Origin of the sequence: Mucilaginibacter lutimaris (assembly GCF_042676625.1) — a bacterium.
In the GTDB taxonomy this organism is placed as follows: domain Bacteria; phylum Bacteroidota; class Bacteroidia; order Sphingobacteriales; family Sphingobacteriaceae; genus Mucilaginibacter; species Mucilaginibacter lutimaris.
The window spans coordinates 1,035,936-1,093,606 of record NZ_JBHTIA010000003.1 but is presented as its reverse complement, the minus strand read 5'-3'; the positions used below and the strand labels follow the sequence as shown (position 1 = coordinate 1,093,606).

Annotated in this window: 49 protein-coding genes, 1 tRNA gene and 1 riboswitch (2 of these 51 cut by a window edge); of the genes, 20 read left to right on the top strand and 30 right to left on the bottom strand. The window is 44.3% G+C overall.

What is annotated here, in order from left to right; all coding sequences use genetic code 11:
- From ACFQZI_RS05770 to ACFQZI_RS05750, 5 genes are all read left to right on the top strand, one after another.
- Positions 1 to 1,702: the 3' portion of a hypothetical protein gene (locus ACFQZI_RS05770; RefSeq protein ID WP_377139620.1), read on the top strand. The gene continues 77 nt to the left of window position 1, outside the view; the window shows 1,702 of its 1,779 coding nt (coding positions 78-1,779); the start codon falls outside the window, past its left edge; its stop codon occupies positions 1,700 to 1,702.
- 75 nt (positions 1,703 to 1,777) lie between these two features.
- Positions 1,778 to 2,008, top strand: a complete 231-nt coding sequence (locus tag ACFQZI_RS05765) for a hypothetical protein (RefSeq protein WP_377139617.1) — start codon at positions 1,778 to 1,780, stop codon at positions 2,006 to 2,008.
- Between the two features lie 166 nt (positions 2,009 to 2,174).
- Positions 2,175 to 2,283: riboswitch (SAM riboswitch) on the top strand.
- A 386-nt stretch (positions 2,284 to 2,669) separates the two neighbouring features.
- Complete coding sequence (locus ACFQZI_RS05760) at positions 2,670 to 5,858, top strand: SusC/RagA family TonB-linked outer membrane protein (protein WP_377139614.1); 3,189 nt, start codon at positions 2,670 to 2,672, stop codon at positions 5,856 to 5,858.
- A 7-nt stretch (positions 5,859 to 5,865) separates the two neighbouring features.
- Positions 5,866 to 7,305, top strand: a complete 1,440-nt coding sequence (locus ACFQZI_RS05755) for a SusD/RagB family nutrient-binding outer membrane lipoprotein (RefSeq protein ID WP_377139611.1) — start codon at positions 5,866 to 5,868, stop codon at positions 7,303 to 7,305.
- 37 nt (positions 7,306 to 7,342) lie between these two features.
- Positions 7,343 to 7,414 (top strand) — tRNA-Cys (locus ACFQZI_RS05750).
- 10 nt (positions 7,415 to 7,424) lie between these two features.
- On the opposite strand, the gene ACFQZI_RS05745 is transcribed toward ACFQZI_RS05750, so the two are convergent.
- From ACFQZI_RS05745 to ACFQZI_RS05735, 3 genes are all read right to left on the bottom strand, one after another.
- Entirely contained in the window at positions 7,425 to 8,219 is a 795-nt protein-coding gene (locus ACFQZI_RS05745) for an SDR family oxidoreductase (protein WP_377139608.1), read from the bottom strand.
- Between the two features lie 97 nt (positions 8,220 to 8,316).
- Complete coding sequence (locus ACFQZI_RS05740; protein ID WP_377139605.1) at positions 8,317 to 8,895, bottom strand: TetR/AcrR family transcriptional regulator; 579 nt, start codon at positions 8,893 to 8,895, stop codon at positions 8,317 to 8,319.
- 154 nt (positions 8,896 to 9,049) lie between these two features.
- Complete coding sequence (locus tag ACFQZI_RS05735) at positions 9,050 to 9,391, bottom strand: HopJ type III effector protein (RefSeq protein ID WP_377139603.1); 342 nt, start codon at positions 9,389 to 9,391, stop codon at positions 9,050 to 9,052.
- Between the two features lie 137 nt (positions 9,392 to 9,528).
- On the opposite strand from ACFQZI_RS05735, the gene ACFQZI_RS05730 reads away from it, so the two are divergent.
- The 5 genes from ACFQZI_RS05730 to ACFQZI_RS05710 all read left to right on the top strand — a co-directional run bounded on the left by ACFQZI_RS05730 (position 9,529) and on the right by ACFQZI_RS05710 (position 16,330).
- Entirely contained in the window at positions 9,529 to 10,155 is a 627-nt protein-coding gene (locus tag ACFQZI_RS05730; protein ID WP_377139600.1) for a response regulator transcription factor, read from the top strand.
- Between the two features lie 98 nt (positions 10,156 to 10,253).
- Positions 10,254 to 11,363 (top strand): DUF4856 domain-containing protein, encoded by a 1,110-nt coding sequence (locus ACFQZI_RS05725; protein ID WP_377139598.1) that lies wholly within the window; start codon positions 10,254 to 10,256, stop codon positions 11,361 to 11,363.
- A 97-nt stretch (positions 11,364 to 11,460) separates the two neighbouring features.
- On the top strand, positions 11,461 to 12,549 hold the full coding sequence (locus tag ACFQZI_RS05720; protein WP_377139595.1) for an imelysin family protein: 1,089 nt from the start codon (positions 11,461 to 11,463) through the stop codon (positions 12,547 to 12,549).
- A 9-nt stretch (positions 12,550 to 12,558) separates the two neighbouring features.
- Complete coding sequence (locus ACFQZI_RS05715) at positions 12,559 to 13,917, top strand: HTTM domain-containing protein (protein WP_377139592.1); 1,359 nt, start codon at positions 12,559 to 12,561, stop codon at positions 13,915 to 13,917.
- Complete coding sequence (locus tag ACFQZI_RS05710) at positions 13,907 to 16,330, top strand: TonB-dependent receptor domain-containing protein (protein ID WP_377139589.1); 2,424 nt, start codon at positions 13,907 to 13,909, stop codon at positions 16,328 to 16,330. Before ACFQZI_RS05715 ends, ACFQZI_RS05710 begins: the two co-directional genes overlap by 11 nt.
- Positions 16,331 to 16,379: 49 nt before the next feature.
- Here the strand turns inward: ACFQZI_RS05710 and msrA are convergent, their stop codons facing one another.
- On the bottom strand, positions 16,380 to 16,868 hold the full coding sequence (gene msrA, locus ACFQZI_RS05705; RefSeq protein WP_377139587.1) for a peptide-methionine (S)-S-oxide reductase MsrA: 489 nt from the start codon (positions 16,866 to 16,868) through the stop codon (positions 16,380 to 16,382).
- Between the two features lie 152 nt (positions 16,869 to 17,020).
- On the opposite strand from msrA, the gene ACFQZI_RS05700 reads away from it, so the two are divergent.
- Both ACFQZI_RS05700 and ACFQZI_RS05695 read left to right on the top strand, forming a co-directional pair.
- Positions 17,021 to 18,688 carry a hypothetical protein gene (locus ACFQZI_RS05700; protein WP_377139584.1) on the top strand — a complete coding sequence of 556 codons (1,668 nt, stop codon included), beginning with the start codon at positions 17,021 to 17,023 and terminating at the stop codon, positions 18,686 to 18,688.
- A gap of 59 nt (positions 18,689 to 18,747) precedes the next feature.
- Positions 18,748 to 18,966: a DUF6965 family protein gene (locus tag ACFQZI_RS05695; RefSeq protein ID WP_377139582.1), complete on the top strand. Its 219-nt coding sequence runs from the start codon at positions 18,748 to 18,750 to the stop codon at positions 18,964 to 18,966.
- Between the two features lie 58 nt (positions 18,967 to 19,024).
- Here the strand turns inward: ACFQZI_RS05695 and ACFQZI_RS05690 are convergent, their stop codons facing one another.
- The 6 genes from ACFQZI_RS05690 to ACFQZI_RS05665 form a co-directional block, all read right to left on the bottom strand.
- Entirely contained in the window at positions 19,025 to 20,680 is a 1,656-nt protein-coding gene (locus ACFQZI_RS05690; protein WP_377139579.1) for a thiamine pyrophosphate-binding protein, read from the bottom strand.
- 14 nt (positions 20,681 to 20,694) lie between these two features.
- Positions 20,695 to 22,221, bottom strand: a complete 1,527-nt coding sequence (locus ACFQZI_RS05685) for a flavin monoamine oxidase family protein (protein WP_377139576.1) — start codon at positions 22,219 to 22,221, stop codon at positions 20,695 to 20,697.
- Between the two features lie 95 nt (positions 22,222 to 22,316).
- Complete coding sequence (locus tag ACFQZI_RS05680) at positions 22,317 to 23,747, bottom strand: hypothetical protein (protein ID WP_377139573.1); 1,431 nt, start codon at positions 23,745 to 23,747, stop codon at positions 22,317 to 22,319.
- Between the two features lie 113 nt (positions 23,748 to 23,860).
- Complete coding sequence (locus ACFQZI_RS05675; RefSeq protein ID WP_377139571.1) at positions 23,861 to 24,205, bottom strand: cupin domain-containing protein; 345 nt, start codon at positions 24,203 to 24,205, stop codon at positions 23,861 to 23,863.
- Positions 24,206 to 24,275: 70 nt separating this feature from the next.
- Complete coding sequence (locus tag ACFQZI_RS05670) at positions 24,276 to 24,878, bottom strand: cupin domain-containing protein (protein ID WP_377139568.1); 603 nt, start codon at positions 24,876 to 24,878, stop codon at positions 24,276 to 24,278.
- A gap of 117 nt (positions 24,879 to 24,995) precedes the next feature.
- Positions 24,996 to 25,331, bottom strand: coding sequence for a hypothetical protein (locus ACFQZI_RS05665; RefSeq protein WP_377139565.1), 336 nt, complete (start codon positions 25,329 to 25,331; stop codon positions 24,996 to 24,998).
- A 441-nt stretch (positions 25,332 to 25,772) separates the two neighbouring features.
- Between ACFQZI_RS05665 and ACFQZI_RS05660 the strand changes: the two genes are divergently transcribed.
- Entirely contained in the window at positions 25,773 to 26,924 is a 1,152-nt protein-coding gene (locus ACFQZI_RS05660) for a hypothetical protein (protein WP_377139562.1), read from the top strand.
- Here the strand turns inward: ACFQZI_RS05660 and ACFQZI_RS05655 are convergent, their stop codons facing one another.
- The 8 genes from ACFQZI_RS05655 to ACFQZI_RS05620 all read right to left on the bottom strand — a co-directional run bounded on the left by ACFQZI_RS05655 (position 26,925) and on the right by ACFQZI_RS05620 (position 39,133).
- Positions 26,925 to 27,686, bottom strand: a complete 762-nt coding sequence (locus tag ACFQZI_RS05655) for a ThuA domain-containing protein (RefSeq protein ID WP_377139559.1) — start codon at positions 27,684 to 27,686, stop codon at positions 26,925 to 26,927.
- A gap of 9 nt (positions 27,687 to 27,695) precedes the next feature.
- Positions 27,696 to 29,111, bottom strand: coding sequence for a serine/threonine protein kinase (locus ACFQZI_RS05650; protein ID WP_377139556.1), 1,416 nt, complete (start codon positions 29,109 to 29,111; stop codon positions 27,696 to 27,698).
- The gene (locus tag ACFQZI_RS05645; RefSeq protein ID WP_377139554.1) at positions 29,104 to 29,895 is read right to left on the bottom strand and encodes an FHA domain-containing protein; all 792 of its coding nucleotides are present in this window, start codon (positions 29,893 to 29,895) and stop codon (positions 29,104 to 29,106) included. The genes ACFQZI_RS05650 and ACFQZI_RS05645 overlap by 8 nt, the downstream gene beginning before the upstream one ends.
- A gap of 65 nt (positions 29,896 to 29,960) precedes the next feature.
- Positions 29,961 to 34,031, bottom strand: coding sequence for an FtsW/RodA/SpoVE family cell cycle protein (locus tag ACFQZI_RS05640; RefSeq protein ID WP_377139551.1), 4,071 nt, complete (start codon positions 34,029 to 34,031; stop codon positions 29,961 to 29,963).
- A complete protein-coding gene (locus tag ACFQZI_RS05635) occupies positions 34,018 to 35,481 on the bottom strand; it encodes a PP2C family protein-serine/threonine phosphatase (protein WP_377139547.1) in 1,464 nt (487 codons plus the stop codon). The genes ACFQZI_RS05640 and ACFQZI_RS05635 overlap by 14 nt, the downstream gene beginning before the upstream one ends.
- Positions 35,482 to 35,577: 96 nt before the next feature.
- Positions 35,578 to 36,522: a hypothetical protein gene (locus ACFQZI_RS05630; RefSeq protein ID WP_377139544.1), complete on the bottom strand. Its 945-nt coding sequence runs from the start codon at positions 36,520 to 36,522 to the stop codon at positions 35,578 to 35,580.
- A 52-nt stretch (positions 36,523 to 36,574) separates the two neighbouring features.
- Positions 36,575 to 37,945 (bottom strand): serine/threonine protein kinase, encoded by a 1,371-nt coding sequence (locus ACFQZI_RS05625; RefSeq protein ID WP_377139541.1) that lies wholly within the window; start codon positions 37,943 to 37,945, stop codon positions 36,575 to 36,577.
- 159 nt (positions 37,946 to 38,104) lie between these two features.
- On the bottom strand, positions 38,105 to 39,133 hold the full coding sequence (locus ACFQZI_RS05620) for an LLM class flavin-dependent oxidoreductase (protein ID WP_377139539.1): 1,029 nt from the start codon (positions 39,131 to 39,133) through the stop codon (positions 38,105 to 38,107).
- Positions 39,134 to 39,463: 330 nt separating this feature from the next.
- On the opposite strand from ACFQZI_RS05620, the gene ACFQZI_RS05615 reads away from it, so the two are divergent.
- Positions 39,464 to 40,933, top strand: coding sequence for a YitT family protein (locus ACFQZI_RS05615; protein WP_377139536.1), 1,470 nt, complete (start codon positions 39,464 to 39,466; stop codon positions 40,931 to 40,933).
- Between the two features lie 65 nt (positions 40,934 to 40,998).
- Here ACFQZI_RS05615 and ACFQZI_RS05610 read toward each other — a convergent pair whose 3' ends face one another.
- The 12 genes from ACFQZI_RS05610 to ACFQZI_RS05555 form a co-directional block, all read right to left on the bottom strand.
- Entirely contained in the window at positions 40,999 to 42,045 is a 1,047-nt protein-coding gene (locus tag ACFQZI_RS05610) for a response regulator (protein ID WP_377139533.1), read from the bottom strand.
- Positions 42,046 to 42,049: 4 nt separating this feature from the next.
- The gene (locus ACFQZI_RS05605; protein ID WP_377139531.1) at positions 42,050 to 42,424 is read right to left on the bottom strand and encodes a response regulator; all 375 of its coding nucleotides are present in this window, start codon (positions 42,422 to 42,424) and stop codon (positions 42,050 to 42,052) included.
- 56 nt (positions 42,425 to 42,480) lie between these two features.
- A complete protein-coding gene (locus ACFQZI_RS05600; RefSeq protein ID WP_377139528.1) occupies positions 42,481 to 43,803 on the bottom strand; it encodes a sensor histidine kinase in 1,323 nt (440 codons plus the stop codon).
- Positions 43,804 to 43,889: 86 nt separating this feature from the next.
- Positions 43,890 to 44,342 carry a phosphatidylglycerophosphatase A family protein gene (locus ACFQZI_RS05595; RefSeq protein ID WP_377139525.1) on the bottom strand — a complete coding sequence of 151 codons (453 nt, stop codon included), beginning with the start codon at positions 44,340 to 44,342 and terminating at the stop codon, positions 43,890 to 43,892.
- A 124-nt stretch (positions 44,343 to 44,466) separates the two neighbouring features.
- The gene (locus tag ACFQZI_RS05590; RefSeq protein ID WP_377139522.1) at positions 44,467 to 45,291 is read right to left on the bottom strand and encodes a TerC family protein; all 825 of its coding nucleotides are present in this window, start codon (positions 45,289 to 45,291) and stop codon (positions 44,467 to 44,469) included.
- Between the two features lie 41 nt (positions 45,292 to 45,332).
- Positions 45,333 to 46,151, bottom strand: a complete 819-nt coding sequence (locus ACFQZI_RS05585) for an N-acetylmuramoyl-L-alanine amidase family protein (RefSeq protein ID WP_377139519.1) — start codon at positions 46,149 to 46,151, stop codon at positions 45,333 to 45,335.
- A gap of 130 nt (positions 46,152 to 46,281) precedes the next feature.
- Entirely contained in the window at positions 46,282 to 46,734 is a 453-nt protein-coding gene (locus ACFQZI_RS05580; protein ID WP_377139516.1) for a Fur family transcriptional regulator, read from the bottom strand.
- Between the two features lie 28 nt (positions 46,735 to 46,762).
- Entirely contained in the window at positions 46,763 to 47,203 is a 441-nt protein-coding gene (locus ACFQZI_RS05575) for a MerC domain-containing protein (RefSeq protein WP_377139513.1), read from the bottom strand.
- 233 nt (positions 47,204 to 47,436) lie between these two features.
- Positions 47,437 to 48,531 (bottom strand): hypothetical protein, encoded by a 1,095-nt coding sequence (locus ACFQZI_RS05570; RefSeq protein WP_377139510.1) that lies wholly within the window; start codon positions 48,529 to 48,531, stop codon positions 47,437 to 47,439.
- Between the two features lies 1 nt (position 48,532).
- A complete protein-coding gene (locus tag ACFQZI_RS05565; RefSeq protein ID WP_377139507.1) occupies positions 48,533 to 49,267 on the bottom strand; it encodes a glucosamine-6-phosphate deaminase in 735 nt (244 codons plus the stop codon).
- A gap of 2 nt (positions 49,268 to 49,269) precedes the next feature.
- On the bottom strand, positions 49,270 to 50,361 hold the full coding sequence (locus ACFQZI_RS05560; RefSeq protein ID WP_377139504.1) for a Gfo/Idh/MocA family protein: 1,092 nt from the start codon (positions 50,359 to 50,361) through the stop codon (positions 49,270 to 49,272).
- Positions 50,362 to 50,366: 5 nt separating this feature from the next.
- Positions 50,367 to 51,053 (bottom strand): GDSL-type esterase/lipase family protein, encoded by a 687-nt coding sequence (locus tag ACFQZI_RS05555; RefSeq protein WP_377139501.1) that lies wholly within the window; start codon positions 51,051 to 51,053, stop codon positions 50,367 to 50,369.
- Between the two features lie 178 nt (positions 51,054 to 51,231).
- On the opposite strand from ACFQZI_RS05555, the gene ACFQZI_RS05550 reads away from it, so the two are divergent.
- The 6 genes from ACFQZI_RS05550 to ACFQZI_RS05525 all read left to right on the top strand — a co-directional run.
- A complete protein-coding gene (locus ACFQZI_RS05550; RefSeq protein WP_377139499.1) occupies positions 51,232 to 51,462 on the top strand; it encodes a hypothetical protein in 231 nt (76 codons plus the stop codon).
- A gap of 1 nt (position 51,463) precedes the next feature.
- Positions 51,464 to 51,943, top strand: a complete 480-nt coding sequence (locus ACFQZI_RS05545) for a CinA family protein (protein WP_377139496.1) — start codon at positions 51,464 to 51,466, stop codon at positions 51,941 to 51,943.
- Position 51,944: 1 nt separating this feature from the next.
- Positions 51,945 to 52,418, top strand: coding sequence for an inorganic diphosphatase (locus ACFQZI_RS05540; protein WP_377139493.1), 474 nt, complete (start codon positions 51,945 to 51,947; stop codon positions 52,416 to 52,418).
- 474 nt (positions 52,419 to 52,892) lie between these two features.
- On the top strand, positions 52,893 to 54,620 hold the full coding sequence (locus ACFQZI_RS05535) for a GMC oxidoreductase (RefSeq protein WP_377139491.1): 1,728 nt from the start codon (positions 52,893 to 52,895) through the stop codon (positions 54,618 to 54,620).
- A gap of 9 nt (positions 54,621 to 54,629) precedes the next feature.
- Entirely contained in the window at positions 54,630 to 55,370 is a 741-nt protein-coding gene (locus ACFQZI_RS05530; protein WP_377139488.1) for a 3-keto-disaccharide hydrolase, read from the top strand.
- A 135-nt stretch (positions 55,371 to 55,505) separates the two neighbouring features.
- Positions 55,506 to 57,671, top strand: partial view of a glycoside hydrolase family 78 protein gene (locus tag ACFQZI_RS05525; RefSeq protein WP_377139485.1) — the 5' portion only. Its footprint extends 498 nt past the window's final position; 2,166 of the gene's 2,664 nt are visible here — the first part of the coding sequence; it begins with the start codon at positions 55,506 to 55,508; its stop codon lies off the right edge, out of view.

The following is a 57,671-nucleotide window of genomic DNA, read 5'->3' as shown; positions in this document are numbered from 1 at the left end:
TATATCATCGGTTATGTCTATTGTTGATGATGAACTGATAGAACGTATGCGCGAGCATCACTCGCTCCAAAACGGCCAGGCGTTTACGCCTCTTAAAAAAACAGACGCAGATTATCGCGCAAAACGTATTACTGCTTATTTAAACCTTATTAAAAAATTGGTTGATGAGCAATTTGAGGTTTTAAGAAAGCAACCTTTTGAGGCGGGATCCGATCTTTGCCGCTACTTTGACTTATTGCCCGAAACATCGCAGCTAAAACAAGGCTACGATTTGATGATGGAGTATCCGGATGGAATACAAAAAAAAATATTTCAAACTATACTTCGTAATAATATCACTAAAGGGTCTATAGATGTAAATATTATGGCCAAGGTAGATAAAATGAACTTTAACGCCGATGGCAACTATACCGGTGATGAAAATACCGACGCGCTTGCCGCATTGCGGGGTTTTGCGCAAAGTGATCTTCAGTCATCAGTTATTTTATCGGCAGGTATGAACCCGAAGTTATATAGCTATTTAGAAAACTTCGCTGATTTTTACCCGGATAATAACGGGCAGCTTAAAAAGAAGATAATACTTAAAGTAAGCGATTTTCGCTCGGCATTTATACAGGCAAAATTCCTGGCAAAAAAAGGGCTTTGGATATCCGAATTCAGAATAGAATCGGGCCTGAATTGCGGCGGGCATGCTTTTGCAACAGAGGGTTATCTGCTGGGACCTATTTTGGACGAGTTTAAAACCCGCCGTGCGGAAATGCTTGACGAACTATATACACTGTATGACAGTGCGCTTGTACAAAAAGGGATATTTACAAGCAAACCGCCCGCGCAAAAGATAAGTGTACAAGGCGGCATAGGTACTGCAGAAGAAAATAACTTTTTAAAACAATATTATAACGTTGATGCTACAGGTTGGGGCAGCCCCTTCCTGCTGGTACCCGAAGCTACTAATGTTGATGACGAAACACTTAGCAAGTTAACCGGCGCCACAGAAAGCGACTACTATTTAAGCAATTCATCGCCAATGGGAATATTGTTCAATAACTTTAAACCCAGTTCATCAGAACAGCTTAGGTTAGCTCGCATCCACAACAACAGGCCCGGCAGCCCCTGCACCAAAAAGTTCCTTTGTAGTAATACCGAGTTTACAGCTCAACCCATTTGCACCGCGTCAAGAGAATATCAAAACCTTAAAATAAAACAACTTGAAGAATTGCATTTACCGGAGACCGAGCATAAAGCATTATTTGACACCATAACCGAAAAAATTTGCCTTTGCGAAGGGCTTTGCTCCTCGGCATATATCAAGTACAATATTGCCAAACCTAAAGAGAATACCGCTGTAGCAATTTGCCCGGGGCCGAACCTTGCCTACTTTAAAAAAACATTTTCGTTGGATGAAATGGTTGGACATATTTATGGCAAACTTGATATTTTAAAAAATGCCGCGCGCCCGCATATGTTTATAAAAGAGCTTGAACTTTATATGAATTATCTCCAAAAAGATATTCAGCATAGCATGGCGACTTTAACTGATAAGAAGAGCAAACAAATGTTTAAATTTAAAGAACAACTTTTAAACGGTATAAACTACTACAAAACCATTTTTAGCGAGATACAGCTACTACCAGATAATGCACGGGCGCAATTACAAGCTTTTGAGGATATGTTACTTAAGCAACCGCTATTTAATTTTTAAACATTGAATAACTGACTATAGTCATTTTTTTAATAAGAGTAGTGGTTTAAATTGGGCTATAAATCTGTAAGCCCCATGAAAACTATACAATTTAATTTTAACCACCCGGTTAAGGGGAACGCGGTCCTATCGCCGGTTAACTGTACCGACACTTGCCTGCGTATAAAGGTTGAGAGTTCGAAAGATAATTTATTGGAAATCCCGGTAAACAATTGTAGTGAAGGTAAATGGAAGCTTACACTCAATTGGGAACATGAGGGAAGAATGTTTGCGCACCAGGAAGATTTTGAAATAATGCCTAAGTAACTTAGTGTAATATGCATCGAACCTATACCGTGTTCACAATATCTGATCTCGAAACTTCTTCTATTTTATTCCTAAGCGATTGAAAATGCATTAAATAAATAATTTCTATAAAAACTATAGACTTTATATATTTATGTTTTATATTTGCATCGAAATAGTTCTTAACTAATTATCAAGAAAGACTGAGGGATAGGCCCGATGATGTCTTAGCAACCTGTACGCCAAAGGTATAAAGGTGCTAATTCCTATCTGTAGCAATGCAGAAAAGATAATGTAAGCAAATTGTTTGCGTGCCACCAGGGCAATCATTATATCATCATTTGCGCCCACGAGGTTAATTGGTAATTAGACCGCGAACTAAAATTTAGTTAAATTTTATATGAAAGCACTTATTACCCTTATTGAACGAAGTAGCCTGTTAAGCTTAGTAAATTTCTGCATCGATCTGTTCTTGCCTGCCCGCATGCCTGCCATGTGTTGTTGCTGCTGTTAATTAGCAACTATTTACCTGGGTTAGCATCCTGCTAATTACCCCGGGGAAATCATTATCCATTTATTTTCTACAAATTATTTAAGTAACTGGTTTGCGGTGTTTCGGCAACCTTGTGTGTGCTTGCTATAACTTGTATTGGCCGTTTATCACAAACAAAAAAACAAAACCATGTTTAAAATTTACAAACCCATATTGGCAGTTATACTGCTATTTTTAACCCTACAGCAGGCAAACGCCCAGGCTATACAGGTTAGCGGGGTAGTTACCGCTGCCTCAGACGGGCAACCCCTGCCGGGTGTTACTATTGCCGTAAAAGGAACTACAAACGGCACCCAAACCGATGTTGAAGGAAAATTCAACATTAAAGCAAATGCGAATGATATATTAAAGATCTCGTATATAGGCTTCGCAACCAAGGAAATAACTGTTACCAACGATGGCACTCCTTTAAGAATTGTTTTACAAGACGCACCTAATTCCCTTAACGAGGTAGTGGTAACCGCACTTAACATATCTAAAGACAAAAAATCGTTAGGTTACGCGGTGCAGGGTTTAAAATCAAAGGATTTTTCTGAAGCCAAAGAAACTAACTTGATCAATTCATTTGCAGGAAAAGTGGCTGGTGTGCAGGTAACCAGCAGCCAGGGAGATATGGGCTCGTCCCGCATTATCATCAGGGGCGAAACCTCTATTGCCGGCGAAAACCAGCCATTATTTGTTATTGATGGTATTATAGTAGATAATATACAACGCCTTGGCACCAATGGTTCGCGCGATTTTGCCAACCCATTGGCAGACATTAACCCCGATGATATAGAGAGCGTAAGCGTGCTAAAGGGGCCTAACGCTGCTGCGTTATATGGTTCGCGTGCTGCCGCCGGTGTTATACTCATTAAAACAAAAACAGGAAAAGGCGCCAAAGGCCTTGGTATAACCATTAACTCAAACACTACTTTTGCTACGCTAAAAGTATTCCCCGATTATCAAAACCAATATGGCCAGGGTTCGAATGGAAAATTCAGCTACGTTGATGGTAAAGGAGGTGGTGTAAATGACGGTGTAGACGAAAGCTGGGGCCCACCCTTAGACGGTAGGCTAATACCCCAATTCTTTTCTAACGGGCAACCCGCACAATTTGTAGCACATCCTAACAACGTGCGCGATTTCTTTAAAACAGGTGTTACCTATAACAACGGTGTGGCCTTAGCCGGTAGCGACGAAAAGTTTGACTACAGGATCTCGTATAACAACCTTCATCAAACCGGGGTTGTACCAAACTCGTCGCAGGGCCGTAACACATTTTCATTTAACGGCACCTTTAGGCCAACGCCCAAATTAACCGTCACCACTATAGCTAATTATATAAAAGACGATGCCGACAACTTACCCGGCGCATACGGCAGGCGCGCAACAAGTACCATGCTGCAATTTACATGGTTTGGCCGCCAGGTTGATATTGATCAGCTCAAAAACTACCGGGATGCTGCGGGTAATAATATAAACTGGAATAACAGCTATTATAGTAACCCATATTTTATTGCTTACGAAAATACAGTAGGCCAACACAAAAACCGTCTTATCGGGAGTATTGAATTAAATTATAAGATCATCAGCGGCCTATCTGCCAACCTGCGCGTAGGTACCGATTATTCTAATGACCGCCGCAAAAGCCGCATTGCTTATGGCACCAATGGCACGCCATTTGGCTCGTACGAAGAGGATGCTTACGGCATTACCGAAACCAATACCGAAGGCCGTTTACAATACACCAAAAAGTTAAACAAAGATTTCAGTATAGATCTATTAGCCGGCGGTAACATAGCAACTAATTTACTTGAGCGTAACTACCAGCTTGCACCAAAACTGGCAGTTGCGGGCCTGTATACGTTAAGCAATTCGCGCGATCCGCTGGTTTCATCTAACGATTATGCACGCACAAAAACGTATAGCTATTTTGCTTCGGCACAAGTTGGTTTCAGGGATTACGCGTTCCTGAATTTCACTACACGTAACGATTGGTCTTCTACCCTGCCCTTAAATAATCTGTCGTATTTTTATCCATCAGTTAACGGGAGTTTAATATTATCAGAAGCCCTCGATATTAAAAGCGATCTCTTAAGTTATGCTAAACTTAGGGGCGGCTGGTCTCGTGTGGGTAAGCCTGCTACAGCCTATCAGTTAATAAACACATATAATTTTATCGCGCCGTTTGGATCGAGCCCGCAGCAAAATGCTTCGGGTACATATCTTAACCCCGACCTGAAACCGGAGATAACTACATCCGGCGAAGCAGGGGTAGAATTAGGCTTTTTAAAGGACCGGGTTAGGCTTGATGTAAGTGTTTATAACACCAACAGTGTTAACCAGATCCTGAGCGTGTTGGTTAGCCCAACTACCGGCTACAGCCAAAAGCTTATTAACGGCGGGCGAATAAACAATAAAGGCCTGGAGGTACAATTAGGCCTTACACCGGTAAAAACAAAAGATTTTTCGTGGGATATAAACGTAAATTACTCGCGTAACCGCAGCAAAGTAAATTCGCTTGACGACGAAGGAAGACTGCAAAGCTACACAATCGGAACAAACCGTACTGTGCAGGTACTGGCAGCTGTAGGTAAACCGTATGGCACCCTGTTTGGTACCACCTATCAGCGTGATGCATCCGGTAATATTATTATTGGAGCAAACGGCACCCCGGTTATTAACCCCACCAATCAGGACCTTGGTAAGTTTACACCAGACTGGTTAGGTGGCATTACCAACAGCTTTAGCTATAAGGGCATAAACTTAAGCTTTTTGGTAGACGCACGTATCGGCGGCTCTATCTATTCAAATACTAACCGTACAGGCACTTACACCGGCGTGCTGGCCTCTACCCTGCCGGGCCGCGGCGCGGCAAACGGCGGCTTAAGTTATTACTACCCCGGTAACAACACGTCTGCTGGAGCTGTACAAGTTAATACCGGAGCAAGCGCACCAGCCGGTGAAACTGTTTACGATGATGGTATGATCTTTAAAGGCGTAAAAGCCGATGGTACAGCCAACACTACTATTATTCCCGCTCAATCGTACTATAAGGGCTTTACCAACGTAGATGAAGCTTTTGTTTACAGCGCCTCTTATGTTAAACTCCGCGAGGTAAAAATTGGGTACACCTTTCCCTCACAATGGGTTAAAGGAATTGGCCTGCAATCTGCCACAGTATCATTAGTTGGGCGTAACCTTTGGATAATCCATAAAAACGTACCTAACATCGACCCCGAAACCGCCTTTAATACGGGCAACGGACAGGGGCTGGAAGACCTGACACTCCCGACAGTGCGCAACATTGGTTTTAACATTAACCTTAAATTCTAACAAGATCATGAAACTTAAATATACAACCCTCCTATTATCCGGAACGCTTTTATTATCGGCGGTATCGTGCAAAAAAAGCCTGGTAGATATAAACCAGAACCCCAACGCTTCGCAGGTTGCCCAGCCCGATTACTTATTAACCGGCGCCATTAAAGCTACCGCCGATACTTATTGGGGAACAGCTAATAATATGGATGCCAGCCTGCTATTTGTACAATATTGGGCAAAAATACAGTACACAGACCCAGACAGATATATTTACACTAATACCTCCTTCCAGGACTTATGGACAGTTGGCTATAGCCGTAGTATTGTTAACCTTAACCAGATCATAAAACTGGCTGATGCGCAGGCAAACCCTAATTACAAAGGAGTGGCGCTTGTATTACGGTCGTGGGTGTTTACTTTGCTGACAGATAACTATGGCGATATCCCATACACCCAGGCATCAAATATTACCGAGTATCTTACCCCTGTTTATGATAAACAAAAGGATGTTTATTTTTCCTTGCTGGATGATTTAAAAACAGCGCAGGCATCGTTAAATACTTCTGGTAAAGCTATTGCCGGTGATGTGATCTATAACAACAATATCTCGCTTTGGAAAAAATTCGCCAATTCGCTACGCCTGCGTATAGCCTTAAGAATTGCAGACCGCGAACCTGAGAAAGCAAAGCAGGTATTGGCAGAGATACAAGCCGAAGGCAGTGGCTACATCAGCGCCAATAATGAAACCGCGCAGCTGGTTTACCTGTCATCACCAAACCAAAACCCCATCAGCAATTTGTTTGACACACGCGATGATTACCGCATTAGCAAAACCATAGTAGATAAGTTGTTCGAGCTAAATGACCCGCGCCTGCCGGTTTACGCCAGCCCGACTAAGGACGCGACACCTAAAACCTATGTAGGCATCCCTAACGGCTTATTGGTGGGCGATGCCAGCAACCTCGGTTTTACCAAAACATCAAAGCCTGGAGCTTACTTTTTGGCGCCGGGCGCCCCTGCTGTTATTATAAGCTATGCCGAAGTATTGTTTGACCGTGCCGAAGCTGCCGCACGCGGCTTTACAGCAGAAAACCCCGCCGAGCTTTATAAGCAAGCCATTACAGTCTCGCTTAAACAATACGGCATTGCTGATGCAGCAATAAATACCTACACTGCATCACCTGCGGTGCAATATGATGCTGCTAATTTTAAAAAATCTATTGGCGAGCAAAAGTGGATAGCCCTGTTTGGGCAGGGTTTAGAAGCCTTTGCCGAGTGGCGCAGGCTTGATTACCCGCAACTGGCACCGGCTGTTGCCGGTACACTTAACGGTAAACTGCCGGTAAGATTTATATACCCGGGCACCGAACAATCTTTAAATGGTGTAAATTATAAAACCGCGGTTGCCGGCCAGGGTGCAGATGTGCTTACTACCAAACTATGGTTTGATGTAAATTAATTAGAAAGGCCATGTAAAAATACATGGCCTTTAATAAGGTGGAGTGGCCGAGTGGTTAGGCGGGGGTCTGCAAAACCTCATACGACGGTTCGAATCCGTCCTCACACCTCTTAATGCTATTATAGTACAACAGGTAACGAACCACCGTCTATAGCGTAGTTTGTACCGGTAAGATACGCCGCCGCGGGCGATACCAGGAAGTGCACCAACGAGGCAACCTCACTTGGCTCTGCCATTCTGCCCATTGGTATACCGCCAACCTGGCCCAGCAATTGGTTAAAGGCCTCCTCAATGGTTATGCCTGCAGATGCAGCAAAATCCTGGATGAATTTTTCCATGGGCGGCGTTTTAGTTGCACCCGGAGATACCGTAAGTACACGTACACCTTTAGGAGCCAGTTCTGTTGACAGAGTTTTACTGTATGCGTTCAGCGCCGCCTTTGATACCGCGTAAGCCATATTAAGGTTCCACAAAGCTTGCTTGGCTGCAACAGAAGATATGTGAATAATTACGCCATTGTTGCGTTCTATCATTTTGGGTAACAGGGCCCTGTCCAGCCTTATGCCCGATATTAAATTCAATTGCAATTCGCTTTCCCAATGCTCATCGGTTAAGGCGCTAAAGCCACCACCCGGGGTGGTAAGCCCTCCAACATTATTGATCAGTATGTCAACGCCTCCAAAATTTGTGTCGATCTCATCGGTTAAGCTGCTTACATCTTGTGGTTGTGTTAAATCTGCTGCAATAAAATGATGGTTAATATCACCATTAGGTTGGTTCCTGGCTGTAACAATAACTGTTGCGCCTGCCTCTGCCAGCCTGTCTGCAATTGCTTTTCCGATACCTTTGGTGCCACCTGTTACCAGGGCTTTTTTGCCTTCAAGATCTTTGATCTGATTTTGTTTGTTTTCCATTTTGTTGTTATATAATTCTGAAGTGTTTGTTTCAAAATAACTGCTAATACTTCTTTATATATTCTGAAGTGTTTGTTTTAGAATAATTGAAAAAAAATTACTTAGAAATTTGCTTAATAAAATACTGGGCCATTCGCTTGATCTTCAGAGGATCTTTGTGAAGTAGGTATGATTCGTGCCAGCCTGTCCAGGTACTAATAAAATAATCGGCAAGCAGTTCCGCGTCCTCATCTTTAGAAATATCCCCCTCTTCCATCGCTTTCGCAATCAGGTCATGTAAAAACTGGTAAGCATAATCGCTGTCGGCCTTTAAAGCTTCTGTAACTCTTTTGTCATCAGTAGCAGCCTCAAAAACCGCCTTAATAGCCATACATCCGTTTGCCCCGGTTATAATAACCGTAACGGCATCATCTATATATTTTTTTAAAATTGTAAATGCCGGGGCTTTACTTGCTAAACGTTGCTCAATATCTTTCCGGCGTATACCGGTGTAGTGTTTAACACATTTTACAAACAGTTCCTGCTTATCGCCAATGGTGTTATACAGGCTGCTGCTATTAATTTTCATGGCATCGGTAAGGTCGCGCAGAGAGGCGCCTTTATAGCCCTTCTCCCAAAAAACATCCATTGCCTTTTGGATAGCTTCCTCTTCATTAAATTCTACATTCCTTGCCATTTCTTTTGCAATTATAATTTAATTCTGAAACACTTGTTTTAAAATAGTGTCATTTTTTTATGAGATACAACTAAATAACCCGGCCAAATCATCTTACTTTTAAGATTTCGCCGACCTCTAAGATTAGGTTGATAAATATTGTATAATGATCACGTTATTTCAACGTTAGGGCATCACCCTCGAAAGATATTCCCTCCCAGCCATTTGCTATAAATTGCCTAATGTTTTGGTGATCTGTGCCATTAGGTGTATCCAATACCGCTTGATAATGTTCTGCAAACAACTGTAGAGTATCGTCTTTGCCTAAATTATTTAGCCTGGCAAAAGTAAACACCTTTGCACTGCCCTGGTTTTGCGTAGCCTCATTATAAGCATTACCATTTTTGAAGGCTGTTGGCTGATGGGTGTAATACGTATCTATAAAGTTTATAACATCAGCAAATTTTATTGAACCGTTTTTTAAAGCTGCTATCAGGTTTAATAATTTTCCTTTCATAAGCCAAAATTAGTAAAACAGACCACATAAGTTGAGTAAGATTATAAACCATTATTATAGTTTGTTTCTTTCCCAATTTTATTAAATCAAGATAATTGGTATTTTCGCATTGTTTAGAATAAGTCCAGATAAATATAATGTTAAAAATTCTCATTGCCGATAATCAAATCATAACCTATAAAGGTATCGCCTCTTTACTGGATGATATTGCAGGTTTTAAAATAGTCGGCCGGGCTAAAGATTTTAATGAATTATCGTTGATGATAAACCAATATCAACCCAATGTAGTAATAGTTGACCATCACCTGGGCGACGATTTTGAAGCCAAATATTTACAGAATACCTTTATCCCCTTTGATCACACCCATATTGTACTTATATCTAACAAGCAAAACCGTAACGAAATAGTTGAACTCGCTGACCTTGGCCTTAAAAATTATTTGAGTAAGGAATGTACGCAGGAAGAGCTGATACAAAGTATTGTATGTGCGGCTAAGGGGGAACAATTTTATTGTGAGATAACCATGCGCACAATTTTTGGAAAGAACCTCCCTACAAAGAAGAGCGACACACCAATATTATCAATAAGGGAAACCGAAATTATTAATTTAATAGCCGAAGGTTTAGCTAATAAAGATATAGCTGGGCGCTTATTTCTGAGCGTGCATACGGTAAAAACCCACCGTAAGAATATCATTAAAAAATTAGGCTTTACTTTTAAAAATGCCTCAGAGTTGATTTTGTTCACTGATTATTTAAAGTAAACTTATTTAGACTAATTATAAATTACCTCCTTGGGGGTATTGCCTCATTTTGTGTTGGAAGATACTTTTGTAACAGAATAATATCTAAATACTACAAAATGAAAAGACCTTTAATTTTACTTACTTCGCTCACTGCAGCTATACTGTTCACCACCAGTTGTTCAAAAGATAAGGACGTAGTTACCCCACCCACCGATGAGGTTGTTACCCCCTACGACGTACCTGCTACATATAACTTTGCTAACGCCGATTATTTAAAAGCAAGCCAGCGTGTTAAAATGGGGGCCGAATTGAACAGTTACCTTGGTACTGCTAATAATACCGTTATAACCGCTGCTAAGGCAAACGATTATTTCGACAATAAAAACAACGTGTTTACCACCGATGCATCTTTGAATACATCCGGAGTAACCCTTGCCGAAAAAACTGCTGATGCAGCGTATTTCAGAGGGCATTTTGCAACCCAGGCTACAAACAGTCAAAGCAATACTACTCCTGCTGCGGATGGTACAGCCGGGATTATAGTTGTAGGTACTACAAAAAGGTTAGTTGGCCCAACAGGTTTAGAATCTAACCAGGCGGTTGCAAAAGGTATGATGGGCGCGCTGTTCTACAAAGAAGCGGTTAACTTATTAACCAACATCCCTAATGATGATAATAAAACCGTGACAAATGGTACAACATTGGCACAACGCCATTGGGACGAAGCCTTTGGTAACTTAGGTGTGCCTGTTGACTACGACCCAAACAAAACCTACGTTAACACCGACCCTAACCGCCCGCTATTATGGGGTGGCTACCTTGCAGAACGTGGTAAAGACATATTAGCCGGAAAAACCATTTTTGATGCATTCCTTAAAGGTCGTGCAGCCTTAGGTGGCCATGACAAAGTTGTAGTTGCCGCTCAAATTAAACTCATACTTGACAAATGGGAGCAGTTAAATGCCGCCGCTGCTTTAGAGTACTCAACCATACCTACCCGTTCGGTTAACGTTGGTAACCTGGCCACCCAACTCCACGCTTTGTCCGAGGGATCGGGGTTTATATACTCTTTACAATACCGAGGCACAAACAGCAAACTTAGCGCTACCGATTATGCTACTTTGAAAGCCATCTTCGCTACAAACTTTTACACGTTAATAAATGAGCCTGGTTTTGCCAAACTTGTACAGGCCCAAACTATACTTAAAGCAACTTATGGCTTGTAGTTAACCGCATAAAAATAAAATCAACACACAGTAGCTCTTTGGTTTAAACACCAAAGGGCTTCTGATATTTAAATAAATACCATTAATAAAGATGATCATGAATAAATTAAGGATAGGGATCTTTTTAGGAATAACCGCATTTGCAATTGGTTTTGCAGCCTGTTCAAAATCAGACAGTTCTGCAAATAAACCCGACCCTACCGAGAATGGCTTTGATAAAACAGCCATGCTTACCAACTATGCCGATAACCTGATCATACCGGCTTACACCAATTTACAAACACAATTGGGGGTATTTGAAACAGCGGTAAACAGCTTCATGGCAACACCAACATTTGCCAACCAGCAAGCGTTAAAGACGGTGTTTAAAGATACCTACCTAAAGTTCGAGCACGTATCTGTGAACCAGTTTGGCCCGGCAGAGGCTGCCCTGTATACCAATTTTACCAATACCTTCCCTACCGATTCGGCTGCTATTGAGGGTAACATTACACGCGGCACTTATAACCTAACAGCTAACAGTACCATAGGCCAACAGGGCTTCCCTGCGTTGGATTACGTCTTGTTCTCACCTTTCCATTTAAATGACTTTAGCGGACCCAATGCAGCTAACCGCAAAAAGTATGTTCAGGATTTGGTTGCCCGTTTAAAAACACTCACCGGCAATGTGCTAACCGGCTGGCAAAACACCTACCGCGCAAGCTTTATAGGCAACACGCGGTCAGACTCTGGCAGCCCTATTGCATTCCTTATCAATCAGTTTGCATTCGAAATGGACCAGTTAAAAGGCCCTCGTATTGGATGGCCATTTGGCAAGCAATCGGCAGGGACTATGTTCCCTAACAATTCTGAAGGTTTTAACGCGGGTATTTCTGTGGCTTTGGCAACCGAAAACCTCGTTAGCCTTAAAGCGATGTTTAATGGTAACGGCAGTGGCAAAGGCATGTCAGATTACTTGATAGCCCTTAAAAAAGATAAGTTAAGCAGCGATGTGATGACTCAATTTGATAAAGCCATAAATGCTTTAAAAGCTGTACCCGACCCGTATGCTACGGCTATGTCGGTAAATAAAACACAAATTGAGGCTGCCTACCGCGAGATTCAGATCTTGCTGACGCTGATAAAAACAGACGTAGCATCGGCAACAGGCGTGCGCATTACTTATCAGGACACCGACGGCGACTAATACCATATTTTGAAAACGTTCTTAAAAGTTCAGATCAAAAACCTGCAAAGGCCGGTATCCATTGCCCCATTGGCAACCTTTAGGGTGCTGTTTGGGTTAATGATGCTTGCCGGTACCATCCGCTTTTGGCTAAACGGCTGGATAACCCAACAATATGTAGCGCCCAAATTTTACTTTACCTACATGGGGTTTGAATGGGTGCAACCGCTTGGCAACACGATGATGCATGTAGTGTTCGCATTAATAGCATTATCTACCTTATTAATAACTGCCGGCCTGTTTTACAGGCTGGCAGTTATAGTGTTTTTTACAGCATTTACTTATGTAGAGCTAATAGATGTTACCAATTATCTTAACCATTACTACTTTATAAGCCTCATTAGCTTTTTGCTGATATGGCTGCCTGCCAACAGGTATTTTTCGCTCGATGTTCGTATCTGGCCAAACCTTAAACGTACACACATCCCACTATGGGTTATAGGCATCATCAGGCTGCAGATCGGCGTGGTTTACTTTTACGCCGGCCTTGCCAAACTAAACCCCGACTGGATGCTGCAGGCACAGCCTATGAAAATTTGGCTGCCAGCTAAAAGCCACCTGCCTATAGTTGGTAATTTAATGTATAAAGAATGGATAGCTTACCTGTTTAGCTGGTTTGGCGCTTTTTATGACCTGCTTATCGCCTTTTTCCTTATTAACCGCAAAACAAGGCCTGTGGCTTATGTATTTGTGCTGGGCTTTCATATCGCAACAGCCATATTTTTCCCCGGCATTGGTATGTTCCCGTACGTGATGATCGTAAGCAGCTTTGCTTTCTTCAGCTCGGGCTATCACTTAAAACTGCTTAACCGTTTCCAAAAAAGCAACCTCAGCAATGGCATAAAAACTTACACTTATGCCCCGGCCCTGCAGCCTGTTTTGGCAGTATGCATCGGCACCTATTTTTGTATACACTTTATTGTTCCCCTGCGGTTTTTGGCCTACCCCGGGCATTTGTTTTGGTACGAAGAAGGGTACCGTTTCTCATGGCGGGTTATGCTGATGGAAAAATCGGGCAATACCTTCTTCACCGTAAAAGAACCCTCCACGGGTAAAACCTATGAGGTAGAAAACCGTGAGTTTTTAACCCCGTTGCAAGACAAAATGATGAGTACCCAGCCCGATATGATTTTGCGCTACGCACATTATCTGGCTACTGTTTACTCTAAACGAGGCTTAAAGAACCCCGAGGTTTATGCCCAGTGCTTTGTTACCCTCAACGGCGAACGCTCCCGCCCTTATATAAATACCGCTGTTAACCTTGCTGCCCAGCCACTAAGCTGGCGCCATTATAACTGGGTTTTACCCTTTACCGACCATGAAAAATAAACTATTACAATTTATATTCGCACTCCTCATTACATTAATAACAAGCGCCGCATCCGCGCAGCAATTGCAAATAAGCGGCGTTGTAAAAAGCAGCAACCATATTGTTGAAGGTGCTACCATAACCCTACTACCCGACACTTTAAAAACCGCCAGCGACGCGGGAGGGTACTTTAAATTTAACGGCCTTAAACCCGGCAATTACGAAGTGCTGATTACCTACCTGGGGGCCGAAACTTATCGTAAAAAAGTGACGCTTAAAGATCAAAGTATCTCGCTTGCTGTTAGCCTAAAATACGAGGACAGCCGCCAGTTATCTGAAGTTAACGTACAGGATACGGTTTTTAAACAGGCATCGGGCAATTTACGCCAGGTTGAGGGTACAGCTATCTATGCCGGTAAAAAAACCGAGGTAATTAATATTGCCAGCCTGAACGCCAACCTGGCTACCAATAACACCAGGCAGATCTATAGCCGGGCGGCAGGCATAAATATTATTGAATATGATGGCGGCGGGCTGCAATTGGGTATTGGTGGCCGTGGGTTAAACCCAAGCCGTGTATCCAACTTTAATACCCGCCAAAACGGTTATGATATTAGCGCAGATGCACTGGGGTATCCCGAAAGTTACTACACCCCCACTACAGAGGCTGTAGACCGTATCGAGATCATCCGCGGGGCGGCAAGCTTACAGTATGGCACCCAGTTTGGCGGCCTCGTTAATTTTAAAATGAAGCAGGGGCCTGCTAATAAACCGTTTGAGATCACGAGCAGGCAAACCGCGGGCTCTTTCGGGTTCTTCAATACATTTAATAGTATTGGCGGCTCAACTAAAAAACTAAATTATTACGCCTACTACCAGTACAAACGCGGTGATGGATGGCGGCCAAATAGCCATTTCGATCAGCACGGCGCATACGTCCATTTAGATTACAGTATATCTGACAAGCTGAAGATCACTGGCGAATACACCTATATGGATTACCTTGCGCAATTACCCGGTGGCCTAACCGATCAGCAATTCAACGAGGATGACCATCAATCCGTACGTGCACGTAACTGGTTTAAGGTAAACTGGAACCTGGCCAGCATCAGTCTTGATTATAAATTTAATGATAATACTAAACTAAACTGGCGTACTTACCATTTAGACGCAAATCGTACAGCACTTGGTATTCTTGATTTTATAAATACAGATGACGATGGCGGGCCGCGTGACATGATGAAAGATAATTACAGTAACTATGGTTCGGAATTACGCGTTTTACATCAATATAAACTGGGCGGAACGCAAACCAACTCTTTGCTTACAGGAGTGCGTGTTTACAAAGGCAAAACCCTGCGCAGCCAGGGCGAGGCAGATGCCGGAAGCGGCCCGGTGTTTGAATATAGCGGCGCTTTCCCAAGCAGTTCGCAGTACACTTTCCCCGGTACTAATGTGGCCGTATTTACCGAAAATATTTTTCAGCTAACCGATAAATGGAGCGTAACACCGGGTGCAAGGTTTGAGTATATATCAACAAAGGCCGATGGTTATTATACCAAACGTTCAAGCCCTTACCCCGACTATTACTTAATTCAGACGCCGGAAAATAAAGTCAACAACCGCTCCTTTGTATTCTTTGGCGTGGGTACTTCTTACAAGCCTGTACAGGGCGTTGAGGTTTATGCCAATATTTCTCAGAACTACCGTTCGGTAAACTTTAATGATATCAGGGTATTAAACGCTAACGCCCGGGTAGACTCGAACCTTACCGATGAACGTGGTTACACCGTTGATGGCGGTGTGCGAGGCAATATTAACAATTTTATGCGCTATGATGTAAGCGTGTTCTATTTAAAATATAACCGCCGCATTGGGTCGGTATTTGTGGCCAGCGATGATTATACAGTTGCTTACCGTTTCCGTAGAAACATTGGCGATAGCCGTAATATTGGACTGGAAAGCTTATTGGAAGCCGATCTCCTGAAAGCGTTTACACAAGGTATAAGCAAATACAAATTATCGGTTTATACCAACTTCGCGCTAATAGATGCCAAGTATGTTAACAGCCTAGATAAATCTGTTTTAAAGGGCAATAAAGTGGAGTTTGTACCGCCGGTACTATTTAGAACAGGGTTATCATTCGGCAACAAACGCTTTGATGTAAGCTATCAATTCTCGTATGTTGGCAAACAATATTCTGATGCTACCAATACCGAATTTTCACCAAGAGCTGTAGACGGTGTTGTGCCATCCTATAAAGTAATGGACCTAAGCGCCAGCTATAATTGGAGATGGTTTACCCTATCGGGCAGTATCAATAACCTTTCTAATGCCAAATACTATACACGCCGCGCCGATGGCTATCCCGGTCCTGGTATCTTACCGTCGGACCCGAGGGGGTATTATATGACCCTACAGGTAAAATACTAACACATAAAAAGGCGAACCAAGTGGTTCGCCTTTTTTGAACAGACAAGTTTTATAAAGTCCATTCGGGCCTTTCCCAGTGGCAGGTATAGCCATAGGGATTCTTTTGAAGATAATCCTGATGTTCGGCTTCCGCATCCCAAAAATCGGTTGCAGGCACTACCTCAGTAACAATTTTACCGGGCCATTTACCGGATGCTTCCATTTCTGCTATAAGTTGATTTGCGGTTTCACGCTGCTCTTCGCTCAGGTAAAAAATTGCCGAACGATACGATGTACCAACATCATTCCCCTGCCTGTTACGGGTTGTGGGGTCGTGTATCTGGAAAAAATATTCCAGTAATTTACGATAAGATATTTTCTCGGGATCAAAGGTTATAGCTATCCCTTCGGCATGTGTACCATGGTTGCGGTAAGTAGCATTTGGCACATCACCACCGGTATAACCCACAACAGTTTTTATAACGCCCGGTTGATGCCTTATCAGTTCTTCAACGCCCCAAAAACATCCCCCGGCCAATATCGCTTTTTCAGTATTCATATGTTGTTTTATATGTTTAGATGGACCTTGGTCCATTTATCAATTTTAAATAGAAGTGTAATATCGTGCAAATTGTTTGTTTGCAAACACCGGGTAAAAGTTGCCCCCTAAAAAATATTTACCTTCGAAACCAACCACACAATCCTACTATTATGAAATTGAATGTACCCGCTAAATTATTAATAATAGGCCTAAGCTCTATCATGGCCTTGTCATCGTTTACGGGTAAGCCAACGCCCCGGGTAAAACCCAAAATAGTTAACATCGTAAACTTTATACGCCTTTTAGAACCGCGCGACCCGGCCGTTACAGAAGATGTACTTTACCAAACGGTGGTTAAACAAGTGCACATCATGAATAAGTATAAGCTGCGCGGCACCTTTCTGTTACAGTACGATGCGCTGATGGATGCCCGTTATCAAAAACTACTCAAAAGCCTGCCTGCAGGTTCGTTTGAGATTGGCGCCTGGTGGGAAATTCCGCAGCCAATGGTGGAAAAGGCCGGGCTTAAATGGCGCGGCCGCTACCCTTGGGACTGGCATGCCAATATAGGTTTCTCTACCGGTTACACGCCCCTGGAACGCGAAAAACTTACAGATGTGTATATGGAAGATTTTAAAAAGATCTTCGGCTATTACCCAAAATCGGTTGGCTCATGGTTTATTGATGAGCATACCTTGAATTACATGTATGAAAAATACAATATCGTAGCATCAAGCAATTGTAAAGACCAATATGGTACAGATGGCTACACACTCTGGGGAGGCTACTGGAACCAGGCCTACTATCCAAGTAAAGTAAACTCTTATATGCCGGCGCAAAATCAGCGTAACCAGATCCCTGTTCCTATCTTCCGGATGCTGGGCAGCGACCCGGTAAGGCAATACGATACCGGCTTTGGCACCACTTGGCAAGGTGTGATTACCCTGGAGCCTGTTTACCCAAAAGCAGGCGGCAGCAAACAATGGGTAGATTGGTTTTTTAAAGAGCTGGTGGAAGGCGAACCGATGGAGTTTGCATATACCCAGGCCGGGCAGGAAAATTCCTTTATGTGGGATGCTATGGCCAAAGGTTTTGAAATTCAGATGCCGCTTATAGCCAAACTGAGGGATGAGAAAAAAATAAAGGTTGAAACGCTTTTAGAATCGGGCACGTGGTTTCGGAAACGATATAGAACCACTCCTGCCACTTCAATGACCGTGAATAATGACCTTGGCAACAGCGACCGCAAAACCGTTTGGTTCAACAGCAAATATTACCGCGCCAACCTGCTTTGGGAAGAAGGCACACTACGCTTTAGGGATATTCACTTGTTTGATGAAAAGCTACCTTCAGATTACCTTACCAAAAAAGTAGAAACAAATGTGTGCGCTTTTTATACCCTCCCTTTTGTTGATGGCTACCTATGGAGCACGCCCAATGATATTGCCGGTTTAAGGTTTAAAGCGATAGAAAATGGCAAAGAGGTTATGCTAACCGGCGGTAACCCAAAAGTGACCAACCCCGTACAGGGTAAACTGCATATTGTTTGGCCGCTAACAGACAAAGGTACGCTTGTAATGGATCTGGACGAGCGTAAATCGGTTATATCAGTTACCGGTAAATACGCCGCCAATTGGTTCTTAGACCTTAATACCGCGCCAAAAGCAGAACTGCCTTTTATATCCGTCGACAAAAGTAACATAAGCAGCAGATTTCATGATCTGAACTATTCGGTGACTACCCCCGACGGAGAGTTCTCCAAACCCGGTGATGGCAAAGTATTTCGTGTAAAACCTATTAAAAACACCTTAACACTTAATTTTGCCGCGGGCAGATAATGCTGTTTATGTTAATAGTTTTATGGTTGGCTTGACGCCAATTATTTTACTTTTGCAGCATGACTGATGAGGAGCTGATAGCCTATTTTGAACACGCCAAATTACCCGAAACTTTACGTTTAGACAGGGCAACCACACAATACAATGTTACACAGGCGGTAAAAAACAATATCGAGCTCATGGCCGATCCAACTAATCACCGTTGCAGGCACCGTTTACGCAGGATAGCCGCCGCATTTGAAAAACCATACGACGGCCCCGAAATACCACGATTTTAAAACACAAAAGCATTTAGCATTTATTCTAAAGGCTTTTGCAACAGAACTGCCCCCTTGCTTAAATAGCTAAGCTTTCAATCTTTTTCACATACTCGGTTGGGATATCTTTAGGGTTTATTTCAATGGCTATGATCACAGGGCCATCTTTGTAAGCGAATGCCAGCTCAAGTGTTTCGTAGAACTTATCGGTATCATTTACACGGAAACCCTTTCCGCCACCAAAAACTTCGGGGAAATTTTCATACTTCCAGCGGTTAAGGGTATTAAAACCGATTGATGGCGTAGATGGGTCGGTGTAAAATTTTTTGTCCAACAAAAACTGTTCTATACCATAAAGCCCGTTATCTATTACCGCTATAATGGATGGTATTTTATATTTCACCATGGTAGAGAACGTTTGCGCTATCATTTGGAAACCGCCATCGCCACTTACAATTATTGGCCTTTTGCCTGTTGCCAAGTGCGCGCCTATACTGGCCGGTGTGCCCTGCCCGATAGAAAGCCAAACAGGGTTTGCCAAAAACATTTTAGTGGACGGCATGTGCAGGTCTGATGCCGGATAGCTGCTTAAGCATGTATCGGCCACCATCATCATCTGGTCGCCTTTATCACTCAGGAATTTATTGATGGATTCAAAAACACCATCATGTGTAGGCTTATCAGCCGGTTTCCGCAGTAACTTTTGTGTTTCAAGCGCCTCGTTCCTGCCGGCGCTTAAAAGTTGGGCTTGTTGGTGTGATATTATGCCTTCTAAAAAGCCTTTCAAAGCCACACCTTCAAATTCTCCCGATGCTATGCGTGCCTTACCGTAAGATACATCAACCATAGTTTTATACTGCGTTTTTACCAGCGAACCGTGGTCTATTCCAAAGATACAACCCAGGGCAATAAAGCAGTCCGAAGCCTCGACATAACGGCGTGGGGGTTTATTCACCAGGTCGCTGTCGTAAGTGCCAATAAACAATTCGTGACCCTCGTCAATAACCGATTTAGACAACAGTGTGGTACAAAAGGGTATCCTTAGCTTTTCAATAACCGCCAGTGCATGCTTCTCAAGTCCTCTCCTGCATATTTCCGAACCCAATAAGATCACCGGCTCTTTAGCATCCGAGACGCGCTCAAAAAACGCTTTTAAAACATCCTCGTTAGTTTTGGCTTCCTCTTTAGCGGGTTCCTCTTCTGTAATGGCAATTTCCTTATCCCAAAAGTTATTGGCAACCTCCAGGTAAACCGGGCCGGGCGTTTCTGCGGCATTTTTGAACAGGCCTGAGATCAATTCCTGCGCGGTTGAAAGATCGGTAAGTAATTCAGCAGCAACGGTTACGTTTTTATAGATCTCCAGGTCGGCATTGCGTTTACCGGTAGAGTGCGAGAACAAGATACCATAATTATACTGATCGGCCTGTTCGTTTTCGGTTGGGCCACCATTTAACACGATCATGGGTACCTTTTCCGTGTAAGCGCTGGCTATGGCGTTTATCATACTCAGGTTACCCACACCATAAGACACCGCCACTGCCGACATGGGCGCGAACCTACCGTAACCATCAGCTATATAACCCGCTTCCAGCTCGTTTACGGTTACTAGGTATTTCATATCGGGGTCGTTATCTACCGCGAAATAAATACCCGCGCATGATGTGCCGGGCACACCAAATATGTGGTGGCAGCCATGCTTTTTTAAGCAATGCAAAATGTATTGTGCTACAGTCATGATCTTTTAGGGGCTTAAGAGTTGTTAACGATATAGGTACAGGCATCAATGGAAGATTCCAGCGAACCCTGGATCCAGGAGTGGGTGAGCGAACAATGTTCTCCCGCCAGCAACACCTTGCCGTCCGGTGTTTTTAATTCCTGGTATAAAAACTGGTGCTCGCCGGGGTTAAAGAACGCGAAGGCGCCCGAACTCCACGGATGCGTGGTCCAGCTCCAGCGTTTAACCTCGGTAATATCCTCGTCCAATATGTATGGGTGTATTTTTCTAAGTTCTTTAAGCACAAAAGTTTTCAGGGCCTCTTCGGGCAGTGCATCCACGCGCCTTGCCTGTTGCCCCCAGGTATACGAAGCCAGAAGAAACGATGGCGAATTGGAAACCTTTGGGTCGCGGTTTACGCAGTTATCTGATGGGTACCAGGTATGCCCGGCAGGGCCGTCATAAATGCTGCCGCCGCCAAAAATATCATCTTTTAATTCCCAAAAACGGTTACGGGTTTTTACCACAATTTTGGTTGATGAATCATAGTTCACCCTGCGGATAGCCCGTATTTTTTGTGGCGATAATGCACCGCCTACATCCATTTTTGATACCAAACCAAGCGGCGCGGTACAAATCACCCAATCGCCGGTAACTTTTACTTCTTTATTTGCTGCATCCCTGTAGTAAGCATCAGCAGTATTACCATCCTGATGTATCTTAAATACTTTGGCAGATATAATGGTTTCCTTTTTCAGGTGCCCATAAACGGCTGTGGCAAGGCTGTCGGTACCGTTCTCCAGTTCGGCAAAATCCTTAGGGTCCCAGGTCGCGTCCATCTCCTCGCGGATATGCTCGGCAAGCGAGGTTTGTAAATAGGTTTCTAAACCAAAATGTGTTAGTACATATTCGGTAGCTTCTTCGCTGAGGCCGGCTTTTTTAAAAGCCTCGTACAAGCTACTGCGATCGAGTTGCTTAACTTTATCTGTAGTAGGCGTAATACTAAAAATATCCTCGCGTTCCTCTAATGTAAAGTTGTTTATAATATCAAGCACAGCCTCGGTCCACAAATCAGATAAATTTTTATCTTTCTCTACATCCGACAGGTTGAATAACAACTTCGAAGCATCTATACCTTCATCGGTACGCTGAAAACGCTGCCCACGGATATAGGAGAACGTTTTTTTACTATCCTGCACAAAAGGGCGTAATATTAAACCCTGCTCGCTAATGTAAAGGCGGGTAAGCGTATGGCTTTTAGGAATGCGCATGGCGCCAAGTTCGGCGTGCAGGTCGCCATCCCGCCAGGTGCGTAGGCGGCCTCCAATGTGGTCGTCCTGTGCTTCAAGCAGGATAACATCAAAGCCTAACATCTTAAGCTCGTGGCCTGCGCTAAGGCCCGCAATACCGGCGCCAATAATTATTACTTTTTTGCCCGCGCTAACTTTTATTTCGCGCAGTTCCTTTAATTTTTCTATATACTCATCTCCCCTGAATTTGGCGGGGTCTTCAACAGAAGACTTAAAAAGCAGCGGGGCCGGCTTAAAGCGGTAAAATCTCATAAATGTGGGTTTAGGTTGTTAATAACTAACGCATAGCAATTTATCACAAAAAACAGGAAAATGATTTAAACTTTCCTGTGTTTTAATAAGTGATATTAAAAGATCTGGTTTCCTTCCGGAATCCTGTCAAGTTCCGCAGCCGATACTTTCCGGATCTTGTCCCAGCTAAAGTTGAAATTGTTAAAGGCAATGGGCGACATGATCCAGCGTTTAACTCCGTTACTAACAAAGTAAACTCTTTCGGTAGCGGATGCCAGATAGGCCCTATCGGTAATTGGCTCGCCAATAAGAACCGAATTACTGTTAACTTCCTGTATACCGTTCCAATTTTTGAAGAGCTGATTATAGGTTTCGGGATTGGGAATCAGATGCGCCTTTTTATCTATAATGATATACACCCCGCCTTTTATATTCAGCGTAGAGCCTTCTTTTTTCAAAAACTGATAAATACCGTCACCTGTTGGTATGGCGTTTTGTTGAGCCGGGCTGATATGCTTTATGGCTTTATCGTTAAAATGGTATTTTTTAAATACCTGTGGCGAGGCTATCCAACGCTTAACACCGTCTACCACCAGGTAAACCCTATCGCCGTCGGCTTTAGAGAGGTAGGCACCTGCTGTAAGTGGCCTGCCTATTTTCTGCAAACCCTCTTCAGATTTAATTACACCATCCCAGGTGTCAAACAGGTTCTTATAAGTTTCCGGATCGGGAATGTGGCGTACCTGCCCATCCAATATCAGGTAAATCGCATCTCCTACAGAGATCCTTGAGCCTTCTGTCCATACTGTAGTTGCTTCAGGGTCAATAGCATCAGGCGTTACGCCTTTGATATCCGGCCATGCCGGGGCGCCATTGGCAATTTTACCTTCGGTAAGCAAGGTTGTAATAGCTGTTATAATAATACCCGTAGCAACTTGCCCGGCTTTACCGTTTTCCATCATCTGCGGTTTATCGGTAGCTGCTTTTAAAATTAACCAGGCTATATATTCTTTCAGCGCTTCTTTTCTAACTACGGCGGGGGCAACACGCGGAATGTTATAAATATCGTTCCCTACACGTTCGGCAGTTATGTTGGCACCAAGTTTTATCAGATCACGCTTCTTTTCGTTACACCCGGTAGCTAATATACCAAACACATCATACTCCTGCCCTTCAACGGCAATTTTTAAAAATACCGATGCAACCGCCTTACTTATAGCCAATTTATATTCGGGTGTAGGTTGGCTGCCCTTATCGCCATCAAAAGCGATAACAATAGTATCAATAACTTCCTTAGCATTCTTTTCCAGGAAGTTTATAGCAGTAGTGGCACCATCTATAACACCCTGAGATATGGTTATTCCTACATCTTCTATAGCATGGGCAACATCTTGTGCTAAATCGCTAATCGCTATAAACGCTTTATAGACACCCATTTCAATAGTTATTATACCATCTTTAATGGTGTTTACTACGGTACGGGCCCCCTCTGTAATATAATCAAAAAGGTCTTCAAATGCTTTACCAATGTCGTCAAAAATGCTCATGTTAATTAGGTTTAGGGTTAATAATAAGATGCTAATGTACAGCAATACATGTAGCCCATCAAGGCCATTTAGGGCTTAACACAAAGGGTTATATCAGCTTATTTTAGATAAGTTTAATAAGGCCCATCTAACGGTTCGGTTGTTAGGTCAGCACTTTCAAAAGTGAGGTTAACTGATCTGCTACCGTTTGGGCGGGTACGGTGAATAACGTTTTTGGGGATGGTGAATAGCTGATTGGGAAACAGTTCAATGGTTCTGTCTTCAAGGTCGATGAAGATCGAACCCTCTATCACCATAAAGGTTTCATCGGAATTTGGGTGGAGATGCCAGAAATAAGCTTCGGTCATCACGCTCATACGCACTACATGGTTGTTAACCTGTGCAACCGGAATATTCTTATAAACGTCTGTAGCGGCATTTTGCGCTATATCAATTACAGTGAGGTTTTGGGTATCCATATTGTTGAGTTTTTTAGTAAAGGTCGTTAAAACTCAATACGATTACCCCAAAATGAATAATTTAAAAAGATCAAACTCCTAACATACGGTGTTGTAAAATACCAACTACGTAAGGCGATACAATTTTAATGGTATGCTCCACGTTAAGCGGAATCTCGAGGAAACTACCGCCATGGAGATGATAAGTATCCTTACCAACGGTACAAATACATTCGCCTTTTAAAATAAAAAAGCTCTCAATGAAATCGCCGTGTGTTTCTTCGGGCACATCAAATTTGGTTATAACCAATACCTGCGACAAATGGGGTGTACTGGTTAATGGTTCTGCAAAAAAGTCCTGTTCGAGATTTTCGGGGATCAGGTGTTTAAGTGCATCTATCCATTGCAGGTGGTTAGCTTCGGCATTTGTAAGAGGCAGGTGTTCCAGATCCAGAGCAGGGAGATCTTCGGCGAACCCAAGCGTGGCAAGTAACCTGCTTTTGATATTAGCTGATGGATTAAGGGCTGTTAAATCGGCTAATTGTTCATAAGCTATCTCAATAGCGGTCAATTCGGCCTTAATCTCAGGGTATTGCAAACACAAACGAATAACATACTGCTGCTCTGCGTCATTTAACATACCAAGGGTATACACCTCAAGAATGCCACTTTCCACTAATTGTTTAATATCCATTAATTATTGGGGGCGCAACAGTATTATTATTGATGCCCTGCAAAGATAAGTATTTGGTAATTAGCATACTTTTGCATTTTAGAAGTTTTAAGAGTAAATTATTCAAATTAGTTGTATTCAATCCTCGTCTTTATAAAACTCAGGTTCTATAGCTACAGACAAGAGTGCTTCTATATGTTTATCTAATAATTTTTTCCACCAAAATTGATAGTTGCGCGGGTAAACCACACGGTCTTCATGATCTCTACGGCAAAGCTCTTCTAATGCCAGTAATTTGTACATTACCTTGCGCGAGTGGTCTACAACAGAATGCGAACGCTTACTATAACCTAATAGTGCATTAATTTCGCGGTTGGTGCGACCCAGGAGTATCAAATTAAAAATATCAATGTGATGGGTAGAAAAACCCTTCGTTTTTAAGGTTGGCCTTGTTATGGCAATCGCGTTTTTCATAATTATGGTTCTCCTTATGTTATAATTATCCGGTTAACCTTAATTACGTACAATTTTTTAAGTTTGATTGAAAGCAGTTTGTTCAGTTACGTTATTGCTGTTCATTTTATTCATTTTAAAACCTTTTGTTTGTTCTGGCATCAGTTATATTTCCGGTTGGGTGTGAGAATTTAGGGATAAACTATTTTGGCAGCATACCTGCACTACAGATTACTAATTCTGGTTAATTAATAGCTACAAAACTTAGCGTAAAATAAAGATATGTAGTTGTAATGTTAAATATTGCAAATTAAACGCGCTGTTTTTGCCACGCGTTTATTAGTTAGTATATTTATCAAATAATGCTTCGCAGTGGTTGGCAAAGCGTTTATAAACCATTTTGTTGTTGCTGATAGGAATCCCCCGCCTAAACGCGTTACCTTATCAATTCACAATATTAAAATGAAAAGCCCTGCACTATCTATTTTATTTAAACCAATAGTTTTGGCATTGCTTATAATTAGCAGCTTTACAACAGCACGTGCCCAATTATCGGCTTCTATGCCATACCGTGCCCCCAGGCCCGATACTACCAACCAACCCTTGCCATTTATCGAACCTAAAGAAACAGTTGCCAATACCGTTGTTACGAATATTTTTGAAGATGATGATGATAATAAGTTACAGAAAACCATCTCGCTAAACCTGAATAAGACCCAGGAACGCAAACAATTGATGGGTTACCTTAAACAGCTTGAATTAGGCAACACCGTTGCCGAAAACGAAAAAAATAACAAGGCCCTATACCGTTTCGCCAACCTTTTTGCAAGGTTAAAAATGTACCCCCTGGCCATGAAATGCTTTTTTAAAACCATAGATAAGGCAAATAAAAAAGCAAGAAAAAGCGAAGCGAAACATAATGACAATGATGACGATGACGATGACTTTACCATTGCCGACCTACCCATTAATGCAAAGGACGACTCGTTGCTTAACATACAGGCCGAGGTTTTAAAAAGATCTAAAAGCAAATACACCAACTACAAACGTATAGCAAGTACATTTAATGATGGTAAGGCAACCGAAGCCTATGCCCTGCTTTTTCATGTGAAGCAGCCGGTATCGGGTAAACCGCAGGTGTTTAAATTTAGCAACACCGGCCATACCTTTATTACACTTATAAAGTACAATGCCGATTCTACCTACGTATCTTGTTCTTTTGGTTTTTACCCCAAAAAAGAAAAAATTTTGTTTGCCACGCCCTGGGATCCATCGGCCGAAGGGCAGTTGAAGGACGATGCAAGCCACCAATGGGACGAGGTTGTAGGCAAATTTATATCTAAAAAGAGTTTTGAAAGAATCCTGAACCTCACCAAAAAATATGGCGATCTGGATTACCACCTTAGCAATAACAATTGTACCGATTTTTGCCTGCAGGCTGCTTCAATGGCCGGTTTAAATATTACCAACACTAAAGATAAGTGGCCATTGGGCTATGGTTCAAACCCTGCAACCACAGGCCAGAGCATTTTAAACGGCGGCTATAATAATACCGACAAGCAGCCTAATACCAATATTTTTAAAAGCCTTAATATTGACGCTGCTGTAAAATAACTACCTGTGTGCGGCCCAAAAAATAGCGTTTGTAAACAATCTTGTATAGGCAGCATTATTGAAAAGGTTTGGCGAGTGCCCCATAAATATATATACATTCCGTGCTTTGTAATGATCGTTGGTCCATACTACCGGGTGATCGCCCATGGTAACTTTGGTTTGTTTAGGATCATAGCTTGATTCATCTGCACTGGCCAGCACATGTACATTAGCCCTTGGGCTTTTATCGTAAGTATACCATTCCTCCTGCCTGATGATAAATGATGCGGGTATGCCTTTCATTACCGGGTGCTGCCTATCCTCCACATTTACCTTTCCTTTAGCAAAAGTAGCAATGTAATCCTTCCACCGTATGCCGCCCATAAACCGCCAGAACCAATCCCACATAGGGTAACCATCAAATTTGCCCAGTAAGGTTGCATGGTGGAAACCTATCCAGCCTCCCCTGCCCTCATTGATATATTTTTCAAAAGCGGCAGCAGCCTTTGGTTTCCATCCGTAAGGGGCGTAATCGAGCTGAATAAATAATTGATATTGTTTTAGAAAAGCATCGTCTATCTTATCCGTATTTTGAATATAGTCGATAGAAAAACCTTTATGGGCTGCCAGTTGGTTTAACCACACTTTGGCACGCTTAGAATATGCTACATGATGGCCGCCATTCTCATACAAGGCAAGTACTTTAAATGCTTTACCTTTTTGCGCGCGGGCTGCGAGGCTTATACAAGCAGCACACAATAGCAGCAAAATCTTCTTCTTCATTCCCGAAATTTAAAATATTCCGAGGAACTTTTTGCGCTTTTTCTTTTTAACAGGGGCTGGTTTTACTTTTACAGAATCTGTTGAGGCGGCAATAATGGCCCTGGTTGCTGCGGCCCTTTTTGCCGCCATTATTTTACGGTTGTAAGCCCTCATAACACTATCGTGCGCATAAGGCCTCAGTACGAAAGGAGGTTTTAAATAATCATTCGAGGTATAATATACAGTCCGCACTTCACCAGCCGATGGCTTGCTAAAGAACGAATACACAAATAATGCGAAAAGTACCAAAGCTACGGTTACAACAGCGGCGAGCAGCTTTTTGGGTAAAAACACCAGATTTTTATTACGCTCGTATAGCCCCTTTACCTCGTTAAACCTGGCGCCGGTTTCGTTGGCGTAATGTTTTAACGACAGCAGTTGTTCCTCTTTTTTAACCACATCCTGCTGGTACTGGGCTACCATGGCTTCCAGTCGCTCGTTCTCGGCCTGTATGGCCGCGGTGCTTAGTTTACCATCTGCCGAAAGGCTGCCGTTAATAATAGCATCATGCAATTCCACGCCGTTTTTAAAACGTGCATCGGGCGATTTCTGCAGGCATTTATCAATTACATCTACAAGCCACTGCGGTATCTGCAATTCCTGTGTTTGTTTTAAAGTGCTCCAGGCATCGGGCATGTTTTTTTTACGCGCCTCACGCAAGTCGGGCACCGGGGCTTCCATATGTGCAAGCATAATGGCATTGCGGCCTGTTTCGCCATTGCCTTTAAGCGGGAAAGGCACTTGGCCGGTAAGCAATTCGTACAGGATAATGCCATAACTATAAACATCGGTTTGCAAAAGCATGGCGCCATCGTGCTGCTCGGGTGCCATAAACTCTATAGCACCGGCGTGGCGGATGCTGCTGCGGCGTTCTTCCTCGCTCATAATAGCCAGGCCAAAATCCAGCAGCACATAATTACCTGTGTGGATATTATATTTTACGTTATTGCTTTTAACATCTCCGTGTTTAACACCAACCTTATGGCAATGGGCCAAAGCATTAGCAAGCTGGTCGGCCACGCGGATAGCCTCCTTTAGCATAAAGATCTTTTCGTGCGGCGGTTGCAGCAGTTCGCAAAGATCCGGCCCCTCAATATATTCCATTTCAATAAACGGAAGGGAGCCGCTTTCGGTAATGCCCGAGCTTAATATCTTCACCACATTAGGGTTGGGCTCTTCGTTTACCTTTTGCAGCTTGGCAACCTCATTACTAAAATTGCGAAAGTTCTTATCGTCCTCGCTTTCTGAATGGATAGGCGTTGGCAACAGCTTTACAGCAGTTAGCACAGGCCCCATTCTGCGTCCCTTATACACAGACCCCTGCCCGCCGGTACGCAGGGCGCCAAGGTTCTCTAAGCCATCTGTTATGGTAAAAACTTTACTCATTTACTGCCGGTTGGTAACTAAATTCTAACACTGCCGATTCGCCCAGTATGATCTGATCGCCCTCCTGTAACTGGTGGCCGATATGGGTGGATGTTAGCTTAATAATATCTTCACTCTTTTCCGAACGGATCTTGATCTTATTACGGGGTGGTATGCCGCCATCATCGGCAAAAAGCATAAACCGGCCTGCGTCATTATTCCATTCAATACGCGCATGCTGGCGGCTAACATATTTATTGGCATCGCTTTGGCTTTCGCTTGGGAACGCGATATGATTGGTGCGAAAAAATCCATCGTCGCCCTGCGCCTTTTTATCTCTGCCTATGTGCAGCTTCTCGGCATCGGATGTTAGTTTGTATTCTTGTTGCTCTGTTTCGCCACTTAAAGGGCGTATATATGCTACAGCGCTTTGCTTAATAAAGTTTTTACTTGTTTTAATGAAAAAAGCGGCATCCAGTTTAGCGGCCCTTATCGCCTCCGGCGGAAACTCTTCGGTAAACAACACTTCCATCAACCAGCTTTGCGGCAGGTTAACGGCATAATCATCGGCAATGCGCTGCACTTCATCCTTAAAAACTTCGGGCTCTTCGGTATAAACCGCAGCTTCGTACATCGGAATATCGGCTGCCGGGGCATTTACATAAAGTATCAATCCCCTTATATTGCCCCCTTCACCACCTTCGGCTTTTTGCAGTTCCTGCTTAATAAATTGCAGCAACTCGTAACGGATGCTTTTTACATCCGCCGGCCTTTCCGGTTTATCACTTTTAAACAAATTAAACATAATGCTGCGCTGTGCTCCTATTATTGAACCTTAAAACTCTTTTTATATTATGCTAAACCCAAGCATTATTCACTTGTTTGCTCTTTAATACTTTTAATGTATCCTTTTTCTTTCAGAAACGGAATAACATGCTGCGCGGCAAGCCTTACCGCGTCTGACGAGCCTTTGGTAGATTCTATCCTTACGCAAACCACCACATTACCGCTGCCATCCGCTTTCGGTGCGAAAAATACATACCAGCCATCGTTAATCTGCTGCTTCTTCCAGATCCTTTCGGGCGTACCTGTTTTACCGGCAACTGCAAGGCCCAATATCCATTCCTTTGGCGCGCTTTGCTCTATCATGTATTGGCGCATCAGGGCAGCATATTTAGGATCGTTTGTAAGCTTAACGCCGGGCTTAACCGCTGTTGCAGAATCGGCTACCTTTAACACGTACCTGTTTGGCAAAATTGTACCGTGGTTAGCTATTCCGGCTGCCATACGTGCGACCGCGGCCGGCGTAGCTATCAGCTCACCCTGCCCCCATGCCATACCAGAGATACCTTTTGCCCGGGTTTTACGGATATTATTCGGGTTATATTTTGGCTTGGTATTGAACTCGGTTTTGCGCCAAAGCTCTCGCCATTTTTCTTCCTGAGCCGCGTTCTCTTTATCCCTGCCATAATAATAGCCTCCAACACCGTGCAAAAACATACCTGTTTTTAAATACACAGTTGCCATATCTTCCTGCAAATGCTCTTCATTGGCTAATTTAATAAAGTAAACGTTGTTTGACTTTGCTACCGCACGTTCAAGGGTTATCAGGCCGGTTTCATCAGGCTCCAAACCTTTGGTACGGATGCGTTCGTAGCTTGCCACATTATACTTTTTATCGGCAGCGGCCAGCCCCAGTTTATTGAATGACGCTATGGATGTGGCCAGCTTTGCCGTAGAACCGGGCTGCGTTGCCAGCGTAAAACCAAGGTCCTGCGTGGTAATCCATTGCGATAGCTGGTTCTGCTCATAATAGCTCATGGTCAATTTTTCCCAATCGTGTACGGGTGGCAGCGGATAGTTTGCAGACGTAAGTACATCGCCGGTGTTAGATTCCATCACCACAACAGACGCACGGTTATCAAGCAATGAGGTATCGGCAGCCATAGAGTTTTGGATGCTGCTTTGCAGGCCTGCGTCCATGGTTAGCTTCACATCCCGGTTGCGGTTTTTAAAGGCCTCTACTTCTTTGCTGTTTATGCCTGCAATAAGCAATGGCGCTATCTCGCTGTAATCTTTTTTCACTACGGTCATTTCTTTTACGCCACGGGCCAAAAACCTGTCTTCGCGGTAGCGGTTAGCCGTAACGTTATATTTTTCTGTCGGCATTTTAAAACCGCGCAATTCGGCGGCATGCTCATACTCTGCAAAATAACCATTAGGGCTGCCATTGAACACACCCGTATTGGCATCGCCCGTCCAAAAGAACATCTGCGCGTCGAACGGGTAATACCTGTCTAACCGCTTGTGCATGGCCGAATCTATATTATAACCCTGCGCACCTGCCAGTACCAATTTACGGTGCTGCTTTTTTACCATCTCCGGCTTGCTGGTTGCCAGTAGTGTGCCGGTACGGTCATACAGATCTCCCGCCTGCAGCCTGTTCATTAAAATAGCGATGCGGGGATTATAGCTAAACATCCTGGCGCCGCTTTTATCGGCCACGAGGGCGGGCTGTACCACCCATTTTTTATTATTGAATAAGTACCTCGATACGTTAACCGTTAATAAAGTAACGGCTACAAAGGCAGCTATAAGCGCGGGTACTAAATTTTTATCCTGCTGGCGCGATATATAATTCATTTGCACCGGTGTGCCTCTTACTAATGATGCGGAGAGCAAAAAGCCCGATGCCAGCAAGTTTGCAACCAGCGACGAACCGCCGTAACTCTGGAACGGCAGCGACACCCCCGACAATGGTAGCGCACCTGTTGAGCCACCTGCAATGAGTACAAACTGCACAAAGGTGGATACGCCTATCCCGGCACATAAGTAAAATAAAAATGGTGTGCCTGTTCGCCGCCCTATTAATATAGACCGATGCAGGTAAACTAAAAACAGCACAAAAATGCAGACTATACCCGTCCAGCCAAACTCCTCGCCCATTGACGGTAGTATCATATCGGTATGTGCTTCGGGGATGGTTTTGGCAAAGCCCTCGCCCACGCCCTGGCCGCTTACACCGCCACTGCTCATGGCCCATAGGCCGTTGGCTACCTGGTCGCCGCCGTACACTTCATTATTCCAGGCATCCTGCCAAATGGCTTTACGGTCTACCAGCCTTTGTACCGGGCCGGGGAATAGCTTGCCTAAATATGGGATTTGATCGATAGTTAAAAATGCTGCCATAATGATCAAAACCATCATAGCCGATTCGCTCAGTTGCCTGCGTTTAAACAGCATGAACAATGCCGCGATACCCGCGGTAATCAATGCCGAAAGCCAAACATTTTTAACCACCCACGATACAATAACATAAAGTACTACCGCCCCTGCCATAAACATAAAATCGCCTCGGGAGAACGAGAATAGTACGATGAACGTGAAACACACTACCATGGCCGGCCCAAGGTCGCCTAGTAAAAGGAACAGTAACAGGGTTACCAAAATGGCAATGAGCGCGAAAGAGAAGAACGACCAGCGTTTGCTCCAACTGGTATATTCGCTTATCAATTTTTCGTTAGCGGCAAAAAAGCCCGCAAGGAAGAGTATAATAAGGTATTTTACGATCTCGCTGGGTTGAAAGCCAAATAAATTAACTTTTACACCGCTACCCTCGGGGCCTGTACCAAGTTTAATGGTCATGGCCAATAAGGTGGCGGCCAATGCCACCCAGGGCCAGCCATTAGCGGCATTGCGGTTATTTTTGAATACCAGCATGCGGTAGACCCATGAATCGGGCGTAAACCGGCGAAGCTTTAATTGCAGCATTACCAGCATGGTAAACAAACCTATACCCAGATAAACCAGCATATCCTTAGCCAAAAACCTGTCGCGAAGCGGATCCTGAAGGCTCAACAAGGTAAGGAACGATAAGCCTGCAAGGATCATTACCACGGGCAATATCAATTGATCTGACGTGCTGAATTTCCACGAAAGCAGGATATGAACGAACAGGAATGCCCCTATAAATACGCCCGAAATGATAAGAAACCATTTATTAAACTCTACCGGTGTACGGATAATAAGGGATTTCTCTTTCTTAAGGATATTAAAATCGCGGGTGGAAAAAAGCCTTATGGTGTGTGGCGATTGCATGAACGTTAAACTTACATCCTCATCTAAACTTTGTACCCCCTGCGATGTGCCGAATTGATAGCCCGGTTGTAAAGGCAGTAATTTAAACGCCTTACCTTCGGGCAAATTTTTAAACTCCGCAACGCCTTGTTCATTAGTACGGGCATAAGCCGTTAGTGCTTGCAGGCGTTTTTTACCCGCGCTATCCGGCAGGTAAACTTTTTTATAGCCGTTGCCGTTCTCTGTTATTGGTTTCAGTTCATCAAGTTCCTCGTCGGTAAAAATACTGTCCTGCGGCAAAATCATATCCAGACGAACCAACACACCTGAAACAGGCTGTTTTTTATTGGTGATTATCCCACTGATGCTATAGCTGCCCATGGCCAGGTTGGTAACATTTGGCACTTTTACAGGGTTATTCCGCTCACTTACAAACAGTGTCGAATCCTCCCCTGTATAACCCAACAACGACCTCGAAGCCGCGACACGCGCCTTAAATGATTCGCCCCCTTGCTGAAAGGCGTCATCTGCACTGATAAAATACTTGCGTTTATTTAGCTCGCCTATGTTATCAATTTTTTGCCCGGTGCCAATATTATTGGCCACCGTTTGGGTGATCAGATCAATATCGCGCTTGTCTTCAAAGTAATATCCTTTGGTAAGCAGGGTTTTAAGCTGCCCGGCCGGGTTTGGCGCGTTCAGGTTTATCATGGTGCCATCCTGCAGGCGCTTATCTACATCGGCAAAACGCATTTGTATAACCGTGTATAACCTAAAAAATAGGAATACAAACAATACGCTTATCAGCAACAGGAACGCCCTCTCCTTCCAGCGGCTTTCCGTTTGTATCTTATCGGGCTCCATTAGGCTTAACTGATGTTTGATTATTAACGGTTTGCGGGTTAACTTTCGTAGCCGGGAAGTCGGCTGTTACAGGCTTATCTGCAAGCAATTCGTATTTACGCTGTACAGGCAGGCGGCAATTGGTAAATTGTGTGCTTTTTAACGCAAATCCGGTGTTTTGCAGTTCTACCGCTACATCAAAGCCACTAAATTTAAAGTTCTCTAAAACGATTAGCTTACTATCCTTGCCTACTACCAAGGCCGGGCCTTTGTAGGCCGTATCGCGCTGTAAAACAATATCGCCCTTTACACGGATGTATAAAGTATCCTGATCGATATGCAGTGTATCGGTTAGAATAACAGGGTTTTTGAACGATGTATCTGACAATGTAAGCGTATCGCCCTTAAAGGCATCTATAGCATCCTGTAATTTAACCTCATCTGCATTACGCAACTTTTCTGCAGGTGTAACAGACGGCGCGGTTGGTTTGCCGTTGTTTTGTTTTGACATATATAGCCAAATGCTTGTGGCTAAAAACACCAGGCACAGCAGCCCAAGTATTATGCTTAAGCCGTTACTTTTATGTTGGGTCATGGCTGGTTCAGTTTTGAATCGTGGTTCTTGTTTTAACTGGGGGCGTGATGCGGTTACCCCGTCATCGTTCTCATCATTCCTTTTCATAGGCTGCGATGTGGGCATAGTTGCCTGCGGGCGCTGCTGCGGTTTATCATTTTTAACCAATACCACCGTAACGTTATCCCGCCCGCCATTATCGTTAGCAGTATTAATAAGCAGGGTAGCTTTTTCCTGCAAAGGAATATTTTGGGTTACGATATCCAAAATGGCTGTCTTGTCAACCATGTCTGTAAGGCCATCGCTGCATAGCAACAGCATATCGCCCGGCAAAAATGGCGACTGCCCAGTTTCTATGAAACTTTCATCGGTATCTATCTGGCTGGTAAAGCCAAGCGCTTTATTGATCTCGTTACGTTTAGGGTGGTTCATGGCCGCGGTTTCGGTAAGCCTGCCGCTATCTTCCAGGAAACCCACAAAAGAGTGGTCTTTAGAGATCTTAACCAACGAACTATCGCGCAGCAAATACAAACGCGTATCACCCACGTGCGCGTAAAAAAATTGGTTGTGCTCCACATCAACCAAAGCCATGGTAGCTACACAGGCCATGCTTTCCAGCTCTTTGTCGCTCGCCTTTTTATCTGATATTTGGGCGCTGGCCAGCTTAAAGGCATCTATCATGCCCGGTATTATCTCGCCCTGCAGGCCGCTCAGGCGGTCAATAAAAACCTCTTTAGCTATAGCGGCGGCCACTTCGCCACCGTTGTAGCCGCCTACCCCGTCAATTACCGAAGCCAATAACATGCGGCCACCCATCACTTTTTGGGTAATAAAGGTATCCTCGTTATTGGTACGTACCTTGCCGGTATCGGTTAATCCAAAATAGTTTTCAGCCATTGCGTTTACCAGATTTTTTAATGTCAATAAAGTGGGTTACCAACAGGCAAAACCCTATTGCCAATAAGCCTATAGATAATATTTGCGACATGCCTATCATGCTTTAAAGAGGTTTAAACCTATGATACCGTTCAGCAACATACGCGAGTTTACAGGCAGTTCTACCCACTTTGGCAAGTTTATTTCGCTACGCTCAATAGTAACCTCGTTAAGCGTGGTTATCTCTCCAAACGATGCCAGGTAAAATTTACCATCGGCTTTATTGTACCTGATGTGGAGGTGCGGCGCGTTCACCCAATCGCTCGGGATGGTAAAGATGTTTGAATCTTCGCGGGTTTCCTCGCTGCCGGAGACGATGAGATCTTCGTCCGTCATAAAATATTCCACCTTTTTACCGGCAAACTGCTGGTCGGGGATGATGGTTTCTAACCGGGCTATGTTAGCCTGTGCTTTGGCGGCCTTCTCTTCCTGCGGCTCAAGCTCCTCTTCGTACGGGATCTCAAAATATCCTTCGCTGTAATAGGTAAAGCCCTTTAAAGCTTCCTGGCTTACATCAAAGGTTTGGGCTATACCCGTTTGGCGGGGAATAAATGTTACCCTCAGGTTTTGCTCTTTTTGGTTATTATCCGGCAATAGCTTGCCTATAAATCCTTTATCGCCGCGGGCATAATCGGGGTGCGACACCAAACGGAAAACCCATTTAGAACCCGACGGTTTTACCGTTTTGCCCTGCGAGCGGTATTCCTTTAATATCTCGTAAAACTTGGTTACCGTTTCCTGAACTATTAAACCAAATATGCCTTGTTTATCGGCAACAAACTCTTTATAATCATCGGCATTAAAACTGATAATGAATTCGTGATAAAACACTACACGGTCGGCAAAAGAGAGGTCTTTTATCGAATCGCGAAACTTCTCTACAATGTAGCTGTAAACAGTATCGGGCGTAAGGGCCTTAGCTTTTGCCTTTTCGGTACTTTCGTTGGTTAAAAACCAATCCTGTATGCCTATGCGTTGCCAAAAATTTGGTGTAGATGCCATTTATATATATCCTAAACTCTAAATATTAAACTCTAAATAATCCCTAAGTCCCTTATTGACTACTTGTCGTATCCGGCTCTGTTCTGGTTGTATCCTGCTCAGGCTTTTGTGGTATAACCACAGGTTTTTTAACCACTGTATCTTTAACCCGGGGTGTTGTATCTTTTTCAGCCGCGTTATCCGCCGGGAACCTTGAGCCAAAATTTACACCTGTATCCCCTTTAGAGGCATCACTGTTCTGTAACGAATCCTGGTTGATCTGTTTGGGAGGAGCTTGCTTCTTTAATAAGGTAGAGTAAACTGAAAAGCCCATAAACAGAACCAGCAAGGTCATTACCGTATAGTAATATGGCTTTGATAATGATATGCGCGATGGATCTTCTACCGGCTCGGCAACTACCTGCGCGGGCGGCGGGTCGGTTTGCTGGTATTGCATGAGCTGGTTATGCAGGCGTTCGTTCTCGCTGCGCAGAGCGGCATTGCTTAGCCCACCCGTAAGGTCAAACCCATCTGATGCGCTTATGCTGCCCTTTATAATGGCATCATGTAGTTGTGTGCCGTTACTAAATCTGTTTTCCGGCGCTTTTTGAAGGCATTTGTCAATCAGGTTTAACAGCCATTTAGGCACCTGCATTTCGTGACCGCGTTTCTCATCGTCCCAGCTTTGGGGCAGGGCGTTTCGGCGGGCGTTTAGCAGATCGGGCACGGGGCTTTCTATATGTGCCAGCATCACCGCGTTACGGCCTGCATCCCCACCACCACGCAGCGGGAAGGGCACTTCGCCTGTTAGCAATTCGTAAAGTATTATGCCATAACTGTAGATGTCGGTTTCCATCAGCATTTTACCCTCGTGCTGCTCGGGTGCCATAAACTCAATGGCCCCTGCGTGGCGGATGCTCGTTCGGCGCTGCTCCTCGCTCATAATGGCCAGCCCAAAATCAAGCAGTACATAATTGCCGGTATGGATGTTATATTTTACATTATTGCTTTTAACATCGCCATGTTTTATACCTACTTTATGGCAATGTGCCAGGGCGCTTGCCAATTGATCTGCCACGCGGATAACCTCTTTAAGCATAAAGATATTATCGTGAGGTGGTTTCAGCAGTTCGCAAAGGTCGGGCCCCTCAATGTATTCCATTTCGATATACGGGAACGAGCCGCTATCGGTAATACCCGAGCTTAATATCTTAACTACGTTAGGATTTGGCTGCTCGTTTACCTTTTGCAGCTTGGTTACCTCGTTACGAAAATTGCGGAAGTTCTTATCATCCTCGCTTTCGGTATGGATGGGTGTTGGCAGCAGCTTTATTGCCGTAAGTACAGGCCCCATGCGGCGCCCTTTATATACCGAGCCCTGGCCGCCGGTACTCATGGCACCTAAGTTTTCAAGTCCCTCTGTTATTGTAAATACTTTACTCATTTGTAGATGTTGTGCCGTAAATTAGCTAAACAGCATTTTACAGACTAAAGTACATTTAATACCCCCACTTTGTTGTATGTTTTTATTAAGATGTTAAGATATTTTCACAAAAAAGCCCGCTATCCTTACAGAAGCGGGCTACATATATGGTTATGCTTGTTATACCAAAGGCGCATATGCCGATGTACGGATAACATCAGCGAATACTTTATACGAATACATGCGCGACTGATGATCAAAGATGTGGGTAGTTGCCATAATTTCGTCAACGCCGGTCTCTTGTACAAATGAGGTTAGTTCTGCCTTGAGCTTTTCAGCGCCGCCAATAAATGAATAAGCCAGCATCTGCATTACGGCTTCTTCTTCAAAAACGTTCCAAACGCTGTCCATACTTTTAACAGGCGGCGGCAATAACTGGCGTTTACCCGTAACCACACCCATAAAGAATTGCTTAACAGAGGTAGAAAGATATTCGGCCTCGCTATCTGTATCGGCGGCAACCACGTTTACACAGGCCATTACATAAGGCTGCTGAAGATATTCAGACGGTTTAAAGTTATCGCGGTATATCTGGATAGCCTCTTTAAAGTACGTTGGGGCAAAGTGGCTGGCAAAGGCGTAAGGCAAACCAAAAGCAGCGGCAACCTTTGCGCTATCGGTACTTGAACCCAGCACCCATATCGGAATATCTAAACCCTCGCCCGGGATAGCCCTTACCTTGCTGGCAGCGTTCTCTGCCGAGAAGTAGGTTTGCAGCTTTACAATATCTCTGGGGAAATTATGTGCCGCGTTAAAATTTTCGCCACGTATAGCCAAAGCGGTAACCTGATCGGTGCCTGGGGCACGGCCAAGACCAAGGTCTATCCTGCCGGGGTATAACGAAGCCAGCGTACCAAACTGCTCGGCAACTATTAGCGGCGCGTGGTTTGGCAGCATAATACCGCCGGAGCCTACACGGATCTTAGAAGTGCCGCCGGCTATATAACCAATCAATACGGATGTTGCTGAGCTTGCCACATTCATCATGTTATGATGCTCGGCAAACCAGTACCGGGTATATCCAACTTTTTCGGCAAGCTGCGCCACATCCATACTTTTTTTAAAGCTGTCTGCGGGTGTGCTGCCCTCGGTAACAGACGCAAGGTCTAATACCGAATATTTTATATCTGCTAAATTTTTCGCACTCATGGTAATTGTAGTTCTGTAAATGGTAACCCTGTTCTTTGACCAGATGTTATCCAAATTTACGGCGAATAATGCGCCGTTGAGCGCATTTGTATGTTATATGACGTTACGGTCACATTAATCAGAATGTGGTGACAATTAGCCTCACCCAAGCCATCTGCAATAGAGAGGTCTTAAGAGCAAAACGCAGATTTTACTCACCTGGTCATTGCTTCGCTCGACCACCCTCTCTCCGCAAGCGGAAAGAGGGTTTAAGAATTTAACCCCTTCTCCTTCGGAGAGGGCTGGGGAGAGGCTTCCTTTTTCCCCTCAATTTAATATCTTAGCGCAACAATGATGGATCTGGTTGAGAGCCCCGAGGGAAAATATATTTTAGACAGGCTGCGGAATGAATTGCCTGTGCAGTTTTATTACCATAACATCAACCATACCATTGATGTATACCAATCTGCTGCTGCAATAGCTAAGCAGGAAGATATAAGCGAAGCCGATAATAAACTTTTACTTGTAGCGGCATTATATCACGATTGTGGTTACCTAAAAAGTATCGATAACCACAAACAGGCATCGTGCGATATTGCCAGGGAGGCGTTACCGCAATTTGGTTATGCTCCAGATGTTATAGAAAGCATTTGCACAATTATTATGGCTACTCGCCTGCCACAGCAGCCAATTAACTTGCTTGAGCAGATAATTTGCGATGCTGACCTTGATTACCTGGGCCGGCGGGATTTTAAAACTACCGGTGATAAGCTTTTAAAAGAGATGCAGGCACTTGGTTCTGCTGCTCATATTACAGAGTGGGACAAAACACAAATTACCTTTTTGCAAAGCCACCAATATTTCACACAAACGGCGTTGAAAAATAGGGAGCCGAAAAAACAGGAAAATTTAAGAGATTTACAAAACCAAACCGCTACTGCCAAAATGAGTACAGCACCTACCGCGCGATCTATAGTTACGGATACCCTTTATACCATTGCTGGTATTTTATTTTGCGGCTTTGCCCTAAAAAGCTTCCTGATACCCAACGCCTTTTTTGACGGTGGCGTAACCGGAATCTCGCTATTGATACACGAACTTTACCACTTTAATATTGCCTATGTAATTATATTGGCTAATATCCCCTTTATTATTATGGGGGCCATGCAGGTTAATAAAACATTCGCTATTCGTACTATGCTGGCTATTACCGGTTTAGCGTTATGCCTGCTTTATGTGCCCTATCCTGATAAGGTAACGTCGGACAAACTGCTTGTATGTATTTTTGGCGGCGTATTTATGGGTACGGGTATTGGTTTAGCCATACGCGGCGGTTGCGCGTTGGATGGTATTGAAGTGCTGGCGCTTTACACAGGTAAACGCATTAGCTTTACCATTAGCGAGATCATACTGGGGATCAATGTCGTTATTTTCCTGATAGCTGCTTTAGAGGTAAGTTTTGTTACATCCCTGTACTCTATTATTACCTATTACACTGCATCGCGCATGATCAATTTTGTGATAGAGGGCCTGGAAGAATATACCGGCGTAACCATTATTTCGGGCCAAAACGCGGCCATAAAAGAGATGCTGGTTAAAACGCTTGGCCGCGGCATTACCGTTTACAAAGGCGAACGCGGTTTTTTAAAGGAGAGCTTTGATGTACACCACCCGGTTGATATTGTATTTACTGTAGTTACCCGTTTAGAACTTAGGCGACTAAAAAACATGGTACACGACATAGACCCAAAAGCTTTCATCTTTACCAGCATTATTAAAGAAGCCGCGGGTGGCGTATTGAAACGCAGGGCAAGGCACTAATAAGTCCAAGGTCTTAAGTCGTAAGTCTTAATAACTTGGACTTACGACTTATTATAGGCTAAGTTCTACGCTACAACCTCATAAGTATTAACGGGCTTGGCCTTGTTCTTTAACGTGAACTCGCCGTTGGGTTTGCATTGGAACGATTCTTTGGCTTTGTGGTACACATCCTCGGTGATAATTATTTGCCCGGCGGTGGCAATACCCTGCAGACGTTGGGCAAGGTTTACCGAATCGCCAATCACGGTATAGTCAAGCCTTTTTAGTGAGGCAGAACCGATATTGCCCGACACCATTTCGCCTGAGTTGATACCTACAGAAATATTTGGTTTAAAGATCTTGCCGTTACCGGCGTCTATCTCGGGCTCGTTAGATAAGTGCGACTTTACCGATAGCGCCGCGTCTATTGCCCTGTCCAAATGGAACTCGCCACGAAATACCGCCATTATCGCGTCACCCATAAACTTATCTACATGGCCGCCCTGGGCAATAATTTCCTTTACAATTTTATCAAACAGGCCGTTCAGCAAATTCACAACGGTGTTGGCCGGTATATGCTCTGTTATGGCTGTAAAACCGCAAACATCAACAAACATTACCGTGGCTTCCAGCAGTTCATTTTTCATCAGGCTGCCTTCAAACTCCTTGTGGGTCATAAAGTTCAGCACGTTCTCGTCAACATACATTTTCAGGATGTTGTTCTCTTTTATGGCTTTTAATGTTTCTTGTAACTGCCTTACATAGGTAATGGTTTTTTGCATGGTGAGGTCCAGGTCGTCAAAGTCAACCGGCTTCATCACAAAATCAAACGCGCCACGGTTCATGGCGGTACGGATGTTTTGCATATCGCCATAGGCAGATACCACTACCGCTTTAAGTGTAGGGTTAGCATCAGGCAAATGAGTGAGCAGGGTAAGGCCATCCATCACAGGCATGTTAATGTCCGACAGGATGATGTCCAGGTCGGGGTTTTCTTTTATCCGCTCTAAAGCTTCTTCCCCGTTCTGGGCAAAAATAAACTCGTACTCGTTCTCCCTTATTTTGCGGCGAAACTTTTGTTTTACCAGTATCTCCAGATCTGCCTCGTCATCCACCACCAGTATTTTAGCCATTGCGCTATAGTGTTTTAAGTTTTTCTTTAAGTAAGTTAAAATCAAGCGGCTTGGTCAGGAAATCATCCGCGCCCTTATCCATAGCCTGCTTGTAGTTTTCGTCGTCGCCGTAGGCGGTTATCATCATTACCACGGGTGGCGGCGGTGTAGGGAAATCTTCGCGGATATGCGTAAGCAACTCTATCCCGCTCATGCCCGGCATGTTGATGTCCGAAAGGATCAGCACCACTTCCGAATGTTTATCTTTCAAATAATTTAATGCTTCCTCTCCCGATTGCGCGAAGTCAAACTCTACCTCGTGGTTCTTTATTTCTTTACGGAACCGTTGCAAAAATAATGGCTGAACGTCTTCCTCGTCGTCTACGACTAATATTTTCATGCAATAATATGATTGTTTTTATAGTCCCGATAACGATCGGGGATAGTATTATTTTATTATGCCAAAGGCAAAGTTATAATAAACGATGTGCCCTCGCCCTCTTTGCTTTGTATATCAATATGGCCCTTATGCGCCTTTACAATAATATCATAACTTAAAGATAGGCCCAGTCCTGTACCCTCGCCTGCCGGTTTGGTAGTAAAAAATGGCTGCATAATTTTATCCTTAATAGCATCGGGGATACCACTTCCATTATCTTTTACGATAATTTCTACTTCTTTTCCTTTAGGGGTTGTTATCACCCTTGTAGATACTTCTACCTTCGGTTTAAAATCGCCGCCAATTGTTTTTTGCTTTTGATGCACTGCGTAAAACGCGTTAGTGAACATGTTTAACAATACCCGCCCCACATCCTGCGATACTATATTGACAGATGGTAAATTAGGGTCTAAATTTGACACCAGCTCGGCATTAAAAGATTTATCTTTTGCACGTAACCCGTGATAGGCCAGGCGGAAGTACTCATCGGCAATGGTGTTTAAATTTGTGGGCTCTTTAACATTGCTGCTGGCGCGGCTATGCTGCAACATGCCTTTTACAATGCCATCGGCGCGCTTGCCATGGTGGCGGATTTTTTCGAGATTTTGCTTAATGTCGTTGGCAATAGCGGTGGCCTCTTCCATATCTCCTTTGGCCATCTCCTCCTCCATCTCTTCTATCAGTTCCATACTAACTTCAGAAAAGTTGTTGACGAAGTTGAGCGGATTTTGAATTTCGTGGGCAATGCCGGCTGTAAGCTCACCAAGCGATGCCAGCTTTTCCTGCTGTATCAATTGCGCCTGGGTGGCTTGCAGTTCTTTTACGGTCTCTTGTAATTCGTTACGTTGCTTGGTGATCTCGGCGGTACGTTCGGCTACCAGAACTTCCAGTTCATCTTTACGCTCGCTGATGCGCTTAAGTTCGTTTTGTTGCTTTTTAGATGTAGCTACCCGCAAAAAGATCCAGCCAAAGGCTGCTAATTGGGCGGTTTGCAGGTAGTTCTCGTACTTGTCTGCAAATTTTATATTTATAAGCGCTATGATACTTGCTATAAGCGTTGTAACCACTAAAGGGTAGTGGGCATTTATTAAAACATCAAAACGCTTAAAGTCGGGTTCGCTTTTAAGATATTGCAATAAACCTAACAGCACGAGCGAAATCGCAATGGCATTTACTTCGTCGCTTGGCAACAAGTCATCTACTAAAAAGAACAAACCTACGGCGCTTAGGGCTATACCATACAAAGGCATACTCCACTTTGCCGCTATTGGTGTTAATTTAATTGACCTGCGTAAACGAAAGGCAAGTAAAAATATGGCGAGGTAAACAAAAAAATGCATCCTGTGATATGGTATATAAGTTTGTTAGCTAATATAAATATTTATACGGAATGTAGTTTATCTGAAGTTAAATGAACCGTGGCATTTTAATGAAAAGCGGTGAAATAAACTATCACCTGCAACACAATATTGCCATAAACGCCTGCCAGTACATCATCCATCATAACGCCAGTGCCGCCGGGCAAAGCTTCCATTTTGCGGATACCAAGCGGTTTTACAATATCAAAAAAGCGGAACAGCACCAGGCCTATTAAAAGGTAATATAAATTTGGCGGTATAAACAGCATGGTCACCATCATCCCGGCAACCTCGTCTATCACCACACGGTAACTATCCTTACCCCAGGCAGGTTCTACTTTGTTGCCAACAAATATGCCCAGCAGGGTTACCAGTACAGTTGCCACCACAAGGTACCACGGGTTGTGCGCACCCGCCCCCTGCCACAACAACCAAATAAACGGACAGGTAACTATAGCAGCCAGTGTGCCCCCACCCTTAATGTAGCCTATACCGAATATTGATGCGATGAGTTTATTCATTATTAAAAATTAACCATGTCATTGCGAGCGATAGCGCGGCAATCTCGTAGTTTGCAAAGTGGTTAGGCATTGACAACGAGATTGCCGCGTCGCTACGCTCCTCGCAATGACATGTTGTTTGTATTTAGCTTTTATCCAATACCCCTTCGGCTTCTTCTGCAACTTCGGGTTTAATGATGTTCTTTTTAGGAAAGTTAAACAGCAATGAGGTAAGCACCGGGATAAGGAATACTGCTACAGTAAAAATGGAAACAGCAGCATCTGCAGTTTCGCTTTCCATAAATTTACCCACAGCTGATTTCGGCTGCAAGTGAACAATTAGCGACGCCATGAGCTTTATACCTAATACACCTATCACCAAAAAGGCAACGGTTTCTAAAAAGGTGAATTTTTCCATCAGTTTTACAAAGGCTTGTGCAACAAAGCGCATAGCCAGGATGCCGATGAATACCCCTGTATAGATCAAAAACACGTGATCGGTGAAGGCAACAGCGGCAAATACGTTATCTATCGAGAAGGCAAGGTCCATTAACTCTACCAGGGCTACGGTTGCCCAAAAATTGCCGATAAGCCCAACTGTTGATTTATAAAACCAACTTTTGCTTTTGTCGACGGACTCTTCATCGTGATGTGCAGATCTTTTTGCAGACAATCTCTTCCGAAAATAATCGAAAGCCAGGTACAGCAGGTATAAGCCACCTAAAGGTTTTAACCACCAAATTTTCACCAGCCAGGCGGCCAGGAACAAACACACGCCACGCAGCACATACGCGCCAATGATACCGTAACGCAAAGCACGCGCGCGTTGCTGCTTCGGCAGATCGATAACCATAGTGGCCAGCACCGCGGCATTATCTACCGATAACAGGCTTTCTATTACTATAAGATTGAGGATGATAAGCAGGCCTGCCTTAATGTCTTCACCAAGCAAGGTGTGTAAAATATCCATCCGCTAAAAATAGGCCTTTAAATCCACTTTAGCTAATAAGATTATTGTGCAGCCTGCGCTTCCCTATAAGCCATTATTGCGCGGATAATGCTTTGTACGATCTGGTTTTGCCCTTCATCCGAGTTCAGATAAATTTCTTCATCGGGGTTGTTGATATAGCCGGTTTCTACCAGTACGGCGGGCATACCGCTGTTGGCCAGTACATAAAGGCTTTGTTCGCGAACGCCTATAGACGGGCGGCCATCGGTAATGGTAAACTCCTGGTTTAAAAACTCGCCAAAGCGGATGCTTTGCTTGCGGTATTTTTTGGTAAAGGCATCCAGTATAATGGCGTTGGCGGGGTCGTTAGCGTCAAGCGCTTCGTACTTGGCCTGGTCTTTTTCTATCAAAATGGAGGCATTCTCACGTACGGCCTCAAGCTGTTCGCCTGTGCGTTTTGTTGCATAAACCAGCAGCATTACACCGCTTTGTTTGTGCGCACGGTAAGCGGTGCCCTCTGCCGATGAGTTACAATGGATAGAAATAAACAAATTACCCTGCGATTTATTGGCAATATCCGACCGGCGCCTTAACTCTATAAAAGTATCGTCAGAGCGGGTCATTACCGTATTCAAATCGGGTATCTGTACTTTAATAGCGGCCTGCAGTTTTTGGGCGATAGAAAGTGTTACATTTTTCTCGAATGATGTTAAGCCCTTTGCGCCTGCATCCTTACCGCCATGGCCGGCGTCAATAATTACATTCTTTAATTTAAAGCCTGTTGCCTTAATGGTATCTGCCGCGGGTGTAAATGAGCAAAGCAGCAGGTAAACGCACAATATGTTCACCGATAATATCGGCCCGAAATATTTTTTTATCATTTGTTTAAATAGGGAACGCTAATTTAACCATCAATGTATGATTCTACAAAAATAAGTTGCAACGTTTAATGCTTTCGACTACAATTTCAACCAAAGGATTAACCCAAAAGACAAAGCAATTTAGTTGCAATCAATTTATTTTAGCATGTTCTTTTTTGCTGCATTTAGGGCAAAGGCCGGATGCATAAAGTGTAAAGCCCTGCGCCTCAAAACCCGGGGGCAATGTAAGCTTTGGCATATTTAACTCATTTATGCAGTACACATTCTTGCAAAGGGTACAGTTAAAATGCAGGTGCTCATCGTGATGGTGGTTTTCCTCGCAATTGGAATGGCAAACAGCATAATTTGCTGTGCCGTTAAGGTCAAACACCTTATGGATAATACCCTTCTCTTCAAACGTATTTAAAATGCGGTATAATGTAACACGGTCAATATCGTTCATTACACTCTCCAGATCAGGTTGCGAGGTAGCCGTATTTCTGGAATACATCATTGATAGCACCCTTAACCTTGGGGCAGTTTTTTTAAGATTATGCTTTTGCAGCATATCTTCAAACTGGTAATTATTTTTTACTTGTGCCATTTCCTGCAAATCTAACCAAATATAGTAATTACACGGCCTTATCGGTTTCGTGCGGATGCGGGTGTGTAATATGGAAGAAGCTGTTACCCGCTTTGCATGTACCCGCATATTTGTAATTAACAAAGTGCGCCAAAGCTATTGTTAAACCGCCAACAGGTACAATAACCGCCTCTATCCATCCCTTTGTGAACAGGTGGCCAATAATAATAATGAGGAAGCCGGCAATTAATAAGGCCAAAGGCAGTATGCGGTGATGCTCTTTAAAGTATGAATTACCTATTGATGAAACACCCACAACAAGCGCTATCGTGATCATTACCCATTCCACCAATGGGTTAGCCAAAAAACCAAGCCCTACTAAAGGCAGGCTTGTAAAAAGTACAGGTACAGCCGCGCAATGTATAGCACATAGCGTAGACGCTGTCATCCCGATATTATCAAGCTTTATGGTTTTTAACCTGGAGATCATGTTGCAAATATAACACAAATGCAACATTATTGTATTTAGAATTGTTTGCCGTTTGTAAAGAGAATCTTGGTATTATGGAAAGAATTCCATAATACTCCAAAAAGATTGTGTAAACCACGTCCAGGACGGGTCACTATTCAGTTCAATGGCTTTAGTCTTAATAATTTAGCTAAAGCCAACCTGCGCGGCTGCATTCCGTTGACTTTAGTCAACGGCAATGAAGGATGAGTAAATTACCCACCAAAATACTCAAGCAATTCCTTCGCCCCCGGACTCTCCCCGCTGTTCATATAAATATTCGACGTTGCGTTAGCCACCATCAGCGCGGCCTCAGCATTTAAACCTAACAATACAGCAAGGCAATATCCTGCATTGAAATTATCTCCGGCGCCGGTAGAGATCTTTGGGTTTTCGATGAAACCCGGCAGGGATTTATGCACACCTGTTTCATCCCGGGCGATGGAAATTTTTGAATTATGGATGATGAGCGTGTGAATATCAATCACATCAAAAAGCTTATCGCCGAGGGAGGTTATATCTTCAACAGGATTGCTACCAGTAAAAGTTTTGTAGAGAATGTTCGCCTCGTTGCGGTTCAAGCTAAGGGTGACTTTGCCGCGCTTTCCAAATTGCTCTATCAGTTTTATGGCTGATGCAATGGCTTCCGCGCTGCGTTTGGAGCAGTCGGAAAGGTCAAAAAAGAATTGTTGGGATTGTTTGATTATTGAATTGTTTAGGACATCATCCAATAATCCCTGCCACATGCTGTTACTGTGGTCGAGTTCGCTCCAGTTTACGAGGCTGATGAGGGTGGCGTTAGTGAAAATTTCACACAGCTTGTAAATTCCAACGGCTTGTTTGATGGTCTCCCAATCGGAATTATTCAAGTCGGTCATTTGGGCGAGCATGATCTTGCCGTCGTTGAACTCCATGGCGGTGGTAAAGCCCGGATTGGTGTAGCTATGCAATCGGCAGTTAGCATGCATCCCTGTAAACGCAGGCGCGATGGTTGGCACACCGAAAGCACCTACGCAATTTACGCCGATGCCCATCCCAGCCAGCGCGCTTGCCATAATAGGCATGTTACCACCCAGTTTTTGAACCAGTTCCTCGCTCTCCAAACTAAACCCCGAACCGCTTTTGCCCGAAATATAGCCACCAAATTCGCTGATGTTTTTGAAGAAAACTGTGCCTTCATCCTCGCTTTTGTAGTTTACCACTTTCACAATGGAATCTACAAAGCCATCAAAACCTGCAGCTACTTTTTTATCCGCAAGCAGGGCGGGGGCGTTGTGCAGCGCCTTAATAATTTGCTGTTTAACGTCCATGTCAGGAAGCGTGTTCCAGTTCTGATGCTGCGTCTTTATCCAACAAAACCAAAGCGTTCGGCAGCGTTTGCAGGATTGACGCCGGGACCTCGGTGCTTACTGTTCCCTGTAAACTTTCGTGGATGATGTTCGCTTTTTTCGCGCCCGAGGCTATCAGCACCGCTTTGCCTGCTTCGGCCAGATGCTTTAACCCAAGTGTTATGCCCTCGGTGAGCGGGGTTTCTTTAGTGAAATATTTTTGACCCACCTGCACGGTAACCGGGTCAAGCTCCGAGCGGTGTGCGTAAAGATCGAATGGGGTGCCCGGCTCATTAAGCCCAAGGTGACCGTTCATTCCAATACCAACGATCATCACATCCAAACCGCCTTTACTGCTGATAAAATTATTCATGCGCTCGCATTCGGCATCAAGGTCCGCAACTTTGGCATCAAATAAAGTCACGTTGTTAAGCTTGTTATTTAGCTTGTCAAAAAAGTTATGCTTTAGGTAGTATTTGCAGCTTCCCTGGTCGTTTTCGTCCATGCCTACCCATTCATCAAGGCCAACGAAATAGCATTCGCTTAAGTTTATCTTGCCTTCATTAGCCCATTGCACAATGTAACCCAGCATTCCGGTAGGTGAATCGCCCGAAGGGAAACAAATTACCGAATTTGGCTTTTCAGCCAGTTGTTTGGCAACCAGTTCGGCTGCGGCCTGCGACATGGCGTCGTTAGTGTCGTATATGGAGATTTTCATGATCAGTCTTGTTTGGGGTTAAGCCACAGGTCAATAGGGCGGTTGACTTTGGGGTTGAATGGTAAGTTTATTTTTTTGCCCTGCCCGGCAGATGCATAGGCGGCGTACAATATTTCCAGCACAGCGCGGCCATCTTCGCCGGTAACCAGCGGGGTTTTGTCTTCGCGCACGCATTCTATAAAATGTTTCAGCTCATGCGGATAGCCCTGGTTAAATACTTCCTCAAAAATAGTAAAGCTCCACCCGGCGGAGGTATCGGCCTTTTCCATCGCGTAGCCATATCCTTCGCGGCTATAGGTAAGCGCCGAGCTGCCCATAAACAAGTCGGCATAAATTACGCCGCCTTTGCCGTAGATCTCGCAGCGGTCGTCCATACCACCGTGTTTGGCCCAGCTATCTTCTGCTACGCAGGTTACGCCGTTCTCAAATTCTAAAATTACCACGGCATTATCCTCACCTTTGGTGCGATGGCCGTGTAACACGGTCGCCATAGTGGCATAAACGCTTTTTACCTTTGCGTTCCCCAGCATCCACCGAAACCAGCCCATGGCGTGGCAACCCATGTCCATCAGCACGCCGCCGCCGGCAAGGTTGATGTCATAAAACCAATCGGTATGCGGGCCGGAATGTTTTTCGGCTTGTTTAAGCATGTACACCTCGCCAACGGCACCCTCTTTAACTACCTGCCTTGCGCGCTCATATTTTGGCGCGAAGCAAAGTTCTTCGGCGTACATCAGCTTTACGTTGTTGGCTTTACAGGTGGCGATCATTTCGTCGGCTTCCTCAAGGGTAACGGCCAGCGGTTTTTCTATAATGATGTGTTTGCCCGCGTTCGCAGCTTTAATAGTATTTACTGCGTGCAGGTAATTGGGGACGCAGATATCCACCACCTGGCAATCGGTTTCGGCGAGGAGCTTATCCACGTCGTCAAAATAAGCGGGGATATGATGCTTTTCGGCAAAGGCTTTAGCTTTATCGATGTTCCGGGCGTAAACGGCCACAATTTCGGCCTCAGGAATAAAGCGCTGGTACGATTCTACGTGAATGTCAGATATAAATCCGGCGCCAAGAATGGCAACTTTAGTTTTGGTCATAATTACTATAGGTATTTCATTTTTTTAAGGTAATCAACCCACACCACATAGGCCTCGGGCTTAAGGTGCAGGCCTTCCAAAGTATATTTGGCATCCAGCCGGTTTTGCTTATTCAGGAAAAGTGGTTGCAGATTGATGTATGTGTAACCTAAACTTGCGGCCTGGGCTTTTAGCATCGCATTAACACGCGGGATGTGCTCAGCCTTGTCATAATGCTGCGGGAAACCTTTAAGGGTTGGGTTAAGTGGTAGTATGCTCTCCACATAAATTTTAGTGCCGGGGCTGCCGGCCTTTACCCGTTTAATGATCTTAAAATAGTTATAGGCTATCACCGAGTCGGGAATGTCTTTGCCAATATCATTTATACCTAATAGTATAAAAAGTTTTTTAGGCTGGCGGGCAATCACATCATCTATTCGTTTCAAAACGCCATAGGTAATATCGCCGCCAATGCCACGGTTAAGTACGTTGGTATCATTCAATAGTTTTGGCCAGTTGCCCATTTCGGTTATACTGTTGCCTAAAAATATGATGCCACCTTTTGTAATGGGTTGTTTTTTAAATAACTCCAGCCTTTCGGTAGTATGCTCGGGTATAAAAGGAATGGTATCAAACAGGTTTTGGTTTGACGGGCGGGTTTGTGCCTGCGCCAGGCAAGGCAGTAACAATAGCAGCAATAGGTAGTTCTTCATGTAAGTTTAGTTGGCAGCTAAAAATACAATAAATCCTGAACCGACGGCAATATTCATATTGTAATTGCAACATATCAAAGCATTGTTAATTAATTTATAATATAATATTTTAATGTAAGGAGTAAAACCGGTAGCCAAAATCGCTGTTATACAACGTATGGTTTTGAGTGAAGAGATAATGAAGATACTGAACAAACAGTACGAACCTTTGAGTTTTATTGAAAGCACTTTTAAGCGTTACGATATTGGCTTTAAGACTGACGATGCCGGCCGGCCGATCCTGCTTTTCATTGGTAAAAAGGATGATAAGGGTAAAATAAAAGGCGAGCGCTTTGCCCGCCGTTTAAAACTTGGCCCTAATGGTGATGTTATAAAAGACCATTGGGATAATAAAGGAAAAACTGAATAATATGCCATCAAAAAGTGTACTTACCTGCGCCGAATTGCTTATGGATAAAAAGCTTTACATTGCTTTTGCTGAAAGCGCGACAGGCGGCAGGCTATCTGCAGAATTTTCGTTAGTGCCACATTGCGGACAAACGCTAAAAGGGGGCATTGCTTGTTATGACGCAAAGATTAAACAAGATATATTAGGAGTGTCTAAAGAATTGATAGATAAATACACGCCCGAATCTGCAGAGGTTACAAAAGATCTTGCCGAAAAGCTTGGCAGCTTTATACCATCAGACATACAGGTTGCGGTTACCGGTTTAACTATGCCCGGCGGCAGCGAAACGCCTGAAAAGCCCGTAGGCACAATGTTTATACATGCAATTGTTAACGGCGAACCAATTGCAGTGCGTGAGGTTTATAAAGGCAGTGCGGAAGATATTGTTTTACAAACTGTTGAACGCGCCGCGCAATTGATCACAGATAAGTTGAATGATTGATATGGAACCCATTACCGTTATTGTAGAAACCCCAAAAGGAAGCAGCCACAAGTATGATTATGAGCCTGGCCTAAAATGCTTTAAGCTAAAGAAAATACTACCTGCAGGGTTGATTTTTCCTTTTGATTTTGGGTATATCCCGGATACCAAAGGCGGCGACGGCGACCCGCTTGATGTGATCGTCATATCAGAGATCTCAACCTTCCCGGGTTGCTGTATGGATTGTCGCGTTATTGGCGCTTTAAAGGTATTGCAGACCGAGCGCGATGGTAGTACCATGCGTAACGACCGGTACCTTGCTGTGCCAATAGTATCCCAATTATTTAGTGATGTTAATACCATGCTTCATCTCCCCGAAGATATCATCAACCAATTGGAAAACTTTTTTAAGAATTACAACGAACAAGCAGGAAAGAAATTTGAGGTGCTGGAAAGGGTAGAAGCGGAAGAAGCCTATCGAATGATAAAAGCTTAGTTTTCTCAGGTGTCCCACTATTTGTGACACTATTACCATCGTATAGTCAACTTGTTGATAATTAGCGAATTGTAAAATTATATTTTCTTGTTTTACATTAAGTTTATCTTTATATTAAAAATATAACATGCTGTGAGTAAGCATGTTGATGTTTTTTGCAGGGGTGTCCCACTTTGTAAAAAACGGGACGGAATGGGACACCCGGGATTTTATCCGTCCCATAAATGGGACGGCAATGAATTAATTTTTTTTTCGTCCCACAGGGTCTCACATCGTGGACCCTGCGCTGCCTTGCATGCGTGTACAAGGTCTCTTTCAGAAGACCCTGCGAGGACTAAAAGAAAAAAGAGTTTTAAGCCCTCTCCTTCGGAGAGGGTTTGGGTGAGGCTAACTGGGTGAGTAAATCGCAGGCGAAGCCAATTTCTTTTACAGATAATTTATTGCATCTTTAGGATACCAAAATTATAAACTTTCATGTCAGCACATTCTACGGATAAGGGTTCGGGCACTATAGCCGCGAACAAATTTGACGCAATAGTTATCGGATCGGGTATTAGCGGCGGCTGGGCTGCCAAGGAACTCTGCGAACAGGGCATGAAAACCCTCGTTCTGGAGCGTGGCCGCGACGTAAAGCATCTAAAAGATTATCCTACGGCTACCACTCCCCCATGGGAATTTCCGTACCGTGGCCGCATGGGCCTGAAGCATAACAAGGAAAACCCGCTCATTACAAAAGCCGCGGGCTACGGCGACGATTGCGACCATTTCTTTGTGAAAGATGCCGACCAGCCATACGTGCAGGAAAAACCTTTCGATTGGATCCGGGGGTACCAGGTTGGCGGTAAGTCGCTTACCTGGGGGCGTGCCACACAGCGCTGGAGCGAGTTTGAATTTACCGCCCCCGAGCGTTTTGGATACGGCATTGGCTGGCCCATCGGTTACAAGGATGTAGCGCCATGGTATTCGCACGTGGAAAAATTTATCGGCATCTGCGGCAGCAAAGACGGGTTGGAAGCCATGCCCGACGGTGAGTTTCAAACGCCTTTTGAAATGAACGTGCCTTTACAACACATCAAACAATCTTTAAAAGACAATTATACCGATCGCCATCTCGTGCATGCCCGCTGGGCACACCTGACAGACCCGCAACAGGTGCATTTTGACCAGGGCCGCGGCAAATGCCAGGCACGCAATATGTGTATGCGCGGTTGCCCTTTTGGCGGGTACTTTAGCTCGGTGAGTTCTACCCTGCCATGGGCGCAAAAAACGGGAAACCTAACCATTCGCCCGCATTCAGTTGTGCATTCGGTTATTTATGATGAACAGTTGGGCAAGGCAAGCGGCGTACGCATCATTGATGCGAATACCAAAGAAGTTATAGAATACCACGCCAAGGTGATCTTCATGAACGCTTCGGCATTAAATACCAATCTCATACTACTCAATTCAAAATCAAAACGTTTCCCTAAGGGATTGGGTAACGATAGCGGTTTGCTGGGTAAATACATCGCATTCCATAATTACCGTGCTTCGGTTTCGGGTACGCTGGATGGTTACCTGGATAAATACTATTTTGGCCGCAACCCAACCGATCTAATCCTGGTGAACTACCGCAACCTGCATAAACGCGACACCAACTATTTCGGCGGCTTCACCACATTTATGAACGCCTACCGCGACCAGCACCCCAACGATACCGACGAGGGGCAAGTTGGCGCGCAATATAAAGATGACCTTTGCGAACCGGGCGGCTGGCATGTTTTTGCCTATCTACAGGGGGAAACCGTCCCGGTTGAAAGCAACCACGTACGCCTCAGCGAAACCGAGAAAGACCAGTGGGGTATCCCGCTTTTGATAACCTCGGTAGAATATCACCCCAACGACGATTTGATGACCGAGGACTTTTTGAACACCACGGCCGAGATGCTGGAAAAAGCCGGCGTAAAAAACATCAGCAAATACAACAATAAGCAATCGCCGGGGTTAGATATTCATGAAATGGGCGGTGTGCGTATGGGTAAGGACCCTAAAACGTCGTTACTCAACGCAAACAACCAGCTGCATGCATGTAAAAACGTATTTGTAACCGATGGCGCCTGTATGACCAGTACCGGCAACCAAAGTCCGTCGATACTGTATATGGCGCTTACGGCAAGGGCCGCTACATTCGCGGTGAACGAGATTAAAAAAGGTAACCTCTAATATAAATACATGAAAAAATTAAGCTTTATACTATTAGCGGGTATCGCTATAAGCGGATGCAAAGGCAAGCGCGCGGCAAACTACCAGGACAGTGCATCTGCCACATCTCCCCAAAAAACGGGCGAATGGGTTAATCTCTTGGCCGATAGCAGCATGAGCGGCTGGCACACCTACGGCAAAGGCCCGGTTGGTTCTGCCTGGAAATTGAAAGATGGCGAGCTTCACCTCGATGCCTCTAAAAAGGCCGACTGGCAAACCGCGGGCGGCGGCGATATTATAACCAACGATGAGTATGAAAACTTTGACCTGAAGGTGGAATGGAAGATTAGCCGTGCAGGCAACAGCGGCATTATGTTTTATGTGCATGAGGATACCACCAAGTATAAATACGCCTGGCAAACCGGCCCTGAAACCCAAATTGCCGACAATAAAGAGAATGAGGATGGCAAACTTATTAAACACCGCGCGGGCGACCTTTACGATCTGATGTCGATAGATAAAGAGATAGTGAACAAGGCAGACAACTGGAACAAAACCGAAGTAATTGCAAACAACGGAAGCCTCACCATATTAGTTAACCATGAAGTTGTCTTAAAAACCACCATGTGGGATGCCAACTGGCAAAAGCTGATAGCGGGCAGCAAGTTTAAAGAGTGGCCGGGCTTTGGTACTTTCAAAAAAGGCCGCATAGCGTTACAAGACCATGGTGCTGATGTGTGGTTTAAAAACGTCGAGATAAAGAAACTTTAGATAATCCATTGACATACAAAGCCTTTCCTTAACCGGAAAGGCTTTTTTATTTTGAACACAGCGGGTAACAGTATTTATTTGCAAACTTTTTATCTTAACCGATTAAAGCTAACCAACGTTAAAACTATCTATACTATGCGCCTACTTCAGAACATACTGATTGGTACCTTTTTATTCTCAACCTTAAATACTCAAGCTGCTACGCCGACTAAGCCTATCGGTTTACGTACCGAATATTTGGAAAACCCTATTGGGCTGGACAATACACATCCCCGCCTAACGTGGATGTTAAACGACGCGCGACGTGGGGCTAAACAAACTGCCTACCAGGTTTTTGTCGGGACGGATTCGGCAGAGGTTAGTCGCGGGAAAGGTGGCGATTGGGCCACCACGAAAATAGCATCAGCAAACATCCTGGCTACTTACAGTGGCAGAGCATTGCAGCCGTTTAAAAAATATTATTGGAAAGTTGATGTTTGGGACAAAGACGGCCAGCGCTCGGCATCTGCTGTGAGCAGCTTTGAAATGGGTATGCTAAAGATGACCAATTGGAAAGGCACCTGGATAAGCGATGAACAGGGCGTGAACGTAAAGCCTGCCCCCTATTTCCGCACCACATTTGGCACGGGCAAAAAGGTAAAATCGGCGAGGGCATATATTGCGGTTGCCGGATTGTATGAACTTTACATCAACGGTGAAAAAATCGGCAACCACCGCCTTGACCCAATGTACACCCGTTTCGACAGGCGTACGCTGTACGTTACTTACGATGTTACTAAAAACATTATGGCCGGCAAAAACGCTATTGGGGTATTGTTGGGCAACGGCTGGTACAACCACCAGAGCACCGCTGTTTGGGATTTCGATAAAGCATCATGGCGTAACAGGCCAACCTTCTGCTTCGACCTGAGAATTACTTATGAGGATGGCACTTTTGAGACCGTCCGCTCGAGTGAGCAATGGAAAACCAGTTTTAGCCCGATAACGCTGAACAGCATTTACACCGCCGAGCATTATGATGCCCGCCTTGATCAACCTGGATGGAACACCATCAACTTTGACGACACCAAATGGAAACCCGCATTCGCACGCCCGGTTCCCTCGCAAAATGTAACGGCGCAGGTTTTACACCCTGTGCGTAACGTAGAGGAGATCCCGGCAAAAACCATTAACAAACTGGAAGATGGCGCGGTAGTTTTTGACTTGGGCAGGAACATTTCTGGCGTTACAAAATTTACGGTTAAGGGTAAAGAAGGCACGGTGATCCGCCTTAAACATGGCGAAAGATTGTCTAAGAACGGGCACGTCGACCTTTCAAATATCGACCTGCATTACCGCCCTACCGACGATAAAGATCCATTTCAGGTAGATATTTTTACGTTGAGCGGCAAAGGCGAAGAAACCTTTATGCCGAAGTTTAATTACAAAGGCTTCCAATATGTGGAGGTTACCAGCAGCGAGCCAATCGAGTTAAGCACTAAAAGCCTGACCGGCTATTTTATGCACAGCGATGTGCCGCCAGCGGGTAAAGTAAACTCATCAAACCCTACCATCAACAATATCTGGTACGCTACCAACAACTCATACCTGAGTAACCTGTTCGGTTACCCTACCGATTGCCCTCAACGTGAAAAGAACGGATGGACAGGGGACGCGCATATAGCCGCCGAGACAGGGTTATACAACTTTGATGGCATTACCGTTTACGAGAAATGGCTTGCCGACCATCGCGATGAACAGCAGCCGAACGGTACGCTGCCATCCATCATCCCTACAGCGGGCTGGGGTTACGAGTGGGGCAACGGTCCCGACTGGACCAGTACCATCGCCATTATCCCATGGGATATTTATATGTTTTATGGCGATACCAAGATCCTGAAGGACAATTACGAGAACATCACCCGATATGTAAACCACATTAACGACCTGTACCCTACCGGCCTCACTACCTGGGGACTGGGCGATTGGGTGCCTGTAAAATCGGTTTCGCCGGTTGAGGTTACTTCTACTGCATATTATTTTGCAGATGTGACCATCGCTGGGAAGATAGCCGGAATATTAGGTAACAAAGCCGATCAGCAGAAATACATCGCGTTAGCCAACAAAATTAAAAAGGCGTTTAACGATAAATACCTGAACGAGCAAACAGGCAATTACAACAAAGGCCTGCAAACAGAACTTGCAGTTCCGCTTTACTGGGGCTTGGTACCCGATGCATTCAGGGCGAAAATTGCCGCCCGCTTAGCCGAACGCGTTAAAGCAGATAACTACCATCTGGATGTGGGAATATTAGGCGGTAAA

What these genes read in the sequence shown, in the direction of transcription:
- ACFQZI_RS05545 (WP_377139496.1), top strand. Translation starts at nt 51,464, where the DNA reads ATGCCATCAAAAAGTGTACTTACCTGCGCCGAATTGCTTATGGATAAA.
- ACFQZI_RS05745 (WP_377139608.1), bottom strand. Translation starts at nt 8,219, where the DNA reads ATGGAAAACAAACAAAATCAGATCAAAGATCTTGAAGGCAAAAAAGCC.
- ACFQZI_RS05535 (WP_377139491.1), top strand. Translation starts at nt 52,893, where the DNA reads ATGTCAGCACATTCTACGGATAAGGGTTCGGGCACTATAGCCGCGAAC.
- ACFQZI_RS05550 (WP_377139499.1), top strand. Translation starts at nt 51,232, where the DNA reads ATGAAGATACTGAACAAACAGTACGAACCTTTGAGTTTTATTGAAAGC.
- ACFQZI_RS05660 (WP_377139562.1), top strand. Translation starts at nt 25,773, where the DNA reads ATGAAAAGCCCTGCACTATCTATTTTATTTAAACCAATAGTTTTGGCA.
- ACFQZI_RS05605 (WP_377139531.1), bottom strand. Translation starts at nt 42,424, where the DNA reads ATGAAAATATTAGTCGTAGACGACGAGGAAGACGTTCAGCCATTATTT.
- ACFQZI_RS05720 (WP_377139595.1), top strand. Translation starts at nt 11,461, where the DNA reads ATGAATAAATTAAGGATAGGGATCTTTTTAGGAATAACCGCATTTGCA.
- ACFQZI_RS05615 (WP_377139536.1), top strand. Translation starts at nt 39,464, where the DNA reads ATGATGGATCTGGTTGAGAGCCCCGAGGGAAAATATATTTTAGACAGG.
- ACFQZI_RS05600 (WP_377139528.1), bottom strand. Translation starts at nt 43,803, where the DNA reads ATGCATTTTTTTGTTTACCTCGCCATATTTTTACTTGCCTTTCGTTTA.
- ACFQZI_RS05530 (WP_377139488.1), top strand. Translation starts at nt 54,630, where the DNA reads ATGAAAAAATTAAGCTTTATACTATTAGCGGGTATCGCTATAAGCGGA.
- ACFQZI_RS05590 (WP_377139522.1), bottom strand. Translation starts at nt 45,291, where the DNA reads ATGGATATTTTACACACCTTGCTTGGTGAAGACATTAAGGCAGGCCTG.
- ACFQZI_RS05665 (WP_377139565.1), bottom strand. Translation starts at nt 25,331, where the DNA reads ATGAAAAACGCGATTGCCATAACAAGGCCAACCTTAAAAACGAAGGGT.
- ACFQZI_RS05570 (WP_377139510.1), bottom strand. Translation starts at nt 48,531, where the DNA reads ATGGACGTTAAACAGCAAATTATTAAGGCGCTGCACAACGCCCCCGCC.
- ACFQZI_RS05675 (WP_377139571.1), bottom strand. Translation starts at nt 24,205, where the DNA reads ATGGATACCCAAAACCTCACTGTAATTGATATAGCGCAAAATGCCGCT.
- ACFQZI_RS05735 (WP_377139603.1), bottom strand. Translation starts at nt 9,391, where the DNA reads ATGAAAGGAAAATTATTAAACCTGATAGCAGCTTTAAAAAACGGTTCA.
- ACFQZI_RS05730 (WP_377139600.1), top strand. Translation starts at nt 9,529, where the DNA reads ATGTTAAAAATTCTCATTGCCGATAATCAAATCATAACCTATAAAGGT.
- ACFQZI_RS05700 (WP_377139584.1), top strand. Translation starts at nt 17,021, where the DNA reads ATGAAATTGAATGTACCCGCTAAATTATTAATAATAGGCCTAAGCTCT.
- ACFQZI_RS05680 (WP_377139573.1), bottom strand. Translation starts at nt 23,747, where the DNA reads ATGAGCATTTTTGACGACATTGGTAAAGCATTTGAAGACCTTTTTGAT.
- ACFQZI_RS05690 (WP_377139579.1), bottom strand. Translation starts at nt 20,680, where the DNA reads ATGACTGTAGCACAATACATTTTGCATTGCTTAAAAAAGCATGGCTGC.
- ACFQZI_RS05635 (WP_377139547.1), bottom strand. Translation starts at nt 35,481, where the DNA reads ATGGCTGAAAACTATTTTGGATTAACCGATACCGGCAAGGTACGTACC.
- ACFQZI_RS05640 (WP_377139551.1), bottom strand. Translation starts at nt 34,031, where the DNA reads ATGGAGCCCGATAAGATACAAACGGAAAGCCGCTGGAAGGAGAGGGCG.
- ACFQZI_RS05725 (WP_377139598.1), top strand. Translation starts at nt 10,254, where the DNA reads ATGAAAAGACCTTTAATTTTACTTACTTCGCTCACTGCAGCTATACTG.
- ACFQZI_RS05655 (WP_377139559.1), bottom strand. Translation starts at nt 27,686, where the DNA reads ATGAAGAAGAAGATTTTGCTGCTATTGTGTGCTGCTTGTATAAGCCTC.
- ACFQZI_RS05650 (WP_377139556.1), bottom strand. Translation starts at nt 29,111, where the DNA reads ATGAGTAAAGTTTTTACCATAACAGATGGCTTAGAGAACCTTGGCGCC.
- ACFQZI_RS05540 (WP_377139493.1), top strand. Translation starts at nt 51,945, where the DNA reads ATGGAACCCATTACCGTTATTGTAGAAACCCCAAAAGGAAGCAGCCAC.
- ACFQZI_RS05555 (WP_377139501.1), bottom strand. Translation starts at nt 51,053, where the DNA reads ATGAAGAACTACCTATTGCTGCTATTGTTACTGCCTTGCCTGGCGCAG.
- ACFQZI_RS05565 (WP_377139507.1), bottom strand. Translation starts at nt 49,267, where the DNA reads ATGAAAATCTCCATATACGACACTAACGACGCCATGTCGCAGGCCGCA.
- ACFQZI_RS05755 (WP_377139611.1), top strand. Translation starts at nt 5,866, where the DNA reads ATGAAACTTAAATATACAACCCTCCTATTATCCGGAACGCTTTTATTA.
- ACFQZI_RS05580 (WP_377139516.1), bottom strand. Translation starts at nt 46,734, where the DNA reads ATGGCACAAGTAAAAAATAATTACCAGTTTGAAGATATGCTGCAAAAG.
- ACFQZI_RS05560 (WP_377139504.1), bottom strand. Translation starts at nt 50,361, where the DNA reads ATGACCAAAACTAAAGTTGCCATTCTTGGCGCCGGATTTATATCTGAC.
- ACFQZI_RS05670 (WP_377139568.1), bottom strand. Translation starts at nt 24,878, where the DNA reads ATGGATATTAAACAATTAGTGGAAAGTGGCATTCTTGAGGTGTATACC.
- ACFQZI_RS05765 (WP_377139617.1), top strand. Translation starts at nt 1,778, where the DNA reads ATGAAAACTATACAATTTAATTTTAACCACCCGGTTAAGGGGAACGCG.
- ACFQZI_RS05695 (WP_377139582.1), top strand. Translation starts at nt 18,748, where the DNA reads ATGACTGATGAGGAGCTGATAGCCTATTTTGAACACGCCAAATTACCC.
- ACFQZI_RS05630 (WP_377139544.1), bottom strand. Translation starts at nt 36,522, where the DNA reads ATGGCATCTACACCAAATTTTTGGCAACGCATAGGCATACAGGATTGG.
- ACFQZI_RS05575 (WP_377139513.1), bottom strand. Translation starts at nt 47,203, where the DNA reads ATGATCTCCAGGTTAAAAACCATAAAGCTTGATAATATCGGGATGACA.
- ACFQZI_RS05685 (WP_377139576.1), bottom strand. Translation starts at nt 22,221, where the DNA reads ATGAGATTTTACCGCTTTAAGCCGGCCCCGCTGCTTTTTAAGTCTTCT.
- msrA (WP_377139587.1), bottom strand. Translation starts at nt 16,868, where the DNA reads ATGAATACTGAAAAAGCGATATTGGCCGGGGGATGTTTTTGGGGCGTT.
- ACFQZI_RS05625 (WP_377139541.1), bottom strand. Translation starts at nt 37,945, where the DNA reads ATGAGTAAAGTATTTACAATAACAGAGGGACTTGAAAACTTAGGTGCC.
- ACFQZI_RS05740 (WP_377139605.1), bottom strand. Translation starts at nt 8,895, where the DNA reads ATGGCAAGGAATGTAGAATTTAATGAAGAGGAAGCTATCCAAAAGGCA.
- ACFQZI_RS05760 (WP_377139614.1), top strand. Translation starts at nt 2,670, where the DNA reads ATGTTTAAAATTTACAAACCCATATTGGCAGTTATACTGCTATTTTTA.
- ACFQZI_RS05595 (WP_377139525.1), bottom strand. Translation starts at nt 44,342, where the DNA reads ATGAATAAACTCATCGCATCAATATTCGGTATAGGCTACATTAAGGGT.
- ACFQZI_RS05710 (WP_377139589.1), top strand. Translation starts at nt 13,907, where the DNA reads ATGAAAAATAAACTATTACAATTTATATTCGCACTCCTCATTACATTA.
- ACFQZI_RS05620 (WP_377139539.1), bottom strand. Translation starts at nt 39,133, where the DNA reads ATGAGTGCGAAAAATTTAGCAGATATAAAATATTCGGTATTAGACCTT.
- ACFQZI_RS05645 (WP_377139554.1), bottom strand. Translation starts at nt 29,895, where the DNA reads ATGTTTAATTTGTTTAAAAGTGATAAACCGGAAAGGCCGGCGGATGTA.
- ACFQZI_RS05610 (WP_377139533.1), bottom strand. Translation starts at nt 42,045, where the DNA reads ATGGCTAAAATACTGGTGGTGGATGACGAGGCAGATCTGGAGATACTG.
- ACFQZI_RS05585 (WP_377139519.1), bottom strand. Translation starts at nt 46,151, where the DNA reads ATGATAAAAAAATATTTCGGGCCGATATTATCGGTGAACATATTGTGC.